The 42,334-nt window shown below is 70.0% G+C and carries 49 protein-coding genes, 1 pseudogene and 1 riboswitch; of the genes and pseudogenes, 28 read left to right on the forward strand and 22 right to left on the reverse strand.

What is annotated here, in order from left to right:
* Positions 1–770: 770 nt before the first annotated feature.
* Entirely contained in the window at positions 771–1,508 is a 738-nt protein-coding gene (locus ACZ4E1_RS35385) for a class I SAM-dependent DNA methyltransferase (RefSeq protein WP_467547281.1), read from the reverse strand.
* A gap of 147 nt (positions 1,509–1,655) precedes the next feature.
* Here ACZ4E1_RS35385 and ACZ4E1_RS35390 point away from each other — a divergent pair, with 147 nt between their 5' ends.
* The 3 genes from ACZ4E1_RS35390 to ACZ4E1_RS35400 all read left to right on the forward strand — a co-directional run bounded on the left by ACZ4E1_RS35390 (position 1,656) and on the right by ACZ4E1_RS35400 (position 3,042).
* The gene (locus tag ACZ4E1_RS35390; protein WP_467547283.1) at positions 1,656–2,102 is read left to right on the forward strand and encodes an anthrone oxygenase family protein; all 447 of its coding nucleotides are present in this window, start codon (positions 1,656–1,658) and stop codon (positions 2,100–2,102) included.
* A gap of 70 nt (positions 2,103–2,172) precedes the next feature.
* Positions 2,173–2,523 carry an antibiotic biosynthesis monooxygenase family protein gene (locus tag ACZ4E1_RS35395; protein WP_467547285.1) on the forward strand — a complete coding sequence of 117 codons (351 nt, stop codon included), beginning with the start codon at positions 2,173–2,175 and terminating at the stop codon, positions 2,521–2,523.
* Positions 2,524–2,583: 60 nt separating this feature from the next.
* A complete protein-coding gene (locus ACZ4E1_RS35400) occupies positions 2,584–3,042 on the forward strand; it encodes a DUF4267 domain-containing protein (protein ID WP_467547287.1) in 459 nt (152 codons plus the stop codon).
* Here the strand turns inward: ACZ4E1_RS35400 and ACZ4E1_RS35405 are convergent.
* Positions 3,022–4,212 carry a DUF4132 domain-containing protein gene (locus tag ACZ4E1_RS35405; protein WP_467547289.1) on the reverse strand — a complete coding sequence of 397 codons (1,191 nt, stop codon included), beginning with the start codon at positions 4,210–4,212 and terminating at the stop codon, positions 3,022–3,024. The two genes, ACZ4E1_RS35400 and ACZ4E1_RS35405, sit on opposite strands and share 21 nt — an antisense overlap.
* A 54-nt stretch (positions 4,213–4,266) precedes the next feature.
* On the reverse strand, positions 4,267–4,779 hold the full coding sequence (locus tag ACZ4E1_RS35410) for a carboxylesterase family protein (protein WP_467547291.1): 513 nt from the start codon (positions 4,777–4,779) through the stop codon (positions 4,267–4,269).
* A 3-nt stretch (positions 4,780–4,782) separates the two neighbouring features.
* On the opposite strand from ACZ4E1_RS35410, the gene ACZ4E1_RS35415 reads away from it, so the two are divergent.
* Complete coding sequence (locus ACZ4E1_RS35415; RefSeq protein ID WP_467547293.1) at positions 4,783–5,088, forward strand: hypothetical protein; 306 nt, start codon at positions 4,783–4,785, stop codon at positions 5,086–5,088.
* A gap of 538 nt (positions 5,089–5,626) precedes the next feature.
* Positions 5,627–6,301, forward strand: a complete 675-nt coding sequence (locus ACZ4E1_RS35420) for a TetR/AcrR family transcriptional regulator (RefSeq protein ID WP_467547295.1) — start codon at positions 5,627–5,629, stop codon at positions 6,299–6,301.
* Between the two features lie 41 nt (positions 6,302–6,342).
* Here ACZ4E1_RS35420 and ACZ4E1_RS35425 read toward each other — a convergent pair whose 3' ends face one another.
* Positions 6,343–6,957 carry a TetR/AcrR family transcriptional regulator gene (locus ACZ4E1_RS35425; RefSeq protein WP_467547297.1) on the reverse strand — a complete coding sequence of 205 codons (615 nt, stop codon included), beginning with the start codon at positions 6,955–6,957 and terminating at the stop codon, positions 6,343–6,345.
* Positions 6,958–7,071: 114 nt separating this feature from the next.
* Here ACZ4E1_RS35425 and ACZ4E1_RS35430 point away from each other — a divergent pair, with 114 nt between their 5' ends.
* From ACZ4E1_RS35430 to ACZ4E1_RS35450, 5 genes are all read left to right on the forward strand, one after another.
* Entirely contained in the window at positions 7,072–7,740 is a 669-nt protein-coding gene (locus tag ACZ4E1_RS35430; RefSeq protein WP_467547299.1) for an FMN-dependent NADH-azoreductase, read from the forward strand.
* Positions 7,737–8,060 carry a DMT family transporter gene (locus ACZ4E1_RS35435; RefSeq protein WP_467547301.1) on the forward strand — a complete coding sequence of 108 codons (324 nt, stop codon included), beginning with the start codon at positions 7,737–7,739 and terminating at the stop codon, positions 8,058–8,060. The genes ACZ4E1_RS35430 and ACZ4E1_RS35435 overlap by 4 nt, the downstream gene beginning before the upstream one ends.
* A 211-nt stretch (positions 8,061–8,271) precedes the next feature.
* A complete protein-coding gene (locus ACZ4E1_RS35440; RefSeq protein WP_467547372.1) occupies positions 8,272–9,495 on the forward strand; it encodes an RNA-guided endonuclease InsQ/TnpB family protein in 1,224 nt (407 codons plus the stop codon).
* 20 nt (positions 9,496–9,515) lie between these two features.
* Positions 9,516–9,734, forward strand: a complete 219-nt coding sequence (locus ACZ4E1_RS35445) for a replication initiation protein, RepL2 (protein ID WP_467547303.1) — start codon at positions 9,516–9,518, stop codon at positions 9,732–9,734.
* 126 nt (positions 9,735–9,860) lie between these two features.
* Positions 9,861–10,493: a DUF2461 family protein gene (locus tag ACZ4E1_RS35450; protein WP_467547305.1), complete on the forward strand. Its 633-nt coding sequence runs from the start codon at positions 9,861–9,863 to the stop codon at positions 10,491–10,493.
* A 27-nt stretch (positions 10,494–10,520) separates the two neighbouring features.
* Here the strand turns inward: ACZ4E1_RS35450 and ACZ4E1_RS35455 are convergent, their stop codons facing one another.
* The gene (locus ACZ4E1_RS35455; RefSeq protein WP_467547306.1) at positions 10,521–10,910 is read right to left on the reverse strand and encodes a VOC family protein; all 390 of its coding nucleotides are present in this window, start codon (positions 10,908–10,910) and stop codon (positions 10,521–10,523) included.
* 203 nt (positions 10,911–11,113) lie between these two features.
* Between ACZ4E1_RS35455 and ACZ4E1_RS35460 the strand changes: the two genes are divergently transcribed.
* Both ACZ4E1_RS35460 and ACZ4E1_RS35465 read left to right on the forward strand, forming a co-directional pair.
* Entirely contained in the window at positions 11,114–11,893 is a 780-nt protein-coding gene (locus tag ACZ4E1_RS35460) for an alpha/beta hydrolase (protein ID WP_467547308.1), read from the forward strand.
* A complete protein-coding gene (locus ACZ4E1_RS35465; RefSeq protein WP_467547310.1) occupies positions 11,883–12,344 on the forward strand; it encodes a hemerythrin domain-containing protein in 462 nt (153 codons plus the stop codon). Before ACZ4E1_RS35460 ends, ACZ4E1_RS35465 begins: the two co-directional genes overlap by 11 nt.
* Positions 12,345–12,434: 90 nt before the next feature.
* Here ACZ4E1_RS35465 and ACZ4E1_RS35470 read toward each other — a convergent pair whose 3' ends face one another.
* Genes ACZ4E1_RS35470 through ACZ4E1_RS35480 form a run of 3 tightly spaced genes read right to left on the reverse strand, consistent with a single transcriptional unit; the run spans position 12,435 to position 14,031 of the window.
* A complete protein-coding gene (locus tag ACZ4E1_RS35470) occupies positions 12,435–12,872 on the reverse strand; it encodes an arsenate reductase ArsC (protein ID WP_467547312.1) in 438 nt (145 codons plus the stop codon).
* Positions 12,869–13,657 carry an aquaporin gene (locus tag ACZ4E1_RS35475; protein ID WP_467547314.1) on the reverse strand — a complete coding sequence of 263 codons (789 nt, stop codon included), beginning with the start codon at positions 13,655–13,657 and terminating at the stop codon, positions 12,869–12,871. The genes ACZ4E1_RS35470 and ACZ4E1_RS35475 overlap by 4 nt, the downstream gene beginning before the upstream one ends.
* Entirely contained in the window at positions 13,654–14,031 is a 378-nt protein-coding gene (locus tag ACZ4E1_RS35480) for an ArsR/SmtB family transcription factor (RefSeq protein WP_467547316.1), read from the reverse strand. Before ACZ4E1_RS35480 ends, ACZ4E1_RS35475 begins: the two co-directional genes overlap by 4 nt.
* 81 nt (positions 14,032–14,112) lie before the next feature.
* On the opposite strand from ACZ4E1_RS35480, the gene ACZ4E1_RS35485 reads away from it, so the two are divergent.
* Together ACZ4E1_RS35485 and ACZ4E1_RS35490 are read left to right on the forward strand one after the other, a co-directional pair.
* Positions 14,113–14,532 carry an ArsI/CadI family heavy metal resistance metalloenzyme gene (locus ACZ4E1_RS35485; RefSeq protein ID WP_467547318.1) on the forward strand — a complete coding sequence of 140 codons (420 nt, stop codon included), beginning with the start codon at positions 14,113–14,115 and terminating at the stop codon, positions 14,530–14,532.
* A 73-nt stretch (positions 14,533–14,605) separates the two neighbouring features.
* A complete protein-coding gene (locus ACZ4E1_RS35490) occupies positions 14,606–15,211 on the forward strand; it encodes a histidine phosphatase family protein (protein ID WP_467547320.1) in 606 nt (201 codons plus the stop codon).
* Between the two features lie 5 nt (positions 15,212–15,216).
* Here the strand turns inward: ACZ4E1_RS35490 and ACZ4E1_RS35495 are convergent, their stop codons facing one another.
* From ACZ4E1_RS35495 to ACZ4E1_RS35515, 5 genes are all read right to left on the reverse strand, one after another.
* Positions 15,217–15,966, reverse strand: coding sequence for a CbtA family protein (locus ACZ4E1_RS35495; protein WP_467547322.1), 750 nt, complete (start codon positions 15,964–15,966; stop codon positions 15,217–15,219).
* Positions 15,967–15,989: 23 nt separating this feature from the next.
* Positions 15,990–16,211 carry a CbtB domain-containing protein gene (locus ACZ4E1_RS35500; protein WP_384625797.1) on the reverse strand — a complete coding sequence of 74 codons (222 nt, stop codon included), beginning with the start codon at positions 16,209–16,211 and terminating at the stop codon, positions 15,990–15,992.
* A gap of 37 nt (positions 16,212–16,248) precedes the next feature.
* Positions 16,249–16,387: riboswitch (cobalamin riboswitch) on the reverse strand.
* A 116-nt stretch (positions 16,388–16,503) separates the two neighbouring features.
* Positions 16,504–18,084, reverse strand: coding sequence for a S8 family peptidase (locus tag ACZ4E1_RS35505; RefSeq protein WP_467547324.1), 1,581 nt, complete (start codon positions 18,082–18,084; stop codon positions 16,504–16,506).
* A gap of 363 nt (positions 18,085–18,447) precedes the next feature.
* The gene (locus ACZ4E1_RS35510) at positions 18,448–18,744 is read right to left on the reverse strand and encodes a dsRBD fold-containing protein (RefSeq protein WP_467547326.1); all 297 of its coding nucleotides are present in this window, start codon (positions 18,742–18,744) and stop codon (positions 18,448–18,450) included.
* A 194-nt stretch (positions 18,745–18,938) separates the two neighbouring features.
* Positions 18,939–19,982 (reverse strand): GlxA family transcriptional regulator, encoded by a 1,044-nt coding sequence (locus ACZ4E1_RS35515; RefSeq protein ID WP_467547328.1) that lies wholly within the window; start codon positions 19,980–19,982, stop codon positions 18,939–18,941.
* 143 nt (positions 19,983–20,125) lie between these two features.
* On the opposite strand from ACZ4E1_RS35515, the gene ACZ4E1_RS35520 reads away from it, so the two are divergent.
* Both ACZ4E1_RS35520 and ACZ4E1_RS35525 read left to right on the forward strand, forming a co-directional pair.
* Entirely contained in the window at positions 20,126–20,773 is a 648-nt protein-coding gene (locus ACZ4E1_RS35520; protein ID WP_467547330.1) for an HD domain-containing protein, read from the forward strand.
* Positions 20,770–21,264: a nuclear transport factor 2 family protein gene (locus tag ACZ4E1_RS35525; protein WP_467547332.1), complete on the forward strand. Its 495-nt coding sequence runs from the start codon at positions 20,770–20,772 to the stop codon at positions 21,262–21,264. Before ACZ4E1_RS35520 ends, ACZ4E1_RS35525 begins: the two co-directional genes overlap by 4 nt.
* Positions 21,265–21,315: 51 nt before the next feature.
* On the opposite strand, the gene ACZ4E1_RS35530 is transcribed toward ACZ4E1_RS35525, so the two are convergent.
* On the reverse strand, positions 21,316–21,840 hold the full coding sequence (locus tag ACZ4E1_RS35530; RefSeq protein ID WP_467547334.1) for a PadR family transcriptional regulator: 525 nt from the start codon (positions 21,838–21,840) through the stop codon (positions 21,316–21,318).
* 123 nt (positions 21,841–21,963) lie between these two features.
* On the opposite strand from ACZ4E1_RS35530, the gene ACZ4E1_RS35535 reads away from it, so the two are divergent.
* Positions 21,964–23,370: an MATE family efflux transporter gene (locus tag ACZ4E1_RS35535; protein WP_467547336.1), complete on the forward strand. Its 1,407-nt coding sequence runs from the start codon at positions 21,964–21,966 to the stop codon at positions 23,368–23,370.
* Here ACZ4E1_RS35535 and ACZ4E1_RS35540 read toward each other — a convergent pair.
* On the reverse strand, positions 23,303–24,493 hold the full coding sequence (locus tag ACZ4E1_RS35540; RefSeq protein ID WP_467547338.1) for a DUF418 domain-containing protein: 1,191 nt from the start codon (positions 24,491–24,493) through the stop codon (positions 23,303–23,305). The two genes, ACZ4E1_RS35535 and ACZ4E1_RS35540, sit on opposite strands and share 68 nt — an antisense overlap.
* A 77-nt stretch (positions 24,494–24,570) precedes the next feature.
* Positions 24,571–25,023, reverse strand: a complete 453-nt coding sequence (locus ACZ4E1_RS35545) for a MarR family winged helix-turn-helix transcriptional regulator (protein WP_467547340.1) — start codon at positions 25,021–25,023, stop codon at positions 24,571–24,573.
* Positions 25,024–25,176: 153 nt separating this feature from the next.
* Here ACZ4E1_RS35545 and ACZ4E1_RS35550 point away from each other — a divergent pair, with 153 nt between their 5' ends.
* The 3 genes from ACZ4E1_RS35550 to ACZ4E1_RS35560 all read left to right on the forward strand — a co-directional run bounded on the left by ACZ4E1_RS35550 (position 25,177) and on the right by ACZ4E1_RS35560 (position 27,999).
* Positions 25,177–25,497: a DMT family transporter gene (locus ACZ4E1_RS35550; protein ID WP_467547342.1), complete on the forward strand. Its 321-nt coding sequence runs from the start codon at positions 25,177–25,179 to the stop codon at positions 25,495–25,497.
* A gap of 72 nt (positions 25,498–25,569) precedes the next feature.
* Entirely contained in the window at positions 25,570–26,001 is a 432-nt protein-coding gene (locus ACZ4E1_RS35555; RefSeq protein ID WP_467547344.1) for a DMT family transporter, read from the forward strand.
* A 321-nt stretch (positions 26,002–26,322) separates the two neighbouring features.
* Positions 26,323–27,999, forward strand: coding sequence for a M4 family metallopeptidase (locus ACZ4E1_RS35560; RefSeq protein WP_467547346.1), 1,677 nt, complete (start codon positions 26,323–26,325; stop codon positions 27,997–27,999).
* Between the two features lie 79 nt (positions 28,000–28,078).
* Here the strand turns inward: ACZ4E1_RS35560 and ACZ4E1_RS35565 are convergent, their stop codons facing one another.
* The 4 genes from ACZ4E1_RS35565 to ACZ4E1_RS35580 all read right to left on the reverse strand — a co-directional run bounded on the left by ACZ4E1_RS35565 (position 28,079) and on the right by ACZ4E1_RS35580 (position 31,152).
* Entirely contained in the window at positions 28,079–28,723 is a 645-nt protein-coding gene (locus tag ACZ4E1_RS35565; RefSeq protein ID WP_467547348.1) for a response regulator, read from the reverse strand.
* A complete protein-coding gene (locus ACZ4E1_RS35570; protein ID WP_467547374.1) occupies positions 28,714–29,874 on the reverse strand; it encodes a sensor histidine kinase in 1,161 nt (386 codons plus the stop codon). The genes ACZ4E1_RS35565 and ACZ4E1_RS35570 overlap by 10 nt, the downstream gene beginning before the upstream one ends.
* 35 nt (positions 29,875–29,909) lie before the next feature.
* Positions 29,910–30,596, reverse strand: coding sequence for a DedA family protein (locus ACZ4E1_RS35575; RefSeq protein WP_467547350.1), 687 nt, complete (start codon positions 30,594–30,596; stop codon positions 29,910–29,912).
* 244 nt (positions 30,597–30,840) lie between these two features.
* A complete protein-coding gene (locus ACZ4E1_RS35580) occupies positions 30,841–31,152 on the reverse strand; it encodes an ArsR/SmtB family transcription factor (protein ID WP_467547352.1) in 312 nt (103 codons plus the stop codon).
* 142 nt (positions 31,153–31,294) lie between these two features.
* Here ACZ4E1_RS35580 and ACZ4E1_RS35585 point away from each other — a divergent pair, with 142 nt between their 5' ends.
* Together ACZ4E1_RS35585 and ACZ4E1_RS35590 are read left to right on the forward strand one after the other, a co-directional pair.
* Positions 31,295–32,869 (forward strand): MFS transporter, encoded by a 1,575-nt coding sequence (locus ACZ4E1_RS35585; RefSeq protein ID WP_467547353.1) that lies wholly within the window; start codon positions 31,295–31,297, stop codon positions 32,867–32,869.
* A gap of 227 nt (positions 32,870–33,096) precedes the next feature.
* On the forward strand, positions 33,097–33,345 hold the full coding sequence (locus tag ACZ4E1_RS35590; protein ID WP_467547376.1) for an FAD-dependent monooxygenase: 249 nt from the start codon (positions 33,097–33,099) through the stop codon (positions 33,343–33,345).
* A gap of 367 nt (positions 33,346–33,712) precedes the next feature.
* On the opposite strand, the gene ACZ4E1_RS35595 is transcribed toward ACZ4E1_RS35590, so the two are convergent.
* The gene (locus ACZ4E1_RS35595; RefSeq protein ID WP_467547355.1) at positions 33,713–34,357 is read right to left on the reverse strand and encodes a TetR/AcrR family transcriptional regulator; all 645 of its coding nucleotides are present in this window, start codon (positions 34,355–34,357) and stop codon (positions 33,713–33,715) included.
* Positions 34,358–34,653: 296 nt separating this feature from the next.
* Here ACZ4E1_RS35595 and ACZ4E1_RS35600 point away from each other — a divergent pair, with 296 nt between their 5' ends.
* The 4 genes and pseudogenes from ACZ4E1_RS35600 (at position 34,654) to ACZ4E1_RS35615 (ending at position 37,089) form a co-directional block, all read left to right on the forward strand.
* A complete protein-coding gene (locus tag ACZ4E1_RS35600) occupies positions 34,654–35,226 on the forward strand; it encodes a dihydrofolate reductase family protein (RefSeq protein ID WP_467547357.1) in 573 nt (190 codons plus the stop codon).
* Positions 35,227–35,358: 132 nt separating this feature from the next.
* Positions 35,359–35,562 (forward strand): annotated as a pseudogene (locus ACZ4E1_RS35605) (transcriptional regulator); the annotation flags it as partial.
* A gap of 402 nt (positions 35,563–35,964) precedes the next feature.
* Positions 35,965–36,417, forward strand: coding sequence for an NlpC/P60 family protein (locus tag ACZ4E1_RS35610; RefSeq protein ID WP_467547359.1), 453 nt, complete (start codon positions 35,965–35,967; stop codon positions 36,415–36,417).
* A gap of 138 nt (positions 36,418–36,555) precedes the next feature.
* Positions 36,556–37,089 carry a hypothetical protein gene (locus tag ACZ4E1_RS35615; RefSeq protein WP_467547361.1) on the forward strand — a complete coding sequence of 178 codons (534 nt, stop codon included), beginning with the start codon at positions 36,556–36,558 and terminating at the stop codon, positions 37,087–37,089.
* 940 nt (positions 37,090–38,029) lie between these two features.
* On the opposite strand, the gene ACZ4E1_RS35620 is transcribed toward ACZ4E1_RS35615, so the two are convergent.
* Entirely contained in the window at positions 38,030–39,031 is a 1,002-nt protein-coding gene (locus ACZ4E1_RS35620) for a helix-turn-helix transcriptional regulator (protein WP_467547363.1), read from the reverse strand.
* A 1,290-nt stretch (positions 39,032–40,321) separates the two neighbouring features.
* Here ACZ4E1_RS35620 and ACZ4E1_RS35625 point away from each other — a divergent pair.
* The gene (locus tag ACZ4E1_RS35625) at positions 40,322–41,002 is read left to right on the forward strand and encodes a replication/maintenance protein RepL (RefSeq protein WP_467547365.1); all 681 of its coding nucleotides are present in this window, start codon (positions 40,322–40,324) and stop codon (positions 41,000–41,002) included.
* Between the two features lie 52 nt (positions 41,003–41,054).
* A complete protein-coding gene (locus tag ACZ4E1_RS35630; protein ID WP_467547366.1) occupies positions 41,055–41,471 on the forward strand; it encodes a hypothetical protein in 417 nt (138 codons plus the stop codon).
* Positions 41,472–42,334 lie beyond the last annotated feature (863 nt).

The raw sequence follows: 42,334 nt of genomic DNA on the forward strand, positions 1-42,334 counted from the left end.
ATCCGATCCTGAAGCGGGTGGTCCGGCGACGACCCCTTTGGCGTTCATGCCTCGGCCGTGTGGCCCGAAGTCCCGACTTCACCGGCGCCTCCGGCCGTCCAGGAGCGCGCCCTGCGACGGCATCGCCGTGTCCAGCCCAACTCGTCGGCGTGATCTTGCCGAGCAGAAGGGCAAAGCGGTGGGGCGGGCCAAAGGGGCACGTCAGCTGCTGCGCTGGTAAGTCGAGATCGGCGACGAACCCCAGGACATGGCGCACGCGGACCTCTTCAGGCGCCGAGGCGCCGGGTTCGTACCCGCTTCCCTGCGCGGGCGAGACGGCTGGCTTTGGAGGGACGGTTCCATAGGGGCGCAGCCTGCACGCAGCCTCCCGAGGGCTCGGCCGTGCCCGCCCGGACGCATTGGCATCCACCGGTGGTGGCGAGCTCGTGCCGAGCCGATCACCATCCCCTCAGGCCGCTCTGAGCCGCTCACGGCTGGTGCGGCTCAGAGGGGCCGTAACCGGAGCGTCCTGGTGACGGCTTGCCGGGCAGACAGAGCGTCCGGCCGGGGGAGTGGCCCCGGGAGGAAGGCGCTGAACGCAGCCTGCCGCGAAGGCGATTTCACCTGGAAGAAGGGCCGAGGGGCCGTGATTCCAGGTTCGGGTTTCACGCTCTCGATGGCTCTCACAGAAGTCATTGAGAGTTCAAGTATTGCGGGAGTCGGAGCTCGGGAGGGCGGGGGAGTGGGGGAGTGGGGGAGTGGGCGGAGGGGGCCCGTGAGCGGGCGCGGCCTCAGGCCGGCTTGCGCCACACGGAGATGTGCTTCGTGGAGTCCTGTGTGAAGGGAGTGCCGTCCCAGTCCGCGACGCGGCGTTCCAGCTCGAGACCGGCGAGCCGCGCCATCAGGTCGAGCTCGGCCGGCCAGGCGTAGCGGTGTCGGGAGTTGTCGCGGCGGTAGCGGCCGTCCTCGTCGCGGGTGAAGTGGTGCGAGACGAGAACCTGCTCGACCAGGTCGAAGGTGTCGAAGCCGAGATGGCGCTCGGAGACGTCGAACGGCACCGCGACCTGGCCGGGCGGCAGGAACCTCAGGGGAGGCATGACCAGTTCGATGACGAAGCGGCCGCCGGGTGCCAGATGGCGCGCGGCGTTGCGGAAGCACTCGACCTGCTCGTCCTGTGTGAGCAGGTTCGAGATGGTGTTGTAGACGAGGTAGACCAGGGCGAACTCGCCGGGGACGACAGTGGTGGCCATGTCGCCGATGGTCACCGGAAGCGTGTTGTCGTCGACCTTGCGCCGCAGCACCGCCGCCATGTGCTCGGACAGTTCGATGCCCGCCACCTGCACGCCGCGTTCCCGGAGCGGGACGCCCACGCGTCCGGTTCCGATGGCGAACTCCAGGGCCCGGCCGTCTCCGGCGAGCTCGGCGAGGAAGGCGAGGGTCGGGGCGAGGGCGGTGGCCGAGGACAACTCGGCCTCCTCGGTGTCGTAGCGCTCGGCGGTCGCACGGGTCCACAGCTCACTGCTTGTCACGGGCGGCCACTTTGCCGGGGGCCGGAGGGCGTTGTCGACGTAATTACGTCCCCCACGGCAGTTTTCTAGCGGCGCTAGACAAGCGAGCGACATTAGAGCTAGCGTTGCATCATCAGCTAGCAACGCTAGAAAGTTGGAGGGGTCAGCATGCTCGCCGCACTCGAGGTCGTCACCACCGTGACCGTCGGACTGATGGTCGGGGTCGAGTTCTCCGTCGCCTTCGTCATGAACCGCATCTTCGACGCCCTCCCCGACGACAGCGACCAGATGGCCCGCTCCCACGGCGGCCGGATGCTCGGCGCGCTGATGCCCTTCTGGTACATCGGCTCGGTCGTCCTCTGCGCGATCTGGGCCGTCGCGGGATGGCACCACGAGGGCACGGGCCTGGTCGTCGCCGGCGCCGCCCTGCTGATCGTCAGCGTGATCATGTCGATCCTGCTTCTCGTCCCGATCAACAACCAGGGTAAGAAGTGGACCCCTGAGACCCGCCCCGCGGACTGGAAGGAGCAGATGAACCGCTGGGACCGCTACCACTACGTCCGCGTCGCGGTCATCGTCGCCGCCTTCACCCTCCTCGTCACCGCCCTCGTCTGAACAAGCGAACAAGCACCACTGCGCGACCCGCCGATCAACAACAACCCGATACCGACAGGGAGTTCAGAAAATGGCCAAGCTGCAGAGTCTCGACCCGCACACGCCGATGTTCGCGCAGTTCCAGGAGAAGACCGGGCCCGTCGTCCTGGCCAACACCTTCCTGGTCCCGAAGGAGCAGACCGACTCGTTCCTGGCCCTTTTCCAGAGGCAGGCCGAGTTCATGAAGGCCCAGCCGGGATTCGTCTCCCTGCAGATGCACCGGGGGACGGCGGGCAGCGAGCTGCTGATGAACGTCGCGGTCTGGGAGTCCACCGAGGCGCTGGCCAGGGCGTTCGGCAACCCGGAGTTCCAGCGCCTGGCCGCCGAGTTCCCCGACGACGTCGTGTCGTACCCGCACATCTTCGAGCAGATCGAGGCCTGACGCGAAGCCGCACCCGCACCCGCACCCGTACTCAAGCCCGCACCTCGAAGGAGAAGCACGATGTCACTGAAGACCGTCAACACCGTCCTGGCCACCGTCTGCGTCCTGTTCGTCCTCTACCTCGGACTGTCCTTCATTTTGGCCCCGGGGGCGTCCACTCCAGGCGTCGGCCTGCCGACCTGGCCCGCCGGTGACGGCGGCGGCTTCCTCACCATGAAGGGCATCCGCGAGTTCTCGATGGGCCTGGTCATCGGCATCCTGCTGCTGACGGGCCACCGCCGCGCCCTGGGCTGGGTTCTGCTGATGGAAGCCGTCGCCCCGTTCGGCGACATGATCAACGTGCTCGCTCACCACGGCACCGTCGCCGCCGCACTCGGCATCCACGGCCTGACCTCAGCGTTCATCACGCTCGTCGCCCTGCTGATGCTCCGCGAGACCGGCAAGGCACACCAGGCAGCCAAGGCCACCAAGACCGACAAGGCGCACAGCGTCCCCGCCTCAGCCGCGCAGCCCGTCTGACGAGGAGCCTTCTCCCGCTGGCACAGCGCCAGTTGCCCGCAACCGCACCCGCGCCGTGGACGGAAGCTTCATGGCGTCGGCGTCGGCTTCGGTACCGGCGGCCGGATCGAGGGGACGGAAGCCCTCACCGTCCGCCACCTCGTACTCCCAGTCCAGGGACCGTGTGACCACCCCGGTGACCGGATGATCGCGGTAGAAGCGCCGCCAGTCGTCCCAGCACCACGTGCGCTCCTCGCCGGCCAGAGCGAGCAGACGGGAACGCTCCTCGGCGAGGGTGGTCTCGATGCGCTTGGCCTGACGCCGTACGCCGTCGACGTCCTCGGACCAGGTACGCGCCTTGTAGCCGGTCGGTGATCTGAACGGGTGGGTGGTGCGCGTGGCGGTGCCGTCCTTGTCGATCCAGTCGACGGTCACCTGCCCGCTCGCGTGCACGCTGATCACGGCGTCCAGCGCGAGGTTCCACCACAGGGCGCCGCGGCCGATCCAGCCGATCGTCAGCGTCCCGTCCTTCTCCAGACCGTGCCGGGGGACGGTGCGTTCGGCCACCTCGTGCGGAGGGACGCCGAGACGGGCGGCGGACTTCTTCACCGCCTTGGCCAGCACTTTGTACGGATGCCGGGCGGACGGCACCCAGTAGTGCAGGTCCCAGAGCTCGTCCAGGACCGCCGGACCGGGCAGCTCACCGAGCGAGGCGAACGCGGCACCGGCGAGGTCGTCGTCCACTTTGTAGTAGACCTCCATGGCCTGCACGTTCTTACGAGCCAGCAGCGCGAGGTCGGCGGCCAGCGGCCCCGGGTCCTGCCGGATCCATCCCGCGGCGAGAGCGAAACCGATCGCCAGCGCGCGGGCGGGGGAGTCGGCCCGGCTCTGCCCCAGCTCCCGGATCACGGTGTTCTCCTCGGCGGCCCCGTGGAAGGAGCGCTCCGCGGCCAACTCCCGGACCGCGTACCGCACCAGGTCCTCGGCGCCGTCCGCCTTGAGCAGTTGCCTGGTACGGCGCTTCCACGGCGTGTCCACCTTGTACCGCCAGTTCCAGAACTCGGAGGCGGTATCCAGGTGGCAGACCAGCTCGGTCAGGTCCGGCGGCAGGCTGACCAGGCGGTCCCGTACACGCTCGCTCCACGCGTTGTCGGCGTCGAGCAGGTGCGTCACCGATGTCGATTCGCTCATCCGTCGATCATGCCAAGCACCACTGACACCGGCCCTCCCGCACCTGACCCCGGGTCAGTCGGCCCAGATCTCCCGTACGCCCCGCAGAGGATCGCGTTCCACCCGCGGCTCGGACCCCCAGCGCATGACAGCACGCGCATCGGCGTACGAAGGCCAGTCCGCACCCGGCGACAGGTCACGGACGAACGCCACCCAGGCGCCGTGCATCCGGTCGGCCAGAGCCTGCGGCGGGCGCGGCCCAAGCGCGGCCTCGACGCCCTCGGCGCCGAGGAGGTCGAAGACGAACGGCAGGTCGGTGCAGTGGTAGGCCTGCCCGCCGCGGCCGTCAGCGGTGCCGGTCCACTCGAACTGGTACAGCCAGGTCGGGTGCCCCCGCTCGGCCCGCCCCTCCGCCGCCACCAGCGCCGGGGCCCGGAACAGCCGGTCCGTCACGGCTCCCCCCACGCCGGCACCGGCGCGCTCGGCGAGGAAGCGCCCGGCCCTCTCCTCGTCCAGCCCCAACGCGCCCAGCACGAACCGCAGTTCACCCTCCGGCACCGCCGCGCCGTCCTCTCCCGGTGCGGCCAACTCGTGCTCGGTAAAGCCGAGCAGCAGCGGCACCGCCGCATCGGCCAGTGCGCCCGGCACGGGCACAGGCACCAGGTCACCGTCCGCGAACGGCGCGAGGTCCAGCCCGGGCAGCTCGTCGCCGCCGTCGCCGCCCTCGGGACCAGGAGCGCCCAGCGCGTCCTGGAACGCGAGCAACTGGGCGTCGCTGACATCCCGCAGGGCCGCCGCGGTGGCGGGTACGCCCGTCCGCTCGGTGAACCGGCGGGTGACGGCCTCGGCCGCCGCGCGGTCCTGACGATCGTGACCAGCAGGATCGTGCGGGCCTGACCGAGCAGTGCGAGCGTCGCGAAGGAGGCGAGCCCGCCGCCCAGGATCCACGGGTTGCGGCGGCGTGAGCGGTCCGAGAACACCCCGGCGAGCGGGTTGAACAGGGTGGCGAACACGGCCGAGACGCCGGAGACCCAGCCCAGGGCGCCGACCTTTCCCGCCGGGTCGATGAGCTCGATCTGTACGGGCAGCAGCACCTGCCCCGCACCCAGATAGACCAGGTACAGGGCGGCGTTCCCGAGCGTGAGCATCGGCAGCAGCCGGCCGAGCCGGCGCGCGTCCCCGGGGGCCGGCGGAGGTCGGCCGGGCACCGTCGGCCGTGGCGTGAGTGGGCATGGCAGGACTCCTGGGTGAGCACGCGTCGCGTGGGCCGGGCAGCCGGCGAGGAGGAAGGAGCGGAGGGAGAGGGAGGAATCTGGCTGCCCGTCGGGGCGCGGCCACAGCGAACCACGAAAACCGAGTAGGTACTAGGTTTTGAATTTGTGACCCAGGCCACAAACAGAAAAGGGAGGCGGTACGGGCTGACTAGGCTGAGCCCATGGACGTCAAGGACGGGCCGTCGGGTCGCAGGTCAGGCAGGGGAGCGGCACGAGGCACCTACGCGGTGGGCGACGAACGGCGCGCCCGCATCCTGGACGCGGCCGTCGAACACTTCGCCCAGTGGGGCTATCACGCGACCTCGCTCGCCCGGATCGCCAAGGACGTCGGCATCACCCAGGGCGGCCTGCTGCACCACTTCCGCACCAAGGAAGCCCTCCTCGTCTCGGTGCTGGAAGCGAGCGACGAGCGCGACATCGAGCAGTTCTTCGGCGAGGACCACGCGAGCGTGGCCGACTGGATCCACGGACTGCTCGCCCTCGCGGAACTCAACAGTCGGCGCCCGGCCCGCACCCGCCTGTTCAACGCCCTGGCCGGCGAATCGGGCGACCCCGACCACCCGGCGCACGACTTCTTCACCCGCCGCTACCGCACTCTCGTCGCCGACGTCGCGCAGTCCCTGCGCCGTGGCGTGGACAGCGGCGAACTGCGCCCCGGCACCGACTGCGAGTCCGAGGCGCAGCAGCTCCTGGCGGTCATGGACGGCCTGCAACTCCAGTGGGCCCTCGCCCCGGAGGCGACGGACATGCCCCAGCGCCTGCACGACTACCTGGACCGCCTCTACCGGGCGCTGAGCACGACCGGCGCCGGAATCCCTCCGCGGCACGCCGAGTAGCCGCGCCGCCCCGCACGAAGCGGGGCCCGGGGAGCGGATGCTCAGCCGCGCGGGACGAGGACGCCGCGCCCCAGCGCCTTCAACGCCGCGGTGATCTGCCGGACATCGAGCCCCAGCCGGTCCCGCTGGAACTGGAAGACGTCCGGCGCGAGGGGAGCGAGCAGCAGGTCCACCATCGCCTCCCGGTTCTCGACACCGGCCTCGCCGAGCAGCGCCCCGACATGCACGCGCCAGAACCCGTACGCCCCCGTCGCGAAGCGTGACTGTCCCGTCTCCGTGCCGAGGACCAAGTGGATGTGCTGGTCGAGGAGTTCGACCATCGCCTCGTAGAAGGCGGCCAGCCGCTCGTCGGGAGGTGCGCCGGGCCCCAGCGGCGGCTCGCCCCGCATCAGCTTCTCCTGGAGCACCCGCTCGTGGTCGTCGAGCAGCGCCACCGCGATGGAGGCGATGTCGGGGTAACGGCGGTAGAGCGTGCCCTTGCCCACGCCGGCGGCGCGCGCGATGTCCTCCATGCCGACGTCCTGCGGCCCTCGCTCGGCGAACAGCCGGGCCGCCGCCGCCAGGACCCGCATCCGGTTCCGCGCCGCGTCCGCCCGCTCCTTCGGTGCGGGGGACCGGTCCGCCCCTCCGTCGAACAGCATCCTCGGATCGCTCATGGACCTAGCCTACTCCAGTAAGTGGACGTTGCGTCCACTTAGCGCTATGGTCTGAACTCAGAAGCGGACGCCGCGTCCACTTAAAGTTGAAGTCTGTCGCCCGGAGGACCCGCCATGACACGCCAGCCGCACCTGCTGCACCTCGACGCCAGCGCCCGCCGCCGCTCCTTCTCCCGCGAGGTCAGCGGCGCGTTCGCCGACGCCTGGCGCGAGGCCGACGGCACGGTCACCTACCGCGACCTCGCCGCCGACCCGGTCCCGCACCTCACCGAGGCCTGGACCGAGATCTGCGACAACCTGCTCGCCGACGGCATCACCGCCCTCGACCGCCTCCACGAAGGGGCGCGCACCCCGGAGCAGACCACCGCCTGGCGGACGATCGAGCCCCTCCTGAACGAGCTGGTCGCGGCGGACGTCATCCTCATCGGCACCCCGATGTACAACTACGGCGTCCCCGCGTCCCTGAAGGCCTGGATCGACCAGGTGACCTTCCCCCGGATGTCCCTCACCGGACGCAGGATCGTCGTGGCCAGCGCCCGCGGCGGCTCCTACCTCCCCGGCGCCCCGAAGGCCGCCTTCGACCACCAGGCCCGCTACCTGAAGGACTTCGCCGCCGGCCACTTCGCCATCGACGACGTCACGTTCCTGCACGCCGAACTGGCGAACGCCGTCATCGACCCCCACCTGGCCGACCTGCGCGACCGCCACGAGGCCTCCCTCGCCGAAGCCCTCAAGACGGCCCGCGACCTCGGCCGCGAACTCGCCACCAGGACGACGACATGAACTGGATCTTCCTGGCCCTGGCCGGAGCGGTCGAGATCGGCTGGTCCCAGAGCATCAAACCGACCCAGAACTTCACCCGCCCCGTCCCCACCCTGATCTGCTTCGCCCTCGCGGCCGGCGCGGTCTACCTCCTCACCCTCGCGATGCGCACCATCCCCGTAGGCACCGCGTACGCCGTCTTCACCGGCATCGGAGCCGTCGGCGCCATCGCCCTGGGCATCGTCATCAACCGGGACCCGGTCACCCTCGCCCGCACAGCGGCCCTGACCCTCATCGTCGGCGGCATCATCCTGGCCCGCATAGCCAGCCCCGAAAGCTGACCGCCCCCGTCTGTGTCGCCGAGGCACACGAACAGCGGCACTGCACATGCGCCCTGACGGACCGCCACCTACGGTCGACACCAGGGCGACGACAGGGAAGAGGCGCCCGGCCCCGCACCGCGCGCGCGTGCGGGGCCACCTCCTGTCCGGAGTCCGCATATGTTCTTTCTGGAGTCGGGTGTTGTCAGCGGCGGCCGATAGTGTGCTGGTCGTGCAGCTCAGGTACGGGTTCCGTCTGTATCCGAACGGTCCTCAGCGCTCGGCGCTGGCAAGGGCGTTCGGGTGTGCTCGGGTGGTCTATAACGACGCGCTGCGCGCCCGTGAGACCGCCCGCGCCGCCGGGTTGCCGTTCATTCCGTCGGGCGAGCTGTCCAAGCGGCTCACCGCGTCGAAGAAGACCCCCGAGCGGGGATGGCTCGCCGAGGTGTCTTCGGTCGTGTTGCAGCAGACCCTCCGGGACCTGGACACGGCCTACAAGAACTACTTCGACGGTCTGAAGGGCAAGCGCCCGAAGATGGGACCGCCCCGGTTCAAGTCCCGCAAGGACACCCGGCAGTCGGTCCGTTTCACCGCGAACGCCGGATGGAAGATCACGGCCGGCGGAAAGCTGCGGCTGCCCAAGGTCGGCGACCTGGCCGTGAAGTGGTCGCGATCCCTGCCGTCGGTGCCGTCCACGGTGACCGTGGTCAAGGACAGTGCGGGCCGGTACTTCGCGAGCTTCGTGGTCGAGACCGACCCTGAGGCGCTGCCTGCCACGGACCATGTGGTCGGCATCGACCTCGGCCTGACCCACTTCGCGGTCCTCTCGGACGGTACCAAGATCGACAGCCCGCGTTTCCTGCGCCGGGCGGAGAAGAAGCTCAAGAAGGCACAGCGAGATCTCAGCCGGAAGGTGAAGGGGTCGAAGAACCGGGCGAAGGCCCGGATCAAGGTTGCACGTGCCCACGCACGGACCGCCGATGTGCGGCGCGAGTTCCACCACCAGCTCTCCACCCAGCTGATTCGCGAGAACCAAGCGATCGCAGTGGAAGACCTGTCGGTCAGGGGACTCGCCCGCACCCGCCTCGCGAAGTCCGTGCACGACGCCGGATGGTCGGCGTTCACCGCGATGCTGGAGTACAAGGCCGCCCTGTACGGGCGCACCTTCATCCGCATAGGCCGCTTCGAGCCCACCTCGCAGGTGTGCTCGCAGTGCGGCGTCAAGGACGGCCCCAAGCCTCTGCATATCCGTACATGGACATGCGGCGCGTGCGGGGCCGACGTTGACCGGGACATCAACGCGGCGGTCAACGTCGCCAAGGCCGCCGGACTGGCGGTATCAGCCTGCGGAGCGCGGGTAAGTCCGGGACTCGTCCCGGCACAGCGCGAAGAATCAGGAACCCACCCGAAGGCGATCCGGGCATCCGGCAGCCAGACGGGAACCTCCGTCCTTTAGGACGGAGAGGATGTCAAGCCATGCACCCCACCGACCGCGCCGGCGCGGTCATCGAGACCGGTGCCAACCTGGCCAAGCTCGTCGGCATGTCGCCCACCGTGTTCTCGCGCACCCGGCGTCAGGTCGTCGAAGCCGGCTGGCTCGAGGAGTCCGAACGCCTCGCGCACATCAGGTACTACCGCCTCAGCCAGAAGTGCACCGGCGAGCACACCGTCGTTCCGATGCGCCGGGCGACCTGACCGGCTCGGGCGAGCTGGGCTCATGTACGTGAGGTCAATGAGCACAGGACTCGCGACCGGTACTCATTGACCTCACGTACATGAGCCCGCAGGCGGTTCGACCGCCTCCCGGGCTATCCTCCGCCCATGCGCACACAGTTCACCGGCTGGCCGGAGCAGGCCATGGACGTGTTGTGGCAGCTCCAGGGCGAGCCGACCCACGCGACCCGCGAGCGCTGGCGCGCGGACCGCGAGCGGCTGGTGCGGCAGCCGATGATCGCCCTGCTCAACGCGGTCGCGGACACCGACGCCCGGTACGAGGACTTCTCCGTCTGGCACTACCGGACCGGCGCCTGGTGGTGGCAGAACCAGAGCGCGGTGATCCGGCTCGGCCGCAAGATCGAGATCAATCTCCGGTTCTCCCTGGACGGCCTGTGGATCCAGGGCGCCTGGTGGTACCCCGACCCCGGCCAGGTGGACATGTTCCGCAAGGCCGTGGCCGCCGAGGGAAGCGGCCGGGAACTGTCCGCCCTCGTCGAGGACCTGCGCCAGAAGGGCTACGACATCTCCGGGGACGTGATGAAACGCCCCCCGCGCGGCTACCCGACGGACCATCCCCGTACGGACCTCCTGCGGCACCGCTCACTGACGGCGGCCCGCCCCCTCGGCGCCGAGGAATGGCTGCACACCCCCGAGGCGGCCGACCGCGTCCTCTCGGTCACGGCCGACCTGGACCCCCTGCTGACGTGGCTGGTCCGCCACGTGAAGAGTGCCGCCTGACACCCACCGACTCGGCGGGCGCATGGGTTACGAGGGCCAGCCGCCGTACGGCACGGTGATGAGTTCCATGGCGTGGCCGGACGGGTCCATGAAGTACACGCCGCGGCCACCGTCGTTGTGGTTGATCGCGCCGGGCCGCTTCCGGTGAGGATCGGCGTAATGCTCGATGTCGCGCTGCCTGATCTGCGCGTACGCCGCGTCGAACTCCTCCTCGGAGACCAAGAAGGCGTAGTGCTGGGGTGTGATGCTGTCCGCGGGGATCGTGGCGAAGTCCAGTGTGACGCCGTTGCCCAGACCGACCGCGATGAACGGGCCCCACTCGGCGGTGATCTCGAGCTGGAGCAGCTTCGCGAAGAATTCCGCGGATTCCCGGTTGTCCCGGGCGTGGACGATCGTGTGGTTCAACTCGACTGACAAGGAATGCCTCCGAAGGCATGTCCCGACACCTCCATGCCTCACCCAGCCGGTGACCGACACGCGATGTCGCCGGAGATCATATTCATGTCCATGACCTAGGTCAACGGATGCAACTGCCGCTCCGGACTTGGTGGTTATAGTCTCAGGCAGCGTCGCGTGCCGGTGGCGGAAGATCGTCAGGCATGGAGGCGTCGTATCGAAAGGTGGCTCCGGCCATTCCCACCCCGATTTCACAGAAGATCACGCTCTACCCCGCGCAGGATCGATTCACCGGCCCCCGGCCGGCGGTCCTCGTCCTTCCCGGCGGCGGCTTCCGCGAACTGCCACCCCACGAAGGCGAAGGTTATGCGCGCTGGCTGTCCGGCCTCGGCATCCACGCCTTCGTCCTTTCCTACCGGCTGCTGCCGGACCGGTTCCCGGCCCCGCTCGAAGACGCCCGGGCCGCTTTGGACCACATCCGCAAGGGCGACCACGGCCTCGACATCGGCCCCGTCGGCGTCATCGGATCGAGCGCGGGCGGCCAACTCGCCGGCCTCCTCATGACCGGCCAGGTCCTGTCCGTCGAGGAAGGCGTCACCGACCCGCCCCGACCGGACTTCGCGATCCTCGCCTACGCGCTGGCCGACCTCGACCTGCTGCCGCCGCCCGTGGTCGCGAACCTGCTCGGCGACCTGCTCCCCCTCAAGGACGAGCTGTCCCCGGCCAAGCACGTGGACGCGTCGGTGTGCCCGACCTTCGTGTGGGCCACCGCTCAGGACCCGCCGGGCCTGCCCAACGCCCTGGAGTGGACCCGGGCGCTGGCGGCTGCCGCGGTACCGGTGGAACTGCACGTCTACCCGGCCGGCACCCACGGCATCGGCCTCGCCGACGGCGTGGAGTACGGCGGCGCACCCCACCAGTTCATCGCGCACGAACCGCACACCGCGTCCTGGACGACCGCGTGCGCGGCCTGGCTGCGGCAGGAGGGCGTCCTTGCCGACTGACCGTGTCACCGCCTGGGGCGCGGAACTGCAGCGGGTGCACGGCAAGCTGCGCACCGCGCTGGCGCTGGCGCGGGCGGGACTGGACGGCGGCGACCCCGCCGACGCCACCACCGACCTGCTGCTCTTCTGCCACGGCTTCTGCGCTGCCCTGTCCGGCCACCACCGCGCCGAGGACGGCTCGCTCTTCCCGGAACTGGTACGGGCGCGACCCGACCTGGCGCCGGTGGTCGCGAAGCTGACTCAGGACCACAACATGATCGAGCACCTCATCGGCGGCTTGCAGAAGGCGTTGGCCGACTCGACCGACCCGGAGGTGGCGCACCGCCACCTGGACGGGATCGAGGCGGTCATGGAGACGCACTTCAAGTACGAGGAGAAGCAACTCGGGGCGGTGCTCGACGGCATGGACGCCGACTTCGACCGCACCGAGATCTTCGGCCCGATCAGCTGACCCGCGCCGCCCCGGTCGCGCCGCCCGCCGGCGGCGCGACCGGGAACCTCACCTCGGCTTCCGCCGGTTCAGCTTGCCGGCGAACCGCCTTCACTCCACGGGCTCGACGTCGATCCCGAGCTCCGTGAGCAGGCCGCGGACGCGCCGCCGGATCTCGTCGCGGATCGGGCGGACGGCCGCTACCCCCTGCCCGGCGGGGTCGTCCAACTGCCAGTCCAGGTATCGCTTGCCGGGGAAGTAGGGGCAGGCGTCGCCGCACCCCATGGTGATCACCACGTCCGAGGCCTGCACCGCCTCCGTGGTGAGGATCTTCGGGACTTCGGCGGAGAGGTCGATGCCGGCCTCCCGCATGGCCTCCACCACGGCCGGGTTCACCGAGTCGGCGGGGGCGGACCCGGCCGAGCGGACCTGGACCCGGCCGGCGCCGAGATGCGTGAGGAAGGCGGCGGCCATCTGCGAGCGGCCGGCGTTGTGCACGCAGACGAACAGCACGGAGGGGACGGCGGAGGGTACGACGGGGGTGGTCATCGGGTCAGGGCGCCTTCTTCGGTGGAGCGGGCAGGAGCGGCGGCGCGCTGTCCGCCGCGGGGGAGGGGACCCTTTTCCGGGACCTCCTCCTGGTGCTCGGCGGCCGGACGGCCGAAGCAGAGAGCGGCCAGGCCGAGACCGGCGGCCGCACCGAGCAACTGCGCGGCCAGGAACGGCAGCACGGAGGCGGGGGCGATACCGGCGAAGGTGTCGGTGAACGCCCGGCCGACCGTGACGGCGGGGTTGGCGAAGCTGGTGGAGGAGGTGAACCAGTAGGCCGCGCCGATGTACGAGGCGACCAGCGGCGGCGCCAGGTGCGCGCGGCCGGTGCGGGTCAGGCCGAGGACGAGCCAGACCAGCCCGGCGGTGGCCACGACCTCGCCCAGCCACAGATGCCCGGCCCACCGGTCGTGGGTGGAGAACCGCACCAGCGGCCTGCCGAACATGGCGTCGGCGAGCACCGCGCCCGAGATCGCCCCCGCGACCTGGGCCGGGATGTACGCGCCGACCTCCCGCAGCGTGAGCGCCCCGCCCCCGCGGCGGCCGGTGCACCAGGCGGCGAGCGTGACCGCCGGATTGAAGTGCGCTCCGGACACCGGACCGAGGAGAGCGATCAGCACCCCGAGGCCGAAGACGGTGGCCAGGGAGTTGGCCAGCAGTTGCGTGCCCACGTCGCGGGTGAGCTCGGTGGCCTGGATGCCGGAGCCGACCACCACCGCGACCAGCGCGGCCGTACCGAGCCCCTCGACCGTCGCCCGCCGCAGGAGCGGAGCCGGGACGCTCACGCCGAGGCCTCGGCAGCGGCGGGGATCTGGAGGAGTCCGGACAGCTTCGTCAGGGCCTCGGGGAGGACCCAGTAGTACACCCAGGTCCCGCGTCGCTCGGAGCCGACCAGCCCGGCCTCCCGCAGCACCTTCAGATGGTGGGAGATCGTCGGCTGCGACACGTCGAACGGACCGATGAGGTCGCACACGCACGCCTCGCCACCCTCGTGGGAGGCGATCAACGACAGCAGGCGCAGCCGGATCGGGTCCGACAGCGCCTTGAACATCCGCGACAGCTCGGCCGCGGCCTCCTCGCCGAGCGGCTCACGGACCATCGGCGCACAGCACGCCGCGTCGTCCTGCCCGAGCACCGGCAGACCAGGTTGTTTCGACATCCCTCTATGTTGACAGTCATCCAATCCAATGCCAAGGTCGACTGTATCGACAGATGTCGAAACAAGCCTTGGGAGGCCGCCATGTCCCGTGTCCAGCTCGCCCTGCGCGTCGCCGATCTCGAAGCCTCGATCACCTTCTACTCCACGCTCTTCGGCACCGAGCCCGCCAAGCGACGCGAGGGCTACGCCAACTTCGCCCTCGCCGAGCCCCCGCTCAAGCTCGTCCTCATCGAGGGCGAGAGCGGCGAGGACACCCGCCTGGACCACCTCGGCGTCGAAGTCGCCACCACCGAGCAGGTCGGCGCGGCCGCCACACGCCTCGCGGACGCGGGCCTGGCGACGCGCGAGGAGAACGACACCTCCTGCTGCTACGCCGTCCAGGACAAGGTGTGGGTCACCGGCCCGGGCAAGGAGCCGTGGGAGGTCTACGTCGTCAAGGCCGACGCCGACACCCTCGGCAAGAGCGCCGACAGCGCCCCGGAAGCGTGCTGCGCGACCTGACCGGGCAGAGGACCTCGCCCGGCCCGAGAGGTACCTTCGTGCCCCCTCCACCTCGTACGGCCAGGAGCCCCCGATGAACCGACGTGTCCTGTTCGTCGCCCCCGGCATGAACGCTGCGCTGCGGCAGGCCCGGTTCGACGACGGCGCTCCCCTCGACGCCGCCGGGCGGGCCGCTGCCGAGACGGCGGCCGGTGCGCTGCCCGCGCCCGTCCGCGCGGTCGTCTCCGACAGCCGGCGATGCCGCGAGACCGCCGAGGCGCTGGGGCTCGGCTCCGTCACGGCACCCGCCGAACTGGCCCCACCGGCCCGGGGAACCTGGCGCGGCCGAACGCTCGCCGAGGTGTCCGAGGCGGAGCCCGAGGCGGTCGCCCGGTGGCTCGGCGACCCGGAGTTCGCCCCCGGCGGCGGCGAGTCGGTGACCGACGTGTGCGCCCGCGTGGCCCGATGGTTCGACACAGCCGCACCCGGTGACGGCCCCGTGGTGGCCGTAGCCGAACCGGACGTGGTGCGAGCCGCCGTCGTACACGCCCTGGGCGCGCCCGCGTCGGCGTTCTGGCGCTGCGACGTGGCGCCGTTGACCGTCACCGAGCTCAGCGGGCGCGGCGGACGCTGGAACGTACAGATGGGAAAGCCGCTGGGCCCGACCGGATCGACCGGCCGGGCCCCACGTACGGACTGAGCCGGTCAGTTCCCGGCCGGAACCGCCCCGGCGGCCTTCGGCCGGAGCAGCCGCTGGGCCAACTCCCCGAAGACGAGACCGAACCCGCTCCACAAGGTGACCTGGACGGCCAGCGCGGAGAGCCGGAACCGCCACAGCAGCGTGGCCGGGAAGTGCGCGGGCACGCCGTCGGCCGCGGGCAGCACGGCGTAGGCGATCCCGACCACGACGGCGAAGCCCAGCAGCGCGGCGACGGTGGCGTAGTAGGCGCCGATGCGAGGCGCCAGCCGCTTCCCGAGAATCGTCGCTCCGATCGCGAGAAGCACACTCAGCACGATCATCAGGAAGAACAGCGTGGTGCGCTGACCGATGGTGTCGGGGTTGCCGACGGCGGGCGGGGTGGCCGGGTACTTCAGGTACGGCACGACGTACACGGCCAGGAGCGCGCTGCCGGACAGCAGCAGCGCGGTGGCACGCGGGCCGAAACGGCCCACGCGACCGAGCGCGAAACAGTAGGCCAGGGCGGCGATCCCGCCGAAGGCGACGCCGTAGACGAGCATGCCGGTGGCGAGACCGGCGGTCGACTGCAGGCTCCGCGAGACGAGTTCGGCCTCCTCGCCGCCGTGTGCGTGTGCGGTGTGGGCCTCCTCGAAGGCGATGGCTCCGTCGACGTTCGGCTCACCGAGCCAGTAGGCGACGACCAGGGCGAGCACGCCGGCGGCCAGGCCGGCGAGCATGCCCCGAACGAGCAGATTGCGTACGGTGGTCGAGTTCATGAGCGCGCGGCTTCCCTACGGGTTCAGTGGCAGGGGAAGCCGAGCAGATGGCGGGCGTCGTGCACCCACTCATGAACCCCCGCGCCGCTGAACACGGAGGTGGCGCCCTGTTCGGCGCCGACGAAATACAGCAGGACGAGCATCAGGATGCCGAAGAACGCCGCCCAGGGGGCGATCGTCCTCAGCGGCAGTGTGGCCGGAAGAGCAGGCGTGTCGGCGGTCGGCTGGGCGACGTGCTGCGCCATGGCAGGGCCTCCTTCGGGAGTTCGCGTCCCGTCTCGGTGGTGCACTGGACGACCGTCACGGGTCTGACTCACGAGAGGCCCGAGGACCTTCCCGCACACAGTGGCGCGACCGTGCCGGACTCTCACCGGCTTCCGTCGACCGTCGTCGATATCGAACCGACCGTACCGCCTGACGGGTGCATGGCCAATAGCGGCCGGGGCCTCCGCGGCCTCGACAGAAGACAGAAGACAGAAGAGGGACGGCCGTGCAGACGGCCGCCCCTCTCGATCCGTTGGCGTCAGAACCTCGGCGTCAGAACTGCAGTGCCCAGGAGCTGATCCGGCCGGTGTCGTAGGTCGCGTTGTCCGTGACCCGGAGCTTCCACGTGCCGTTGGCGACCTCGGAGGAGGCATTGACGGTGTACGTGGTGTTGATGTTGTCCGCGCTGCCACCGGTGCCGAAGGCCTTCAGCGTGTACGCCGTCCCGTCGGGAGCGATCAGCTGGACCTGGAGGTCACCGATGTAGGTGTGGACGATGTTGACCGGCACCTGGAGGGTGGAGGGGGCGTTGCCGCTGACTCCGGTGACGGTGATCGGGGACTCCACGGTCGCGTTGTCGTTGATCGCGTAGCTCGTGGTGTTCTCGAAGCGGTCGCCGGTGGGCGGCGGTGTGGTGCCGCCGTCGCCGACGTTCAGGAGCTTGTTCGGCGAGCCGGTGCCGGGGCTGGTCACCACGTTCGGGGTGGCGGCCGTGGTGAGCGCCGAGGAGACCTGCGACGGGGTGGCCGTCGGGTTGGCGCCCAGGTAGAGGGCGGCGGCGCCGACGACGTGAGGGGTGGCCATCGACGTACCGGAGATGGTGTTGGTGGCCGTGTCGCTGGTGTTCCAGGACGACGTGATGGAGGAGCCCGGGGCGAAGATGTCCAGGATGCTGCCGTAGTTCGAGTAGCTCGCGCGGGCGTCGGAGGACGTGGTGGCGCCGACGGTGATGGCTTCGGCGACGCGGGCCGGCGAGTAGTTGGACGCGTCGGCGCCGTCGTTGCCGGCCGCGACGGCGTAGGTGACGCCGGAGGCGATCGAGCGGCGCACGGCGTCGTCGAGGACGGTGTCGACGCCGCCGCCGAGGCTCATGTTGGCGACGGCGGGCTTGACGGCGTTCTGGGTCACCCAGTCGATGCCGGCGACGACCTGGTCGGTGGTCCCGGAGCCGGAGTTGTCGAGGACGCGGACGCCGACGATCTTCGCCTTTTTGGCGACGCCGTACGAGTTGCCCGCGACCGTGCCGGCGACGTGGGTGCCGTGGCCGTGCCCGTCCTGCGCGGTGTTGTCGTTGTCGATCGCGTCGTAGCCGTAGGAGGCCCGGCCGCCGAAGTCGCTGTGGGTGATGCGGACGCCGGTGTCGATGATGTACGCCGTGACGCCCTGGCCCGCGCTGTCCGGGTAGGTGTAGCTCTGGTTGAGCGGCAGGGCCTTCTGGTCCAGCCGGTCCAGGCCCCAGGACGGCGGGGAGGGCTGCGTGCCGTCGACGTGGAAGACCCGGTTCTGGCTGACGGTCTCGACGGCCGGGTCGGCGGCCAGCTTCTTGGCCTGGGCGGGGGAGAGCTCGACCGAGTAGCCGTTGAGCGCGGCCGTGTAGGTCCGCTTGATCTTGGCGCCGAACTTCGTCGCCACCGCCCGGCCCTTCGCGGTCTCCGCCTGGGCGGCGGACTCGCGCAGGGTGACGATGTAGCTGTTGGCCACGGTGCCCTTCGCGCCGGCGTTCAGGACGACGCCTTCGGCGGACGTTCCGGCGGCCTGGGCCGGGAGGGCGGAGAGGGAGCCGAACGCGAGGGCCGCTACGGCTATGGCACCGGCTGCGGCACGTCTGCGCCGCCGATCACGCATCACGAACATGTGAGGGGTCCTCCTCATCGGTGGTGCGTTGCTGTGGGGGGTGTGCCGAGCCGGGCCTCTGGCGGGGCCGGTGGCCGGCGTACACCGATCGATACGGCAGACGACATGACAGAGGCATGACAAATAAATGCTGAGAGTGCCGCGCCCTTCGCCATCCCGGGCTGCCAGGCGAAAGATTGACTGATCCATAGGAATCCCGCAAGAGCGCCTGCCGTCGCGGCGGGCAGCGTCCCTTCGGGTGCGGGGTTCTCCGCAGGCCCTTCAACTTGCCTGCGGACAAGTGGAGTTGGGGGGCAGATTCAAGAGGTCGAGCGGAAGCGCACGGAAACCCCCGGGCCCGTGGACCCGGGGGTTCGGTCACGGCTAGGACCGGGTCATCTCCGGCCATCCCAGCTGGGCGACACGCGACTTACGGACATTCCCCGCCGCCTCCATGTCGCGGTACGCGCTGCGCTTCAGCCGCGCGGCCAACTGCTCCAGCGCGCGGGCGGCGGCCAGTTCGTCACCGATCTCGGCGACGTCGGTGTCGATGGGGTTGCACCGGGCGGTGCCGCTCCCCGTGAGATGCGCCGAACCGGTGTCGAGATCGACCCGCACCTCGGTCCGGCGATCCTCCTCCGACAGATGCAGGCGGGCGGTCCATTGGGCGGTGTGCGACATGGCGTCCCTCCAGAGATCTCGGGCTCAGCCGGCGGATGCGGCGCCCTCGCGCGCGGCCTCGCCGCCGGTCGGGGTCTCAGCCATGGCTGCCTCCCTGACCAGGGCGCCGGCGACCGGATGGCACCAGTCGGGCCTTGCTTCCATTGTCTCGCACCACCGAACACCGGCCCCTCTCTCCGCATCCACGGAGCCCGTCAGTCGACCGCATCCCCCGAGCGCCGGCCCCGACCGCCCTCGGCCCCGCCGCGCCCTGTCGTACGGAACCGCGCGCGGTACGCCGAGGGTGTCACTCCCAGATGGCGCAGGAACACCCGGCGCAGCGTCTCGTCGCTGCCCAGGCCGCTGAGGCGGGCTGTCGCGGTCACCGTCTCGCCCGCGTCGAGCAGGGCCCGCGCGGCTTCCAGGCGGACCGACTCGACGTAGCCGCCCGGAGTGTCACCGATCTCGTCGTGGAAGAGCCGGGTGAGATGGCGGCTGCTGAGGCCCGCCCGGCGGGCGAGTTCCGGCAGCGAGTGGTCGGCCGCGGGGTCGGCGTCGATCGACCTGAGGAGCGCGGTGAGGCCGTCGTGACGTGACGCGGGGGTGCGCGTCGCCACGGAGAACTGGGACTGCCCGCCCGGACGCTGGAGGAAGACAACCAGGTCGCGGGCCACCTCGCGGGCCAGATCAGGCCCTTCGTCGGCCTCGACGAGAGCCAGGGCCAGGTCGAGACCCGCGCTCACGCCCGCCGAGGTGAAGATCCGCCCGTCCCGCACGAAGATGGCGTCGGCGTCGACCTCGACGCCGGGGTGGCGCTGTGCCAGCGTCGCCGTGTGCCGCCAGTGCGTGGTGGCGCGCCGGTCGCGCAGCAGTCCCGCCTCGGCGAGCGCGAAGGCACCCGTGCACACGGACGCGGTGCGCCAGGACGCGGAGTGGAGCGCGCGGACCGCGTCGATCAGTCCGTCCGGCACCTGCCGGGGGAGAGCGGGGGAGCCGGGCACGATCGACGTGTGGACCCGCCCCGTGAGCCCGTCGACCGGCTCCGTGAGCAGCCGGGTCCCGGCCGAGGTGGTGACGGGGCCGCCGTGCGGGGACAGCAGCACCACCTCGTAGCGGGCCCCCAGGTCGGCCGCCGTGCTGAACACCTCCAGCGGAGCCGTCACGTCGAGCAGCCGCACACCGTCGTACGCGAGGACACAGACGAGGCGGCGGAGAGGGCGACGGAGAGGACGACGCACGGGGCGCTCTCGAGTGCTCATCTCCCCAGGCTAGCGCCACGCCATGGCCATATCTGTGGGGTTCACGTCCACAAGGACATGGTGCGGGCCCGCGCGCGGACGGCAGCCTGAAGGCATCGCAACAGCAGTCCAGCAACGGGCCAGCAACCGACCAGGAGCCGACCGTGACCACACCACGCACACGCATCGCCGACATCGAGATCCCCGACAGCGCGCTCGCCCGGGAGGCGACGGAACTGGTCCGCGACACCGCGGGCGCGCTGCTCTACGACCATTCGCGCCGCGTCTACCTTTTCGGCGCCCTGCGCGGCCGTCGGCGCGGTCTGGACTTCGACCCGGAACTCCTCTACGTGGCCGCGCTGTTCCACGATCTCGGGCTGACCCAGAAGTACGCGACCTCGGAACAGCGCTTCGAGATCGACGGAGCCGACGCGGCCCGCGACTTCCTGACGCGTCACGGACTGCCCCCCGAGCGCGCCCGCACGGCATGGACCGCGATCGCCCTGCACACGACGCCGGAGATCCCGTACCACATGGAGCCCGAGGTGGCCCTGGTCACCGCGGGCGTCGAAGTCGACGTCCTGGGGCTCGGGTTCGACGAGACCACGCAGGAGCAGCGCGACGCGGTCGTGGCCGCGCATCCGCGCCCGGACTTCAAGCGCCGGATCCTGGAGGCGTTCACCGAGGGCATCGCGCACCGGCCCGCCACCGCGTTCGGCAACGTCAAGGCCGACGTCCTCGCCCGCTTCTCGCCGGGATTCGTACGCACCGACTTCGTGACCGTCATCGAGAACTCGGGGTGGTCGCAGTGAGCTCTTCCCCTGACACCCCGAACCGGCCGACCACCCCGATCCGCCCTCCCGTACCGCCGTTCAGCGCGGCGGACGCCGTGGCCAAGGTGCAGGCGGCCGAGGACGCGTGGAACACGCGCGACCCCGACCGCGTCGCGCTCGCCTACACACCGGACTCCGTATGGCGCAACCGCGACACCTTCCTGACCGGCCGGGACGAGATCCGCGCCTTTCTCACCGCGAAGTGGGAACGGGAACTCGACTACGCCCTGCGCAAGGAACTGTGGGCCTTCGGCGACGACCGCATCGCGGTGCGCTTCCAGTACGAGTGGCGGGACGCGGCCGGCGGCCACTGGCGCTCCTACGGCAATGAGCTGTGGGAGTTCGACGCCCACGGCCTGATGCGCCGGCGCGAGGCAAGCATCAACGACGTGCCGATCCGGGCCCACGAGCGCAGGATCCATGGTCCCCGCCCGCCCCAGGAGCACGGAGCCGCGCTTTCCCTGGCCTGAGGGAACCGCTGAACCGACCTGCTTCGGCTCCGCTCCCCGGACCGGCCGGTCTCAGCCTTCGAGGACCGCGATCGCCTCGGCCAGCCATGCCTTCTCCTCGGTGCCCGTGGCGCGGGCGATGCGCAACATGCCCTGACGGAACAGATCGGGCGTCTCCTCGGCCCGTACCGGCTTGCCGTCGCGGTAGAAGAAGCTCGCCGGAGTGTCGAGGAAGTCCTGCCGGCGGCGCAGGACCGCGGCCTGTTCCGCCCGATCGGGGAGGTGGCGCAGGAACGAGAGCAGCGTGAAGAAGCGCTGCCCGTCGGTGATTTCGACGTCCTTGGGGTGGCGGAGCCGGGCCTGGAGTTCGGCGCGGCCCGCCTCGGTGAGGGAGAGGATCCGCCGGGGCGCCGCACCGCTTCCGGGCTCGGTGCGCTGCTCGACGAGCCCGGCCTTCACCAGCCGGGTGATGGCCGGGTAGAGCGCGCCGTCACTGACCGGGCGAATGTGCCCGCTGAGGCCCTGGATGCGGGCCTTCAGTTCGTATCCGTGCAGGGGCTCCTCGTAGAGGAAACCCAGAATCGACAGCTCCAGCACGCGGCCGAACCCCTTCCCGCTCGTAGCCGACCCTTGCCCGTTCCGTGCGAGCATGCTACCTCTTTTAGCTATGCCTCGATTCGGGGTACAGCGAAAAGAGGGGGAGCGGTCGTGGAGTCAGTCGTGGAGACAGGCGCGGAGGCGACAGAGCACCGGCGCAGGCTGGTGTCACTGGCGTACCCGGTCTACTTCGAACTGCTCGCGGGCGTCACCGCCGGGATCATCAACATGGTCTGGGTCGCGAGGCTCGGCGCGGAGTCCGTCGCCGCGGTGGCCGTCGCCACCAACCTGGAGAACCTGCTGCTCGGCGTCATCCTCGTCGCCGGGTCGGGCATGACCGTGCTGGTCGCACGGGCCAGAGGCGCGGAGGATCCGGCAGCGCTGCGCTCCGCCGTGCGCGGCGGCTGGACCCTGTGGGCGATCGTCACCCCCGTCGTCGCCATCGGCGGATTCCTGTGCCGCGAGCCGCTCGCCCGACTCGTACTAGGAGCAGGCGACGACGGCTCGCTCCCTCTCGCCACCGGCTACTTCTCGATCGCACTGCCGGGCATCGCGGTGTTCTACGCGACCAACGTCATCGACGGCATCCTCAAAGGCGCGGGCGACACCCGCACCCCCATGAGACTCGCCCTGCTCGCCAACGGACTGATCCTCGCTCTGGACCCCCTGCTCATCCTCGGCCTCGACCTCGGCGTCCGTGGCGCCGCGATCGCCACGGTCCTGGGCCGCACGGCCGCACTGGCCTGCGGACTCGTGGCGCTCCGCCGCAACGCCGTCCTGCGCCGGGCGGCCACGGCCCCGACGGACCGGACCCGGTCACGCGGATCCGACGCCCGCGAGGTCGCCCGCACCGGACTGCCCATGTCGGCCGACTTCGTCATCCGGATGACCGGCGCCCTCGTCCTCGTCGCCGTCGTCGCCCGGATCGGCGTCACCGAAGTCGCCGCCTACGGCATCGCGACCAAGGCCATGTACGTGGCGACCATGGCCTTCTACGCGGTACGCCAGGCCGCCGCCATCCGCACCTCCCACCTGCTCGGCACCGGCCACGACGCACGACGGGCCATCGGGCGACAGGCGCTGCTCCTCGGCGGGGCACTCGGACTCACGGCCGCCCTGCCCCTGCTCGCCGCCGGCCCCTGGGTCATGCGGGCGTTCGGCAGCGAAGGCGCCGTGGCCGCGGCCGGCACCCTCTACCTGCGCTCACTGGGCCCGTACCTGGTACTGCTCGCCTGCTTCATCGCCCTGGGCGGGGTGTTCGAAGGCAGCGGCGACAGCCCCGCCCTCGCCCGCATCACCACCTGCGGCGTACTGCTCCAACTGGCCCTCGCGTACGCCCTGTCGGGGGCGGGACTGCCCGGCATCTGCGCGGCCATGGCGGCGTCCATGGCCCTGCAGTGCGCGGCCGTCGCCAGGATGTACCGGCGCACCACACCCACGCAGCCGTCCACCTCCCCGGGCGCTACTCGGCCGACGACGACACCTTGGCGGGCGTCATCGGCCCGGCGGGGGCGGCCCTCCCGTAGGTGACCCGCCGCACCAGCACCTCGAACGGGCCACGCCGCCCCTGCCGTTGCATGTGGTGGGCCACCAGCACGGTCACACACCAGGTGGCCGTGGCCAGGAGCGCCGTAGCGGTGACGGTCAGCTTCCCGGAGAGGTCCAGCAGGAACGGGGTGAACACCACCGCCCACACCACCGACTGCGCGAGATAGCAGGTCATCGACCGCTGGCCGACAGCGGCGACCGCGTTCACCAGGCGCCCCCGCCGTGAAGCGACCCTCGCCGCGACCAGAGCCACCAGCGCCGCGTACCCGAACCCGCCGAGGACACCCGTGGCGTCATGCAGCGGCCCGACCACCTCCAGCGCCTGCCGCCCGGGGACATCGACGACCCCGGCAGCCATCAGCGCGGCGGGCTGAGCACCGAGCGCCGCGCTGCCGATCCCGACCACGGCCACGACCCGCAGGAGGGTCCGGTACCTTTCGGTCTCCTCCAGCACGCGCCGCCGCCCCGCCCACAGCCCGACCGCCAACGGGCACAGGAACCCGATCGGCCCGAGCAGCGCCACCACCGGCGCGACCTCCAGCCGAGCCGCGAACATCGTGCCCACGTCCGCGGGCAGCATCGACGGGTCCGGCGGATCGCCGCTCACCGCCGACGAGCCGGCGCTGGGCAGCGACGTCAGCACGAAGAACAGCAAGGCGGTCAGGAGCAGCCAACGGTCCTTCCAGCGCACCATCCAGGCACCCGCGAACAGCAGCACTCCATATGCGGCCAGAATGTCACCGACGTACAAGAGCATCGCGTGCGCGGTCCCCACGACGACCAGGGCCAGGCCGCGCCGCCACAGCAGCCGCCGTACGTCCCGAGGCCGGGACGCGGCCTGCCGGCGCACGATGTGCGCCACCCCGTACCCGAAGAGCAGACCGAACATCGGGAACGCGCGACCGTCGACGAACGTGGAGATCGTCCAGGTGGTGACCGAGTCGACCGCGGACCCGCCCTGCGGAAAGCCCCCGAAGATCCGCGAACCCCGCAGGAAGTAGTGGGAGTTGGCCACCGCGATGAACAGCAGCATGAAGCCGCGCGCCAGATCCGGAGCGAGCGCCCGCCCCGCCGGATTCGTCGGTCCGGACCTCTCCGTCGTCATGCCCCCAGTCAAGGCCGCGCCCTGCCCGTGCGGCGTCGGCCGATCGTCTACCGCGCACCGACTTCTGTCTACGACCCCTACAGGCCGTGGGCACCGCGCAGGGCCTGGACGGTGGGGCCGAGCTCGGCATCGGCGGCAAAGGTGTTGAGCACCGAGGAGAGCACTTCCGCGTAGGTCGCGCACGCGTCCTGATAGCGCCGCCGGCCGTCCTCGGTGATGACCGCGTAGACGCCACGCTTGTCCGACGGGCACAGGTCCTTGTACGCGTATCCGGCCTTCTCCAGCCGTGCCACCAGGCGCGTCACCGACGACTGGCTGAGGCCGACGCTCTCGGCGAGATCCTGCATGCGCAGTTCGTCCTTGTCGGCACGGTGGAGGTTCTCCAAGGAGCGGAACTCCGACAGGCTGATGCCGTGACGGCGCTGCAGCGCCTGGGACAACTCCCGCTCCACACGCCCGAAGAGCGTGACGGCACGGCTCCACAGCGCCTGGTCGGAGGCGTAGGCCGGTGCGGGCTGTGACGTCTTCATGAGTGCCTCCTCGGCGGCGGTTGACAACAGAGTACATGCACATACAAGCTTCTCCACGTCCCGCCGGTTCACCTCGGGGCGCCTCGCGACCTCAAAACATTTGCACGTACAAGCAAATAGCTGGAACTGCTTCCGAGTGAAAGGTCTTCTGTCATGCACTGGATCTACCTGGCCATCGCCGTCGTCTTCGAGATCACCGTGGCGCTCTCGGCAGGCAAGGCCGAGGGATTCACCAACCGGAAGTGGACCGCGGCGACGCTGATCAGCGGCGCGCTGGCGACCTTCGCGCTCAGCAAGGCGCTCCTGACGTTCAACGTCGGTGTCGGGTACGCGCTGTGGACCTCGGTGGCCGGCGTCGGCATCACGCTGCTGGGCGCCCTGCTCTTCGGCCAGCGCCTGAACTGGGGCAAGGCTCTGGGAATCCTCGCGGTGATCGGCGGGGTCGTGGGCCTCCAGCTCAGTGGCGGCGCCTGACCTCTGCCCCTTTCCGACCGGCCGCCCCTGACCTACCGCTCCCCTCCTCCGCCCCGAAAGGACCCCGCTCCCATGTCCTCCACCACCGCGCCCACTGCCCCGTCCACCACCCGCTCCTGGACCATGCTCCTGCTCGCCGGAGGCTTCGAAGTCGTCTACGCCCTCGCCGTGGGCGGCAGCGAAGGCTTCTCCGTACTGACCTGGTCACTGGTCGGCATCGTGTTCTTCCTCCTGACCCTCTGGGCGCTGAGCCAGGCGCTGCGCACCATCGACGTCGGCATCGGCTACGCCGTGTGGGCCGGAATCGGAGCGGTCGGCGCGGCCGTGCTCGGCCCGGTCTTCTTCGACGAGACCCTCAGCGGCGTGCAGTACCTGTGGCTCGGCCTGATCATCGCCGGCGTCATCATCCTCAAGCTCGCCGACAAGCCCTCCACGCCCAAGACCGCGACGGACCGGCCGCAGCAGACCCAGCCCGCCCAGCAGACCCAGCCCGCCAACGCCTGACTCGACGCCACAACTGCTTGCCTCCCCATCACCCCGCCCCCCCCGGCGGAGCCAGGGCCCGCCTCAGGCTCTGCCCCGGGGGGCTTTCGTGAATGTTGCGGATTCCTGTGTCATCCATGTCGGCGCGTATCGGCCCGTTGCGCGGCCTTGTCGTTCCCGTGAAGAGCGAGTGCGCAAATCCCTCATGAGTGGCCCAACCCCCTTTTGTTTCGCGTGACATGTGCGCGACGGACTGGGAGTGTCCCTGCCCATCAAGGCGATAGGCCTTGCACCGATGGGCGGCGACCCCGCCCAACTCCCCATGAGCCTCTGGAGAACCACATGTCCTCGCTCTCCCCCACACGCGGCACGGCACGGCGTCTCGCCCTCATCTCAGGCGCCGCCGTCCTCACCGGCACGCTGCTCGCCACCGGCGTCGCCACCGCGTCCGCGGGCGCCGCTCCGGAGCACCGCGCCGGCACCTCCGCCGCGGCCACCGCCTCGTCGATCGGCCTCGGCGCCAAGGAGAAGCTGGTCGTCAAGGACGTCGTCAAGGACACCGACGGCACGGTCCACACCCGCTACGAGCGCACCTACGCCGGCCTCCCCGTCCTGGGCGGCGACCTCATCGTCCACCGCGCCGCCGACGGCGCCGTCAAGAACGTCACCAAGGCGGTCAAGGCCACCATCAAGGTCGCCTCGCTCACCCCGAAGCTGACCCCGACCACCGCCAGGTCCGCCGCCGTCAAGGCCGCCAAGGCCGCGAGAAACTCCGATTCCGCCACCGACGAGGCGCCCCGCAAGGTCATCTGGGCCGCCGACGGCAAGCCCGTCCTCGCCTACGAGACCCTCGTCAGCGGTACCCAGAAGGACGGCGTCACCCCGAGCCGGCTGCGCGTCGTCACCGACGCCGACACCGGCAAGAAGCTCTACGAGCAGCAGCTCATCGACGACATAGCCGACGGCTTCACGGCCGAGGCAGCCGCCTCCAAGGGCGCCTCCGCCAAGCCGGGCAGCCCCCAGGTCGGCGCGGTCGGCACCGGCGCCAGCCAGTACGCGGGCACGGTCCCGCTCAACACGAGCACGTCGTCGAAGGGCTACGACCTCGTCGACACCGTGCGCGGCGGCTCCAGCACCGTCGACTTCCAGCACCGCACGGGCGGCAAGGGCGTCCTGTTCTCCGACGCGGACAACGCCTGGGGCGACGGCACCCCCGGCAACAACCAGACCGCCGCCGTCGACGCCGCCTACGGAGCCGCCAAGACCTGGGACTTCTACAAGGACGTCCTGCACCGCAACGGCATCAAGAACGACGGCCGGGCCCCCGTCTCCCGAGTCCACTACGGCAACGCCTACCAGAACGCCTTCTGGGACGACCAGTCCTTCACCATCACCTACGGCGACGGCGCGAGCAACCAGCACCCGCTGACCCAACTCGACGTCGCCGGCCACGAGTTCAGCCACGGCGTCACGTCCGCCACCGCCGGCCTGCAGTACTCCGGCGAGTCCGGCGGCCTGAACGAGGCCACCTCGGACATCTTCGGCACCGCCGTGGAGTGGAACGCGAACAACGCCCAGGACCCCGGCGACTACCTGCTCGGCGAGAAGATCGACATCTTCGGCACCGGCAAGCCGCTGCGCTACCAGGACCAGCCCAGCAAGGACGGCCGCGGCTCGGCCGACTACTGGAGCGCCGGCGTCGGCAACCTCGACGTGCACTACTCCTCCGGCGTCGCCAACCACTTCTTCTACCTGCTGTCCGAAGGCAGCGGCGCCAAGGACATCAACGGCGTGCACTACAACAGCCCGACCGTGGACGGCTCCACCGTCACCGGCATCGGCCGCGACAAGGCCGTACAGATCTGGTACAAGGCCCTGACCACGTACTTCACCTCCACCACCGACTACCACGGCGCGCGCGAGGGCACGCTGAAGGCCGCCGCCGACCTCTACGGCGCGGGCAGCCCCGAGGCCAAGGCCGTCGACGCCGCCTGGGCGGGGGTGAACGTCAAGGCGTGACCCGTACGGCGGTGAACGCGAGCACGTGAGTGGCGGTGCCCGGACCACCGGGCACCGCCACCTCTCTGCCCCCTCGGCGTCACGCCTCCAAGTAGCGCAGCACCGCCAGAATCCGCCGGTTGTATCCCGTCGTACGCGGCAGTTCCAGCTTGTCGAAGACCGCGTTGAGATGCTTCTCGACCGCGCTCAGCGACAGGTGCAGCCGTTCGGCGATCCCGCTGTTCGTATGCCCCTGCGCGAGGACCTCCAGGACGTCGCGCTCGCGCGGGGTGAGCCGGGCGAGCGGATCGGCGCGCACGGAGCGGCCGACGAGTTGGCGTACGACTTCCGGGTCGATCACCGCGCTGCCGGCCCGGATCCGCTCCAGTGCGTCGAGGAACTCCTCGACCTGTGCGACCCGGTCCTTGAGCAGGTAGCCGATGCCCTCGGCGCCGCCCGCGAGCAGCTGCGCCGCGTAGGTCCGTTCCACGTGCTGCGACAGCACGAGCACCCCGGTCGCGGGGCGGCGGGCACGGATCTCCAGGGCGGCCCGCAGTCCCTCGTCGGTGTGGGTGGGCGGCATCCGGATGTCGACGACGACGGCGTCCGGACGGTACGAGTCGACGGCGTCGGGCAGTGTCGTGGCGTCCCCGAACGCGGCGACGACCTCGTGTCCCTCTTCCGCGAGCAGTCGTACCAGTCCCTCGCGCAGCAGGGTCGAGTCCTCGGCGATGATCAGGCGCACGGCAGCTCCGCGGTGATAGTGGTGGGTCCGGCCGGCGGGCTGTCGACGCGCAGCCGGCCGTCGAGCGCCTCGACGCGCCCGCGCAGTCCGGCCAGCCCGGTGCCGTGCGGGTCGGCTCCGCCGCACCCGTCGTCCTGGACGGAAACGGTCAACACCCCGGCCGCTTCTGCGAGTTGTACCTGGATGCCGGTGGCCTGCGCGTGCTTGGCGGCATTCGTCACCGCCTCCGACACCACGAAGTAGGCGGCCGTCTCCACGGGCCGGGGGAGCGGCCGTTCCAGGCCGTACTCCAGACGCAGCGGGACCGGGCTGCGCTCGGCCACCCCGCCCAGCGCCTCGCGCAGCCCCGGCCCGTCGAGCGCCGACGGATACACCCGCCACGCCACCTCGCGCAGTTCGGTGAGCACGCCCTGCGCCTCCTCGTGGGCCTGGGCCAGGAGCGCGGCGGACTGCTCCGGGGTCCGGCCGGGGCGGCGGGCACGGCCGAGCAGCATGGCGAGGGCGACGAGCCGCTGCTGAATGCCGTCGTGCAGATCGCGTTCGATGCGGCGCCGCTCCGTGTCGACGGCGTGCACCACCGCGGCGCGGCTCGTGGCCAGTTCGTCGATCCGCTGCTGCAGCAGCTCGCGCTCGGAGGGCCCGAAGGTGTCACGCGCCAGCCGGGCGTCGAGCGCGTACAGGGAACGCAGGCCCTGCACGCCGAGAAAGAGCAGCGCACCGCCCAGCAGCACCTGCCACAGCAGTTCTTCGACACCGACCCGCCCGCGTACCAGCGCGGCGGCGAACACCCCGGCCAGCACCGTGCCGAACCCGAACAGGGCGAGCGTGACGGCGGTGACCGTCCCGGCGTACGCGCGCGTGGCGACGTACCGCAGGACCGTGCCGTCCTGGGGCACGTAGTGCAGAGGGAAGCGGTCGCCGAAGAAGACGACGCGGCGGCGCCGCTCCAGCCCCGCGATCCGACGCGCCCCCGCGACCAGCGCCGCCCGCGCCCCGCGCCGGGTGCGCGGCCACAGCAGGAACGGGCCCAGGACGAGGCCGGCGGCGGCGAGCCACACCAGCCCCACGCACGCGCCGACGCACCCGAGGAGGACGCCGGCCGCCGTCCCGAGCACCCCGGCCACCGACCCGGACGTCCCCCTCGTCTCCACCCGCTCCACCCCTGTCACCAGCACGGAAGCCGAGCCTAACGGGCCCGCTCGATCCTCGTCCGGCGCTCGCGATCACGGTGCCGGCCCCGCCCCCGCAGCCGTACGACGACATACGCCGCCACCGCGGTCACGGCCGCCGCCAGCACGACCTTGGAGATCACACCCACGTACGTCTCCACCAGATCCCACTGCTCACCCAGCCAGTAACCCGCAAGCACCAGAATCGAGTTCCACATCAGCGAGCCGACCGCGGTCAGTGACAGAAACACCGGCAGACGCATCCGCTCCACCCCCGCGGGGACGGAGATGAGACTGCGGAAGATCGGCACCATCCGCCCGATCAGCACCGCCTTCGTCCCGTGCCGCCGGAACCACGCCTCCGTCCTGTCCAGATCGGAGACCTTCACCAACGGCAGCCGGCCCCACAGCGCGTACATCCGCTCACGGCCGACGGCCCGCCCGATCCCGTACAGCGCCGCCGCCCCGACCACGGACCCGAGCGTCGTCCACAACAGCGCCGAGAAGAGACTGATCGCACCCTGGCCCGCGGCGAAACCGGTCAGCGGCAGGATGACCTCACTGGGCAGCGGCGGAAAGAGGTTCTCGAGCGCGATCGCCAGACCGGCGCCCGGCCCGCCGAACACATCGACGAGGTGCGCCGCCCAGCCCGCGACGCCAGTGGTCGGCTCGGCAGCGTCGGCGGCCGAAGTCACGAGGTGCATGCGGGTCTCCTGGCGTGGTGATCGACTGCTCCGAGGCGAGCGCCCCGAACCCGATCCACGCTAGAAACCGCAGCTCATCACCACTACGAGGACAACCGTCCGGCTGTCTGCGGTGATCCCGCGCGTCACCCTGCGGTTTCCCCCAGGGCGACGCGCACGGCCACTCACCCACCGCTCGCCCAGGGGCACCGGCTCAGCCGGCCGGCGCGACGTCCTGCTGAGCCCGCTCCGCGGCGCCGGCCCGTCAGGGGTTGGTGCCGAGCAGGTCGAGCAGGCCGGGGAAGCGTTCGTCCAGATCCGTGCGGCGCAGGGTGGCGGCGCGGCTGTTGCCCCGGTCCACCTGCCGCACCAGACCCGACTCGCGGAGGATCTTGAAGTGGTGGGTGGTCGTGGACTTCGAGACCGGAAGGTTGAACGAGGCGCAGGTGCGGGCCGCCCCCTCGGGCTCGCGCAGCAGGGCTGTCACGATTCCGTAGCGCAGGGGGTCGGACAGTGCGCTCAGCACCGTCCGCAGGTCCATCTCCTCGCGTGAGGGGTGTCCGTCCTCGTCGGGCATCGTCGCCCTCCTTTTTCCCGCTGGTCCTGCCGTCGTCCTTAGGTACGGGTTGCATCATACCTTCTGGGTGTGCGACGTTGAGGTTCGAAAAATTCCGTACCTGATCGTCAGCCGGCCGGACCGAGCCTGGAGTTGTGCCCCCATGAGTACGCAGACCACGACGTCGGCCGCACCACCCGAGCAGGCGGAAGGGCAGCCGGGCCGCTCGCTGACCCTGGCCGCCGTACTCCTCGCGGTGTTCGTCGTCCCGATGTCGATCTCCGGCACGGCCGTCGCCCTGTCCGACATCGGCGCCGACACCCACGCCGGCCTCGCCCCCCTGCAATGGGTCGTCAACGCCTTCAACGTCGCCTTCGCCTGCTTCACCCTCGTCTGGGGCTCCGTCGCCGACATCATCGGCCGGGTCAAGGCCTTCGCGGCGGGTGCCGCCGTCTACGCCATCGCCTCACTGGCCAGCGCCGTCGCCACCGACGTCCTGTGGCTCGACGCCGCCCGCGCGCTCGCCGGCATCGGCGGCGCGGCGATCTTCTCCTGCGGCGCGGCCATCCTGTCCACCGTCTTCGACGGCCCGGCACGCGCCAAGGCCTTCGCCCTGTTCGGCACCGTCGCCGGCATCGGCGTCGCGCTCGGCCCCTCGCTGGCCGGCGCGCTGGTCCAGGGACTCGGCTGGCGCTGGGTGTTCGCCGTGCACGCCGTCGCCCTGCTCCTCGTCCTGCTCGCCGTGCCTGCCATCACCAAGGCCATGCCGGCCGACAACGGCAGCGGCGGGCGCATCGACGTACCCGGCAGCGCGCTGTTCGTCGTCGCCATGGTGCTGCTGACCACCGCCATCGTCCAGGGCTCGCAGTGGGGCTGGGGGAGCGCGGGGGTCCTCGGACTCTTCGCGGGGGCCGTCGTCGTCCTCGCCGTCTTCGCCGCCGTCGAGAACCGCAGCCGGCACCCCATGCTGGACCTGAGCGTGCTGCGCAACCGGCGGTTCGTCGGCCTGTGCCTCGTGCCCGTCGCCGCCTCCTTCGGCTTCGTCACCATGCTCACCTACCTGCCGAGCTACCTGACCGCCGTCACCGGCCGCAGCACCGGCGCCGCAGGCCTGATCATGGTGCTGCTCACCGTGCCCGTGCTGGTGTGCCCGATGCTCGCCGCGAAGCTCGTCGGCCGCGGCGTCTCCGCCCGCGCCCTCATCTACGCCAGCCTGGCGTGCCTCGTCGTCGGCGACGTGGCCCTCACCCTGTTCTCCCCGGACGTCAAGATCCTCGTCGTCGCCCTTCCCATGCTGGTCACCGGCGCCGGCATGGGCCTGTCCGCCGGACTCGTCGACGGCCAGGCCCTGGAACTGGTCGACCCGGCCAAGGCCGGCATGGCGGCAGGCTTCCTCAACACGCTGCGGCTCGGCAGCGAGGCCGTCGCCGTGGCCGTCTACGGGTCGGCCCTCGCCACCGTGCTCGGCAACCGCGTCCACGACGGCATCGGCGACCACCCCGGCGCCGCCCACGCGGACCAGGTCGCAGGCCAGGCGGCCGGCGGCGACCTCGCCCGGGCCACCGAACTGTCCGGAGCCACCGACCTCCAGCACTTCACACGCTTCCTCGCCGAGTCCTACGACTCCGCGTTCCACAGCGTCCTGTGGGGACTGGCAGCCGTCTGCCTCGTCCTGTGTGTCGTCATCGCCGGCCTGCTGCGCGGCAGTTCCGAGCAGAGCGACAGCGCTGCCGCGTGAGCTCACGCCCCACCACGCGACACCCATGAGACCGGCCCCGGCGCCCAGACATCCCCCGGCGGGGCGCCGGGCCTCGCGCATGAGACGCAGACCCCTGCACCCCGCGCTCCCCACCGCCGGCCGGGGACACCACCCGAAGGGCCGCGTCCATGCACCCTCCCCACGAAGACCGTCACCCCGCCCCCCTCCACGCCCAGGTCCTGGTCGTCGTCGGCGGCCCCGTCGGCATGCTCGTGGCCGCCGAACTCGGCCACCACGGCATCACCACCGTCGTCCTCGAAGCCGCACCGCACACCGTCGACCAGCCCAAAGCGGGCACCCTGCACGCACGCACCGCCCAGGGCCTGGCCCGACGCGGCCACCTGCCCGCGCTCCCAGGCCGACCTGGAGCGCGACTTCGAACAGCGGGCCCGCGAGCGCGGCGTCACCGTCCTGCGCGGCCAGGCGGAGGTATGAATAAAAACGTACCTCATTGAATGTCTCACCACTGTGGTGCAGGCCACTTCAGAGCGGGCTGCAGCGTTAACTTCTCGTGTCGAACGAGGCCGGAGATCACCCGGAGAGGACGCACCGGCGACAGGCCCGTAGTGATCTTGTGGCAAGTCTATCTAGCCTGGTCAGAGGGGACTTGACGGAGTCTCGCGTACCTCGGGTCCGTGCATGACGGAGCGTCCGATCCTGACGGAGGCTCATCCGCGCACCTCGGACAGAGCCGTTCGCCGGCGGGGGGCCGGCGCGGTCGCCGCTGCCGCGCCGGGGGCGATGCCCGACGCTCTGCTACTCCAGGGCGAGACCGCGCGGTGTGCTGCGGTCCGCGGCTGTCGCCGGGCGGTCCTGGTGGTGTCAGATGCCGCGTTCGATCATGTCGATGACGTGCTGGCCCGCTTCGTCGGCCTGCAGGCGATGGAGTCCGCGGAGTGGGCCGTCGATGAGCAGGACGGCGAGTCCGTGGACGGCGGACCAGGCGAGGAACTCGGCGCCGGGCCGCCGGTCCGTGGGCAGCAGTCCGGCTTCCACGAGGCCGTCGAGCGCTTCGCCGAGGAGTTCGAAGGGGGTCTTGCCGGAGGTGCCGGCGGCGGTGTCGGCGGCGGCATGGGTCATGTCGCCGGGGACGTGGAAGGCGGCACGGAAGAGGCCGGGCTCTTCCTGGGCGAAGCGCAGGTAGCCGGTGCCGACGGCGCGGAAGCGGGCCCGGGCGCCGGCCACCGGGTCTGCGGCGGGCGGCAGGGCGTTCTGTTCGTCCTCCATGGTGCGGGCGACCTGGGACATGGCCGCCTGGGAGACGGCGTGCAGCAGGGCGTCGCGGTCGGCGAAGTGCCGGTACGCGGCATTGGGGACGACGCCGGCCTGCCGGGTGGCGGCGCGCAGCACGACGGCCTCCGGGCCGCCCTGGCGGGCGAGTTCGAGCGCGGCCTCGATCAGTGCGTTACGCAGGTCGCCGTGGCGATAGGTCTCCCGTTTGGGCTTTTCTTCCCTGGCCGCCGCCATGGCTGCCACCTCCAATGTGGACAGCATCCACTTAAGTCGTCTAGGCTCCTGCATGATCAGTCGGGGGGCGCGGATCGCCGCACTCGCCGAATGTGGACATCGTACACAAGGGTGGTCGACGGCCGCCCGCACGCGGACACCCGAACGGTCCGCCCGCGGCTCCGTCACGACCCTCGACGTTCTAGATCCGTTCGCACAAGCAGCCCGGTGGGGAGGGCTGCGACCGATGATCTTCTCCGCGCCCGGCAGTCAGAGAACCAGACGTACCCAGACACGAGATACCGAGGAATCCCACGATGCGTACCCTGATCAGCACCGCGTTCATCTCCCTCGACGGCGTCGTCGAAAGCCCCGGCGGCGAGCCCGGCTACCGGAACTCCGGCTGGACCTTCAAGGACATCGAGTTCCTCCCCGAGGCCTTCGACATCAAGGGCCGGGAACAGCAGGAAGCCACCGCCATACTGCTGGGCCGGACCAGCTACGAAGCCTTCAGCCCGGTGTGGCCGGACATGGCGGACTTCGCCGACTACAAGCTGATGCCCAAGTACGTCGTCTCCACCACGCTCACCGAGGACGACCTGGTCACCAACTGGGGCGAGACCAGCATCCTGCGCACCCTCGACGAGGTCGCCGCGCTGAAGGAGACCGAGGGCGGCCCGATCATCGTCCACGGCAGCGCCGCCCTCAACCAGAGCCTCTCGGACGCCGGCCTGATCGACCGCTACCACCTTCTCGTCTTCCCGCTCCTGCTCGGCGCCGGCAAGCGACTGTTCAGCACGACGGACAAGGACGCCCAGAAGCTGAAGCTGGTCGAGCACGAGGCCTACGCCAACGGCCTGCAGAAGAACGTCTTCGACGTCATCCGCTGACAACGGATCAGCTCAGCTTGTCGTCGTTGTTCCGTGCCGGCCGATCGATGGGGGACCGATATCGCGCGGCTGGCCCTCTGAGCGGCGGTGGAGCCGCTGGGTACTTGCCCTTGGTGCTCCGCCGCCTGAGCCGCCGCATGCGCCGCCAGCCTCAAGGTTACCGACCGCACGCTGAAGCGCTGGGCTGAAGGCAAGGCCTCTCCGTCGAAGAAGAGCCTCGCCCAGCTCGAGCGCGCCTACCTCACGGTGCGCCGCCAGAACGTTGCCCGCCATCTCCTGCAGCGACTCAACCGCGAAGGCCGCGGCACCCGCGTCGAGTTCCACCCTCTCAACCAGCCCTGAGTGCAGCGCACAGCCAGTGCGGCAGGTTGCCTTGAGTGTGGCTGGAAAACCCCTGTGCGTCCGGAACGCTCCATGAGCCTCGCCGGTATCCCGTTGGCAGGCTCCTGGCGTCAGCCTGCACGATCCTGCCAACGCCATGTGTTGATGCGTCCATGATTTCTGCAGATAGTTTTCTCACGCAAATCGACAAGCGGCTGCCGCAACCTCCGCTCCGTCGGGCAACGCGGTGGCCGAGGCGCGCCCGGCGGGTTCGACCAACCCTCCACAAGGACTCTCATGAAGCGAATTGCTCGTACCCTCATGCCCGTTGGGCTGGCGGCAGCACTCGTCACCCCCGTGCTCACGGCACAGGCGGAGGCGCAGACACAGGCGCCGGGACCGGCGCGCGTAGCCGCTGTGCAGAGTGCAAACGGAGAAGTCGGAGCGGCGAAGGCGTACAGCCGCAACACCACTCTCTCTCGCGCGAAGAGCTGGCTGACGGCGAACCATGGCACGCGGGTCCCGTACAGCCAGAGCAGGACCTTCGGCGGCTACCGCACCGACTGCTCCGGGTACGTCAGCATGGCCCTGAAGCTCGCGAAGCCGGGGACGAACACGGTGGGCCTGACGTCCAGCAGGTACACGCGGAAGATCAAGATGTCGTCCCTGCGCAAGGGCGACCTGGTCATCGACGCGAACGGCTCGAACACCACGCGACACGTCGTCATCTTCGTCAAGTGGACGAGCGGCGCCCACAAGTCGTACGTAGCCTACGAGCAGCGCGGCGGCTACGGCACCGATCGGAGCGTGCGCAGCTACGGCCTCGGCGCGGACCAGTACGACGCGTACCGGCCGAAGAAGTATGGCTGAGCGATCGCACCGACGGGCGGTTCACGGCTGTTTGACATGGACTGCAGGCCGCGTCGAGCCCGGCACTGCCGGCCAGGACTCACGCACAACTTGACGTGTGCACCACGGATATAGCACCCCAGCATCAGGAGGACATGCGTGAAGCGCGTTGTCAGTACCACCCTCTCCGCCGCCTTGCTCGGCGCCGGTCTCGTGGCCGGGGTTGCGGCCCCCGCCTCGGCGGCACCGAACTGCAACGACACGACGCAGTACTCGATCGGTAACAAGAAGACCGTCTGGCGTACCACTCAGGTGCACAGCGACTGGGCGAGGCCCGGTGTGACCATTTCGTACGCCAAGAACAAGACCGGTTCCGTGACCGCGACGGGGACTGCGACCCTCGGCGCCGAGGCCGGCGTCGTCTTCTCCAAGGCGTCCGCCTCCTTCAGCGTCTCTGTCGGCAAGACCTGGTCCAAGTCGGACACCTGGACCTACTCCGCCAAGGTCAAGACGAAGGCGGGCAAGTCCCGCGGCCGGTTGATGATGTACCACGAGGCCAAGGGCTTCAGCGTGACCAAGTGGCGGTGGGTACCCTCGACCACTTCCTGCAAGAAGAAGGTCTACTGGAAGAAGAGCAACCTCGTGGCTCCGGTGAAGAAGAACAGCAACCTGTGGGCCGTCCAGTACGCGTAGCCCTCGCCGGTGCAGTGCGGACCGTCATGGTCGGAGGGTGACGGTCCGCCTTCCCTGCCCCGCAAGTCGCCGAAGACGCCCTGGAACCGCTCGGTCCCAGGGCGCCTTCGGTGCACGCGGTGATCTGCGAGGTGGCGCGGACACTGGATCGTGGAAGCCCAGCACCACATCCGGGCGAACATCTCATGATCGCCCGAAGCCGCGACTGCCTTCGTTCGCCGCGAGCGGCACGCAAGTCCCCCACAGAGGTGGTGAGGGTCTGGGGACCTGGCCCATGCGGGAGATGTCGGTCGCGCGAGTTGGCAGGATCGTGCACGACGGGCGTCAGGAGCCTGCCAGTGGAAGGCCTGTGGGCGGGAAGAGATCGCTGCGATCCTTCTGATGCGACCGGGAAGCAGGCCCGGACAGCTCACTAGAAGCGGCGCCCAGGGGTGCTGGAAGGGAAGACACATGGTGCGTAGCTTCACCAGCCGAGTGGGCCGGAGGACAGCGGCGGCGGTGCTGACTACGCTGGCGACAGCGGGGTTGTTCGCCGCAGTCTCGGGGGGCAGCACGTTCGCGAGCGGCGACGGCAGCGTGGTGGCACAGCCCTGCCTCGACCCCAAGGACCCTGCCTGCGGGCCGGCCAACGGCTGGCAGCAGAAGCCAAGGACCTGAGCCCTTCGAGGCGACAGGGCCCCGCGGGGCCGAGTCCAGGTCCGGGCGCCAGACACGGTGTCCGGACTGTCGCTTGTGCTCATACCTATTCCTGACCGCCGAGGAGCACCGCCGATGCACCGCATGCAGGCTCTGGGTCCCACGCCTGCGGAAGAGGAGACCTACCGGCATGCCCTGCGGCACCCTGGTCGGTGCGCCCACACGATCGCCGCCGCGTCCTGGCACGCGTACGGGCGGATGCCCAGGTGTGGCTGGGCAGTTGACGGGGGCGGCGCCCCAGGCGTCAGATCCAACCCCGCTCCCGGGCCAGCAGCGCCGCGTGGGCGCGATTCTCCGCGCCGAGCATCCGGATCAGCTCCGATATGTAGCGACGATACGTGCGTAGGGCCGTGCCGACCTGGCGCGCGCCGGTCTCGTCCTTGCTGACCGTGCACATGGCCCGCAACACCTCGGCCTGCAGACCGGTCAGTTCGGGTTCCCCGGGTGCGCGGCTTCCCTGCTCGACCATGTCGCTGAACTCGGCGGCCCCCGCCCACAGCCGCTCGAAGTTGTTCACGACGGTGGTGACGATTCCCTCCTCGCTCGAACAGAGAGCACCTTTGGAGGTGTTCTTCGGGTCCACCGGCACGAGCGTCGTGCGGTGGTCGTAGACGAGCATCAGCTCGCTCAGGTCCTCGATCACCCGGACCCGGGCCCCCGCCGCGGTCAGTTCCTGGAGGTAGGCCCGGGTGGTGTCGTCCGCTACCGCGGACGCGCGGACCAGGTTGCGCACGACGACGCCGCGGCGCAGGCAGCGCAGATCGAGCGGCCGCGCACTCTCGATGTTCTCCGGGGTCAGCGCGTCGTACGGCTCGCAGGCCAGAATCTCCGACCGCGCGAAGAAGGCCAATTCGTCCAGCCGTTCACGGATCGCGGGCAAGCCGATCAGGCGCTCCACCGGGGCGTGTGCGGCCTCCGGGCTCCGCTCGGACGACTCGAGCGTCAGGGAGTCCACGATGGGGCGCAGGTCCGAGAGCGTGCGAATGGCGTGGTAGAGCTCCTCCAGCCGTTGCTGGGCCAACCGGTTCACGACCACGTCGGGGGTGTGCGGCCACACCTTGCCGCCCTCCTCGCGAAGGACATGCAGTTCCCTCAGCCGGCGCACGGCCGCGTCCAGCACGATCGGTTCCTGCCTCGACAGAACGTGCACCCCGGAGAGCTCGGCTCCGGGGCTGCGCAGCAGCAGCCGGTAGACCTCCTCCTCCACCGCGGTGATGCCGAGGACGGCCATGTGATGCGCGGGCAAGCGTCGCTCCGTGGGGGTTGGGCGGGGATGGATCCGGCCAGGGGTGCTGCCTGGAGCTTAGGAGCCGCGACGCGTGAGCCGGAAGGTGCCACCTGGCCTGGTGACTGAGCCGTGGCACCTCTGTGACAAGCCGTGAACAGGAAGGAAGCCGCGATTAGTTGGCCGGGTCTGGCCACCGTTCCTGGTTCCTCTGCTCCTCGGACGCCTGCGAAATTCGGTGTCGGCGGAGGCACGGTGCTGACCCCGCAAAGTCAACAGGCTGGACGGACATGGCCGACTGCTTTTCGCATGGGGGGACTGATATCGCGCGGTTGGCCTTCTGGGCGGTGGTGGAGCCGCTGGGTATTTGCCCTTGGTGTTCCGCCGCGTGGTCGTGGCGTAGCGGCCGGTCATGAGCTTGATTGGGGCGGCTTGGGGTTCCGTGCGGGCGTTCTGGTGGGGGAGGGTCGTGGGCAGGTGCCAGACCGTTCTCGGGTGATGCGCTCACAAGGAAGTTGACGAGCCGTCAGGAGCGCGGTCAGAGCGCTCCTCGGGGCCTCACGGGAGTAGCTCGCGCTCTTGTGCGCGAGGGGCCGTTTTCACCTCCGGCCCTGGGGGCCTCCGGTGCCTCCGGCGTTGGAGGTCGCCGCCGTTGGCGACTGCAGTCCGCCCCTGGGTGCGAAAAGCACAGCGTGGTACTGCAGGAAATGGCTGAGCGAGACATACGTGGCTCCTGAGTGAGCATCCGCGGGCGCACTGTGGCGGGCTTTCGGTGGCTGAGCCAAGGGTCACTGGAGATCGATGGCGCCGAGAGGGAGGGATGAGGGTGGCTCAACCAGCCCTCCATCACGCCCCTACGGGGTGTTGGCGGACGACAGGCAGGCCCGGCTCTTAACTACAAGAGGCCGCGACGCGAAACATGCTGCTGACCTGCAGAAATGCCAAACTCGATGTGTCGGCGCCGACACCATCAGGGCCGGATTTTGTGCTCCCGAGGACACATCCCACCCCGAAACTCAAACAGTGGTTGAGTTTCTTTTGCTGGTCGAACCTGCAGGTCAGCGCCACCGCCACGCGGTTCTCGGGAGGGTGCGGATCCGCCAGGATGTGCCCTCGCCGACACATAAACTCAAGCACAGCTTGATAAATTGACCCACGAGGTCCGGGAAATCAACCAGCAGTGGAGTTTTGCGGCCTGTGCTCGACTCCACGCTCAGAGGGGCGGCGCCAGGTGTGACTCCGCGTCAAAACTCAAGTACCAGTTGTCTTTTGGGATAGGCTCTGTGCTGCCTGAGTAGAAAGGGAGCCACAGTGACATCTGAACCGCCGGAGGTGGAGTACCACCGTCCGCGCGCCATCTCCGCCCAATCGTCCGACCTCGGCCTCGACGACATCCTCACCGTCCTCGGCCAGCAACTCGGAGACTCAGTCGAGGAACAGCAGAAGGGACGCCGCCGCAAGCTCAAAGGCGTCTCCTTCGAGTACGACTCCGAACCACGCACCGTCCACGACATGGCGGGCGACGCCGGATACAGCATCACCAGCAATTGGTTCGTCCAGTTCCTGGCCCAGCTCGCCGTCGCCAAGCGCGTGACGAAGAGTGAGATGTGCGTCTTCCTCTACGTCGCCGGCGGCCAGATGCGCGGCAGCGGAGTCACCTACTACACGCAGCAGGAGATCACCGACGGGCTCAACCGGGAGGCCCGCCGAGTCGCCGGCGCCACCAAGATGAGCCGCTCCACCGTCTCGCGGGCCGTGAAGTCTTTGTGCGAGAACGGATGGCTCGAGCAGTACGCCAGCGGCCAGATCCGCATGAACGTCCGCCTCTGGTTCAACGGGAACAGCACCGCCCAGCAGGGTGTCCTCGCCGACATCGAGCGCGACCACGGCGACACGCCGCAGAGCTTCGGCCGGTTCATCGGGCCTGCCCTGACACAAGAGCAGCTCCCCATGGACTTCGAACCCGAGCACCGTCAGGAGCAGGCCGGGTGATACCGCAGCGATACTGGAACCCACTGCACCCCGCCAGGGAAGGAAGACGCTGATGGCAGAGGTCCTGTCCCCGATCGTTGCCGAACGTATCTGGGCGCTGCCCCTGTCCGGCAGCGCCGTCAAGTTCCTGCAGTACCTCATCGCCCGGAGCGAGTTCGGCGGCAACCTGCCCATACGGCAGATCGACATGGCCCGCGAGTACCACAACAAGACCCCACAGGCCATCAGCGCCCTGATGGCACCCCTGCGTGACATCGGACTCGTACTCCGGCCCGAAGGCGAACGAGGCGGCAACTCCTACCGCCTCCACCCCCTCGCCGCGAAGTACGAGAGCCACGACGACATGCAGAAGGCCTTCCGCACCGCCCTCGCCGACATCAAGGCCGGCACGCTTCCCAACCTCAACCTGCCCCGCTATGCCGTTGCCCCGCCCTCTGAGGGCTCCAACCGCAAGCTGCAGGTCGCCTGACAGCAAAACGTGGGGCCCCGCTGAAACCAGCGGGGCCCCACGTGCCTGAGTAGATACCAGTGACTATACCCAGCGCCAGTACTGCCCGCACCACTACACAGGGCGCTCCAGGCCGACCCAGCGAGGAGAGCGCGGGCAACTACGGGCGCGGGATCGAGTCGAGGAGCACATCAAAGGGCCCGCGCGATTATTCGCAGCGCAGTCAGACCGCAGCACCGTTCAATGCGAGCAGCGTTGGGCGATCGTGCATGCACTACGAGCCTTTGTGGTCGGCTGACTGCGCGACAAACTTTCACCACATTGCGTACGAGGACCTGAGTTCCGCACACGGCTGGCGGTCCCCGTACCTCGACAATGCTCCCTGATGGAGTGCACCGAGTGCGGGGGGGCCTGGACTACCCCAGGCACTGCCTGGTGGACTCTGTCATATGTGCGGGCGTACCCGTCGGGTCAGTTTGGCAACGTCTCGAACCTGTACGTCGTGGCGGCCCCTGGCTCCTGCTTCAGACCCTCAATCTCTACTTTGGGACCTCAACTATCCGGATGGAAGTCAATTTTGACGGTGCATCAAAAAATACAGGGCAACCAAAGTAGACCTGACAGAAAGTCAGAACACGTCAAAACAGGCCTGACAGAGCGTCAGGCAACCCCCGTTCTGAGGAACCGGGTCACCTGTAGTCGACGCGCAGTCAGGCAATCGCGGAGCGATTGCCGTTCACGTTTGTATTGCGGAGCAATACAAACCGCGGGCAACGGAGTTGACCGCCTCCGGACGGCGGAGCCGGCCGGAGGGCCACGCGGAGCGTGGCCGGGTTTCCGCCACGTAGTGGCGGCGCGTCGTGTCTGCGGAGCAGACCGCGCGC

Source organism: Streptomyces sp. NPDC025806, assembly GCF_055558275.1.

Coding starts and splice junctions, on each gene's coding strand:
- ACZ4E1_RS35555 (WP_467547344.1), top strand. CDS start 25,570: ATGTCCTCCACCACCGCGCCCACTGCCCCGTCCACCACCCGCTCCTGG.
- ACZ4E1_RS35405 (WP_467547289.1), bottom strand. CDS start 4,212: ATGAGCGAATCGACATCGGTGACGCACCTGCTCGACGCCGACAACGCG.
- ACZ4E1_RS35495 (WP_467547322.1), bottom strand. CDS start 15,966: ATGAACTCGACCACCGTACGCAATCTGCTCGTTCGGGGCATGCTCGCC.
- ACZ4E1_RS35480 (WP_467547316.1), bottom strand. CDS start 14,031: ATGTCGAAACAACCTGGTCTGCCGGTGCTCGGGCAGGACGACGCGGCG.
- ACZ4E1_RS35550 (WP_467547342.1), top strand. CDS start 25,177: ATGCACTGGATCTACCTGGCCATCGCCGTCGTCTTCGAGATCACCGTG.
- ACZ4E1_RS35590 (WP_467547376.1), top strand. CDS start 33,097: ATGCTCGTGGCCGCCGAACTCGGCCACCACGGCATCACCACCGTCGTC.
- ACZ4E1_RS35595 (WP_467547355.1), bottom strand. CDS start 34,357: ATGGCGGCGGCCAGGGAAGAAAAGCCCAAACGGGAGACCTATCGCCAC.
- ACZ4E1_RS35425 (WP_467547297.1), bottom strand. CDS start 6,957: ATGAGCGATCCGAGGATGCTGTTCGACGGAGGGGCGGACCGGTCCCCC.
- ACZ4E1_RS35585 (WP_467547353.1), top strand. CDS start 31,295: ATGAGTACGCAGACCACGACGTCGGCCGCACCACCCGAGCAGGCGGAA.
- ACZ4E1_RS35485 (WP_467547318.1), top strand. CDS start 14,113: ATGTCCCGTGTCCAGCTCGCCCTGCGCGTCGCCGATCTCGAAGCCTCG.
- ACZ4E1_RS35580 (WP_467547352.1), bottom strand. CDS start 31,152: ATGCCCGACGAGGACGGACACCCCTCACGCGAGGAGATGGACCTGCGG.
- ACZ4E1_RS35400 (WP_467547287.1), top strand. CDS start 2,584: ATGTCACTGAAGACCGTCAACACCGTCCTGGCCACCGTCTGCGTCCTG.
- ACZ4E1_RS35510 (WP_467547326.1), bottom strand. CDS start 18,744: ATGTCGCACACCGCCCAATGGACCGCCCGCCTGCATCTGTCGGAGGAG.
- ACZ4E1_RS35395 (WP_467547285.1), top strand. CDS start 2,173: ATGGCCAAGCTGCAGAGTCTCGACCCGCACACGCCGATGTTCGCGCAG.
- ACZ4E1_RS35500 (WP_384625797.1), bottom strand. CDS start 16,211: ATGGCGCAGCACGTCGCCCAGCCGACCGCCGACACGCCTGCTCTTCCG.
- ACZ4E1_RS35630 (WP_467547366.1), top strand. CDS start 41,055: ATGGCAGAGGTCCTGTCCCCGATCGTTGCCGAACGTATCTGGGCGCTG.
- ACZ4E1_RS35575 (WP_467547350.1), bottom strand. CDS start 30,596: ATGCACCTCGTGACTTCGGCCGCCGACGCTGCCGAGCCGACCACTGGC.
- ACZ4E1_RS35600 (WP_467547357.1), top strand. CDS start 34,654: ATGCGTACCCTGATCAGCACCGCGTTCATCTCCCTCGACGGCGTCGTC.
- ACZ4E1_RS35450 (WP_467547305.1), top strand. CDS start 9,861: ATGCGCACACAGTTCACCGGCTGGCCGGAGCAGGCCATGGACGTGTTG.
- ACZ4E1_RS35390 (WP_467547283.1), top strand. CDS start 1,656: ATGCTCGCCGCACTCGAGGTCGTCACCACCGTGACCGTCGGACTGATG.
- ACZ4E1_RS35560 (WP_467547346.1), top strand. CDS start 26,323: ATGTCCTCGCTCTCCCCCACACGCGGCACGGCACGGCGTCTCGCCCTC.
- ACZ4E1_RS35545 (WP_467547340.1), bottom strand. CDS start 25,023: ATGAAGACGTCACAGCCCGCACCGGCCTACGCCTCCGACCAGGCGCTG.
- ACZ4E1_RS35470 (WP_467547312.1), bottom strand. CDS start 12,872: ATGACCACCCCCGTCGTACCCTCCGCCGTCCCCTCCGTGCTGTTCGTC.
- ACZ4E1_RS35505 (WP_467547324.1), bottom strand. CDS start 18,084: ATGTTCGTGATGCGTGATCGGCGGCGCAGACGTGCCGCAGCCGGTGCC.
- ACZ4E1_RS35490 (WP_467547320.1), top strand. CDS start 14,606: ATGAACCGACGTGTCCTGTTCGTCGCCCCCGGCATGAACGCTGCGCTG.
- ACZ4E1_RS35435 (WP_467547301.1), top strand. CDS start 7,737: ATGAACTGGATCTTCCTGGCCCTGGCCGGAGCGGTCGAGATCGGCTGG.
- ACZ4E1_RS35445 (WP_467547303.1), top strand. CDS start 9,516: ATGCACCCCACCGACCGCGCCGGCGCGGTCATCGAGACCGGTGCCAAC.
- ACZ4E1_RS35420 (WP_467547295.1), top strand. CDS start 5,627: ATGGACGTCAAGGACGGGCCGTCGGGTCGCAGGTCAGGCAGGGGAGCG.
- ACZ4E1_RS35515 (WP_467547328.1), bottom strand. CDS start 19,982: ATGAGCACTCGAGAGCGCCCCGTGCGTCGTCCTCTCCGTCGCCCTCTC.
- ACZ4E1_RS35430 (WP_467547299.1), top strand. CDS start 7,072: ATGACACGCCAGCCGCACCTGCTGCACCTCGACGCCAGCGCCCGCCGC.
- ACZ4E1_RS35540 (WP_467547338.1), bottom strand. CDS start 24,493: ATGACGACGGAGAGGTCCGGACCGACGAATCCGGCGGGGCGGGCGCTC.